The organism is Bradyrhizobium sp. U531 (genome assembly GCF_051710265.1).
Classification (GTDB): domain Bacteria; phylum Pseudomonadota; class Alphaproteobacteria; order Rhizobiales; family Xanthobacteraceae; genus Bradyrhizobium.
Window position 1 is genome coordinate 942,037 of sequence record NZ_JASVEN010000001.1, and the last position, 56,763, is coordinate 998,799.

General features: G+C 65.0%; 53 protein-coding genes and 2 tRNA genes (2 of these 55 cut by a window edge). 40 read left to right on the top strand and 15 right to left on the bottom strand.

The features are described 5' to 3' along the window. From tig to QRQ56_RS04800, 10 genes are all read left to right on the top strand, one after another. Positions 1 to 958 carry the 3' portion of a trigger factor gene (gene tig / locus QRQ56_RS04755; RefSeq protein ID WP_438737932.1) on the top strand. 404 nt of this gene lie to the left of the window's left edge, so the window shows 958 of its 1,362 coding nt (coding positions 405–1,362); its start codon lies off the left edge, out of view; it ends in the stop codon at positions 956 to 958. Positions 959 to 1,249: 291 nt separating this feature from the next. Continuing rightward, positions 1,250 to 1,885, top strand: coding sequence for an ATP-dependent Clp protease proteolytic subunit (locus QRQ56_RS04760; RefSeq protein WP_438737934.1), 636 nt, complete (start codon positions 1,250 to 1,252; stop codon positions 1,883 to 1,885). A gap of 460 nt (positions 1,886 to 2,345) precedes the next feature. Beyond that, positions 2,346 to 3,617: an ATP-dependent Clp protease ATP-binding subunit ClpX gene (clpX, locus tag QRQ56_RS04765; protein ID WP_212325333.1), complete on the top strand. Its 1,272-nt coding sequence runs from the start codon at positions 2,346 to 2,348 to the stop codon at positions 3,615 to 3,617. 325 nt (positions 3,618 to 3,942) lie between these two features. Further along, positions 3,943 to 6,366: an endopeptidase La gene (lon, locus tag QRQ56_RS04770; protein ID WP_438737936.1), complete on the top strand. Its 2,424-nt coding sequence runs from the start codon at positions 3,943 to 3,945 to the stop codon at positions 6,364 to 6,366. 60 nt (positions 6,367 to 6,426) lie between these two features. Continuing rightward, the gene (locus tag QRQ56_RS04775) at positions 6,427 to 6,831 is read left to right on the top strand and encodes a GFA family protein (RefSeq protein WP_438737937.1); all 405 of its coding nucleotides are present in this window, start codon (positions 6,427 to 6,429) and stop codon (positions 6,829 to 6,831) included. 47 nt (positions 6,832 to 6,878) lie between these two features. Next, a tRNA-Val gene (locus tag QRQ56_RS04780) sits at positions 6,879 to 6,955 on the top strand. Positions 6,956 to 7,101: 146 nt separating this feature from the next. Next, a complete protein-coding gene (locus tag QRQ56_RS04785) occupies positions 7,102 to 7,365 on the top strand; it encodes a hypothetical protein (protein ID WP_438737939.1) in 264 nt (87 codons plus the stop codon). Positions 7,366 to 7,385: 20 nt separating this feature from the next. Continuing rightward, a complete protein-coding gene (locus QRQ56_RS04790) occupies positions 7,386 to 8,246 on the top strand; it encodes a methyltransferase domain-containing protein (RefSeq protein WP_438737941.1) in 861 nt (286 codons plus the stop codon). 140 nt (positions 8,247 to 8,386) lie between these two features. Beyond that, positions 8,387 to 8,917, top strand: a complete 531-nt coding sequence (locus QRQ56_RS04795; protein WP_438737942.1) for a hypothetical protein — start codon at positions 8,387 to 8,389, stop codon at positions 8,915 to 8,917. A gap of 21 nt (positions 8,918 to 8,938) precedes the next feature. After that, entirely contained in the window at positions 8,939 to 9,919 is a 981-nt protein-coding gene (locus QRQ56_RS04800; RefSeq protein WP_438737944.1) for a hypothetical protein, read from the top strand. Between the two features lie 6 nt (positions 9,920 to 9,925). On the opposite strand, the gene QRQ56_RS04805 is transcribed toward QRQ56_RS04800, so the two are convergent. Genes QRQ56_RS04805 through QRQ56_RS04825 form a run of 5 tightly spaced genes read right to left on the bottom strand, consistent with a single transcriptional unit; the run spans position 9,926 to position 16,786 of the window. Beyond that, entirely contained in the window at positions 9,926 to 10,906 is a 981-nt protein-coding gene (locus QRQ56_RS04805; RefSeq protein ID WP_438737945.1) for a cation diffusion facilitator family transporter, read from the bottom strand. A 2-nt stretch (positions 10,907 to 10,908) separates the two neighbouring features. Continuing rightward, positions 10,909 to 14,127, bottom strand: coding sequence for an efflux RND transporter permease subunit (locus tag QRQ56_RS04810; RefSeq protein WP_438737948.1), 3,219 nt, complete (start codon positions 14,125 to 14,127; stop codon positions 10,909 to 10,911). Then, positions 14,120 to 15,097 (bottom strand): divalent metal ion exporter adaptor subunit IhpB, encoded by a 978-nt coding sequence (gene ihpB / locus QRQ56_RS04815; protein ID WP_438737950.1) that lies wholly within the window; start codon positions 15,095 to 15,097, stop codon positions 14,120 to 14,122. Before ihpB ends, QRQ56_RS04810 begins: the two co-directional genes overlap by 8 nt. Further along, positions 15,094 to 16,368 carry a divalent metal ion exporter subunit IhpA gene (gene ihpA, locus QRQ56_RS04820; RefSeq protein WP_438737951.1) on the bottom strand — a complete coding sequence of 425 codons (1,275 nt, stop codon included), beginning with the start codon at positions 16,366 to 16,368 and terminating at the stop codon, positions 15,094 to 15,096. Before ihpA ends, ihpB begins: the two co-directional genes overlap by 4 nt. A gap of 55 nt (positions 16,369 to 16,423) precedes the next feature. Further along, positions 16,424 to 16,786, bottom strand: a complete 363-nt coding sequence (locus tag QRQ56_RS04825) for a hypothetical protein (RefSeq protein ID WP_438737952.1) — start codon at positions 16,784 to 16,786, stop codon at positions 16,424 to 16,426. A gap of 491 nt (positions 16,787 to 17,277) precedes the next feature. Between QRQ56_RS04825 and QRQ56_RS04830 the strand changes: the two genes are divergently transcribed. Next, positions 17,278 to 18,168 (top strand): hypothetical protein, encoded by an 891-nt coding sequence (locus tag QRQ56_RS04830; protein WP_438737954.1) that lies wholly within the window; start codon positions 17,278 to 17,280, stop codon positions 18,166 to 18,168. A gap of 47 nt (positions 18,169 to 18,215) precedes the next feature. Here QRQ56_RS04830 and pepT read toward each other — a convergent pair whose 3' ends face one another. The 8 genes from pepT to QRQ56_RS04870 form a co-directional block, all read right to left on the bottom strand. After that, a complete protein-coding gene (gene pepT / locus QRQ56_RS04835) occupies positions 18,216 to 19,466 on the bottom strand; it encodes a peptidase T (protein ID WP_438737956.1) in 1,251 nt (416 codons plus the stop codon). A 102-nt stretch (positions 19,467 to 19,568) separates the two neighbouring features. Then, positions 19,569 to 19,898 carry an HU family DNA-binding protein gene (locus QRQ56_RS04840; RefSeq protein ID WP_438737957.1) on the bottom strand — a complete coding sequence of 110 codons (330 nt, stop codon included), beginning with the start codon at positions 19,896 to 19,898 and terminating at the stop codon, positions 19,569 to 19,571. Positions 19,899 to 20,094: 196 nt separating this feature from the next. Further along, positions 20,095 to 20,171, bottom strand: a tRNA-Asp gene (locus QRQ56_RS04845). A 138-nt stretch (positions 20,172 to 20,309) separates the two neighbouring features. Beyond that, positions 20,310 to 20,906 carry a hypothetical protein gene (locus QRQ56_RS04850; protein ID WP_438737959.1) on the bottom strand — a complete coding sequence of 199 codons (597 nt, stop codon included), beginning with the start codon at positions 20,904 to 20,906 and terminating at the stop codon, positions 20,310 to 20,312. Beyond that, positions 20,900 to 21,985, bottom strand: coding sequence for a YadA-like family protein (locus QRQ56_RS04855; protein WP_438737961.1), 1,086 nt, complete (start codon positions 21,983 to 21,985; stop codon positions 20,900 to 20,902). The genes QRQ56_RS04850 and QRQ56_RS04855 overlap by 7 nt, the downstream gene beginning before the upstream one ends. Positions 21,986 to 22,223: 238 nt before the next feature. Further along, positions 22,224 to 22,427, bottom strand: a complete 204-nt coding sequence (locus QRQ56_RS04860) for a hypothetical protein (RefSeq protein WP_438737963.1) — start codon at positions 22,425 to 22,427, stop codon at positions 22,224 to 22,226. 141 nt (positions 22,428 to 22,568) lie between these two features. After that, positions 22,569 to 23,861, bottom strand: a complete 1,293-nt coding sequence (locus QRQ56_RS04865) for a spinster family MFS transporter (protein ID WP_438737965.1) — start codon at positions 23,859 to 23,861, stop codon at positions 22,569 to 22,571. Positions 23,862 to 23,917: 56 nt separating this feature from the next. Further along, positions 23,918 to 25,108, bottom strand: a complete 1,191-nt coding sequence (locus tag QRQ56_RS04870) for a Rieske 2Fe-2S domain-containing protein (RefSeq protein WP_438737966.1) — start codon at positions 25,106 to 25,108, stop codon at positions 23,918 to 23,920. A 229-nt stretch (positions 25,109 to 25,337) separates the two neighbouring features. Here QRQ56_RS04870 and QRQ56_RS04875 point away from each other — a divergent pair, with 229 nt between their 5' ends. The 24 genes from QRQ56_RS04875 to mtnK all read left to right on the top strand — a co-directional run bounded on the left by QRQ56_RS04875 (position 25,338) and on the right by mtnK (position 49,593). After that, complete coding sequence (locus tag QRQ56_RS04875) at positions 25,338 to 25,853, top strand: MarR family winged helix-turn-helix transcriptional regulator (protein WP_438740073.1); 516 nt, start codon at positions 25,338 to 25,340, stop codon at positions 25,851 to 25,853. 178 nt (positions 25,854 to 26,031) lie between these two features. Further along, positions 26,032 to 28,281 carry a TonB-dependent siderophore receptor gene (locus QRQ56_RS04880; RefSeq protein ID WP_438737968.1) on the top strand — a complete coding sequence of 750 codons (2,250 nt, stop codon included), beginning with the start codon at positions 26,032 to 26,034 and terminating at the stop codon, positions 28,279 to 28,281. Positions 28,282 to 28,968: 687 nt separating this feature from the next. After that, positions 28,969 to 29,334 (top strand): NADH-quinone oxidoreductase subunit A, encoded by a 366-nt coding sequence (locus tag QRQ56_RS04885; protein WP_097662523.1) that lies wholly within the window; start codon positions 28,969 to 28,971, stop codon positions 29,332 to 29,334. Further along, positions 29,331 to 29,912 (top strand): NuoB/complex I 20 kDa subunit family protein, encoded by a 582-nt coding sequence (locus QRQ56_RS04890; RefSeq protein WP_438737970.1) that lies wholly within the window; start codon positions 29,331 to 29,333, stop codon positions 29,910 to 29,912. The genes QRQ56_RS04885 and QRQ56_RS04890 overlap by 4 nt, the downstream gene beginning before the upstream one ends. A gap of 11 nt (positions 29,913 to 29,923) precedes the next feature. Next, complete coding sequence (locus QRQ56_RS04895; protein ID WP_438737972.1) at positions 29,924 to 30,538, top strand: NADH-quinone oxidoreductase subunit C; 615 nt, start codon at positions 29,924 to 29,926, stop codon at positions 30,536 to 30,538. Between the two features lie 2 nt (positions 30,539 to 30,540). Next, positions 30,541 to 31,737 (top strand): NADH-quinone oxidoreductase subunit D, encoded by a 1,197-nt coding sequence (locus tag QRQ56_RS04900; protein ID WP_438737973.1) that lies wholly within the window; start codon positions 30,541 to 30,543, stop codon positions 31,735 to 31,737. Continuing rightward, the gene (locus tag QRQ56_RS04905) at positions 31,737 to 32,702 is read left to right on the top strand and encodes an FkbM family methyltransferase (RefSeq protein ID WP_438737975.1); all 966 of its coding nucleotides are present in this window, start codon (positions 31,737 to 31,739) and stop codon (positions 32,700 to 32,702) included. The genes QRQ56_RS04900 and QRQ56_RS04905 overlap by 1 nt, the downstream gene beginning before the upstream one ends. A gap of 10 nt (positions 32,703 to 32,712) precedes the next feature. Then, entirely contained in the window at positions 32,713 to 33,324 is a 612-nt protein-coding gene (gene nuoE, locus QRQ56_RS04910; protein WP_438737976.1) for an NADH-quinone oxidoreductase subunit NuoE, read from the top strand. Then, a complete protein-coding gene (locus QRQ56_RS04915; protein WP_438737978.1) occupies positions 33,324 to 33,530 on the top strand; it encodes a hypothetical protein in 207 nt (68 codons plus the stop codon). The genes nuoE and QRQ56_RS04915 overlap by 1 nt, the downstream gene beginning before the upstream one ends. Before the next feature lie 15 nt (positions 33,531 to 33,545). Further along, complete coding sequence (gene nuoF / locus QRQ56_RS04920; protein ID WP_438737979.1) at positions 33,546 to 34,871, top strand: NADH-quinone oxidoreductase subunit NuoF; 1,326 nt, start codon at positions 33,546 to 33,548, stop codon at positions 34,869 to 34,871. A gap of 5 nt (positions 34,872 to 34,876) precedes the next feature. Further along, positions 34,877 to 36,952: an NADH-quinone oxidoreductase subunit NuoG gene (nuoG, locus tag QRQ56_RS04925; RefSeq protein ID WP_438737981.1), complete on the top strand. Its 2,076-nt coding sequence runs from the start codon at positions 34,877 to 34,879 to the stop codon at positions 36,950 to 36,952. Between the two features lie 4 nt (positions 36,953 to 36,956). Further along, complete coding sequence (gene nuoH / locus QRQ56_RS04930; RefSeq protein ID WP_438737983.1) at positions 36,957 to 38,024, top strand: NADH-quinone oxidoreductase subunit NuoH; 1,068 nt, start codon at positions 36,957 to 36,959, stop codon at positions 38,022 to 38,024. A gap of 14 nt (positions 38,025 to 38,038) precedes the next feature. Next, positions 38,039 to 38,527 (top strand): NADH-quinone oxidoreductase subunit NuoI, encoded by a 489-nt coding sequence (gene nuoI / locus QRQ56_RS04935; RefSeq protein WP_026232873.1) that lies wholly within the window; start codon positions 38,039 to 38,041, stop codon positions 38,525 to 38,527. A 9-nt stretch (positions 38,528 to 38,536) separates the two neighbouring features. Continuing rightward, positions 38,537 to 39,175 (top strand): NADH-quinone oxidoreductase subunit J, encoded by a 639-nt coding sequence (locus QRQ56_RS04940; RefSeq protein ID WP_438737985.1) that lies wholly within the window; start codon positions 38,537 to 38,539, stop codon positions 39,173 to 39,175. Next, on the top strand, positions 39,172 to 39,480 hold the full coding sequence (gene nuoK / locus QRQ56_RS04945) for an NADH-quinone oxidoreductase subunit NuoK (protein ID WP_008547737.1): 309 nt from the start codon (positions 39,172 to 39,174) through the stop codon (positions 39,478 to 39,480). The genes QRQ56_RS04940 and nuoK overlap by 4 nt, the downstream gene beginning before the upstream one ends. Positions 39,481 to 39,488: 8 nt before the next feature. Then, a complete protein-coding gene (gene nuoL, locus QRQ56_RS04950; protein ID WP_438737986.1) occupies positions 39,489 to 41,567 on the top strand; it encodes an NADH-quinone oxidoreductase subunit L in 2,079 nt (692 codons plus the stop codon). Beyond that, a complete protein-coding gene (locus QRQ56_RS04955) occupies positions 41,568 to 43,076 on the top strand; it encodes an NADH-quinone oxidoreductase subunit M (protein WP_438737988.1) in 1,509 nt (502 codons plus the stop codon). A 22-nt stretch (positions 43,077 to 43,098) separates the two neighbouring features. Next, positions 43,099 to 44,535: an NADH-quinone oxidoreductase subunit NuoN gene (nuoN, locus tag QRQ56_RS04960; protein WP_438737990.1), complete on the top strand. Its 1,437-nt coding sequence runs from the start codon at positions 43,099 to 43,101 to the stop codon at positions 44,533 to 44,535. A 1-nt stretch (position 44,536) separates the two neighbouring features. Further along, a complete protein-coding gene (locus tag QRQ56_RS04965; RefSeq protein WP_438737992.1) occupies positions 44,537 to 45,343 on the top strand; it encodes a biotin--[acetyl-CoA-carboxylase] ligase in 807 nt (268 codons plus the stop codon). Further along, positions 45,343 to 47,013: a ribonuclease J gene (locus QRQ56_RS04970; protein WP_438737994.1), complete on the top strand. Its 1,671-nt coding sequence runs from the start codon at positions 45,343 to 45,345 to the stop codon at positions 47,011 to 47,013. Before QRQ56_RS04965 ends, QRQ56_RS04970 begins: the two co-directional genes overlap by 1 nt. Before the next feature lie 46 nt (positions 47,014 to 47,059). Continuing rightward, entirely contained in the window at positions 47,060 to 47,464 is a 405-nt protein-coding gene (gene mce, locus QRQ56_RS04975; RefSeq protein ID WP_097662509.1) for a methylmalonyl-CoA epimerase, read from the top strand. Positions 47,465 to 47,472: 8 nt separating this feature from the next. Next, positions 47,473 to 47,748 carry a DUF1467 family protein gene (locus tag QRQ56_RS04980; RefSeq protein ID WP_438737995.1) on the top strand — a complete coding sequence of 92 codons (276 nt, stop codon included), beginning with the start codon at positions 47,473 to 47,475 and terminating at the stop codon, positions 47,746 to 47,748. A 175-nt stretch (positions 47,749 to 47,923) separates the two neighbouring features. Next, a complete protein-coding gene (locus tag QRQ56_RS04985; RefSeq protein ID WP_438737998.1) occupies positions 47,924 to 48,271 on the top strand; it encodes a hypothetical protein in 348 nt (115 codons plus the stop codon). A gap of 35 nt (positions 48,272 to 48,306) precedes the next feature. Then, a complete protein-coding gene (gene mtnK, locus QRQ56_RS04990; RefSeq protein WP_438738000.1) occupies positions 48,307 to 49,593 on the top strand; it encodes an S-methyl-5-thioribose kinase in 1,287 nt (428 codons plus the stop codon). 189 nt (positions 49,594 to 49,782) lie between these two features. Here mtnK and QRQ56_RS04995 read toward each other — a convergent pair whose 3' ends face one another. After that, the gene (locus tag QRQ56_RS04995) at positions 49,783 to 50,667 is read right to left on the bottom strand and encodes a hypothetical protein (RefSeq protein ID WP_438738002.1); all 885 of its coding nucleotides are present in this window, start codon (positions 50,665 to 50,667) and stop codon (positions 49,783 to 49,785) included. A gap of 282 nt (positions 50,668 to 50,949) precedes the next feature. Between QRQ56_RS04995 and QRQ56_RS05000 the strand changes: the two genes are divergently transcribed. The 5 genes from QRQ56_RS05000 to QRQ56_RS05020 are packed head-to-tail and all read left to right on the top strand — an operon-like array spanning position 50,950 to position 56,348. Beyond that, the gene (locus QRQ56_RS05000) at positions 50,950 to 52,539 is read left to right on the top strand and encodes an ABC transporter substrate-binding protein (protein ID WP_438738003.1); all 1,590 of its coding nucleotides are present in this window, start codon (positions 50,950 to 50,952) and stop codon (positions 52,537 to 52,539) included. A gap of 60 nt (positions 52,540 to 52,599) precedes the next feature. Then, positions 52,600 to 53,523: an ABC transporter permease gene (locus QRQ56_RS05005; RefSeq protein ID WP_438738005.1), complete on the top strand. Its 924-nt coding sequence runs from the start codon at positions 52,600 to 52,602 to the stop codon at positions 53,521 to 53,523. After that, positions 53,520 to 54,341, top strand: coding sequence for an ABC transporter permease (locus QRQ56_RS05010; protein ID WP_438738007.1), 822 nt, complete (start codon positions 53,520 to 53,522; stop codon positions 54,339 to 54,341). The genes QRQ56_RS05005 and QRQ56_RS05010 overlap by 4 nt, the downstream gene beginning before the upstream one ends. Then, positions 54,338 to 55,318, top strand: a complete 981-nt coding sequence (locus QRQ56_RS05015; RefSeq protein ID WP_438738008.1) for an ABC transporter ATP-binding protein — start codon at positions 54,338 to 54,340, stop codon at positions 55,316 to 55,318. The genes QRQ56_RS05010 and QRQ56_RS05015 overlap by 4 nt, the downstream gene beginning before the upstream one ends. Next, entirely contained in the window at positions 55,311 to 56,348 is a 1,038-nt protein-coding gene (locus QRQ56_RS05020) for an ABC transporter ATP-binding protein (RefSeq protein WP_438738010.1), read from the top strand. Before QRQ56_RS05015 ends, QRQ56_RS05020 begins: the two co-directional genes overlap by 8 nt. A 218-nt stretch (positions 56,349 to 56,566) precedes the next feature. Here QRQ56_RS05020 and QRQ56_RS05025 read toward each other — a convergent pair whose 3' ends face one another. Continuing rightward, positions 56,567 to 56,763, bottom strand: partial view of a serine hydrolase domain-containing protein gene (locus QRQ56_RS05025; RefSeq protein ID WP_438738011.1) — the end only. The gene runs 880 nt beyond the window's last position; 197 of the gene's 1,077 nt are visible here — the last part of the coding sequence; the start codon falls outside the window, past its right edge — the gene reads right to left on this strand; its stop codon occupies positions 56,567 to 56,569.

Below are 56,763 nucleotides of genomic sequence, written 5' to 3' on the forward strand. Positions count from 1 at the left end.
GCCCGTCGCCGACGTCACCGACGGCGATGTCGACGAAGCCATCAAGCGCATCGCGGACACCAACCGCGGCTACGCCGCGAAGCCCGACGGCGCCAAGGCCGAATCCGGCGACCGCGTCACCATCAACTTCAAGGGCAGCATCAACGGCGAAGTCTTCGAAGGCGGCACCGGTGAAGGCATCCAGGTCGTGATCGGCTCCAACACCTTCATCCCCGGCTTCGAGGAGCAGCTGATCGGCATCGGCGCCGGCGAGACCCGCACGCTGAAGGTGTCGTTCCCGCAGAACTACATGAACGACAAGCTCGCCGGCCAGCCAGCCGAGTTCGAGACCACTGCGACCTCGATCGAGGCGCCGCAGGACGTTGCGATCGACGACGAGTTCGCCAAGACGCTCGGCCTCGAATCGCTCGACAAGCTGAAGGAAGCCGCGCGCGAGCGTCTGGTTGCCGAGTTCGCCACCGCGACGCGTCAGCGCGTCAAGCGCGCGTTGCTCGATCGCCTGGACGAAGCGCACCGCTTCGATGCGCCGCCCTCGCTGGTCGATGAAGAGTTCAATCTGATGTGGAACTCGGTCAAGGCCGAGATGGCCTCTGCCGGCAAGACCTTCGCCGACGAGGACACCACCGAGGACAAGGCCCAGGAAGAGTATCGCAAGATCGCCGACCGCCGCGTTCGGCTCGGCCTCGTGCTCTCCGAGATCGGCGAGAAGAACAAGATCACCGTGACCGACGACGAGGTCGGCCGCGCCGTGATCGAGCGTGCGCGCTCGATGCCCGGCCGCGAGAAGGAGGTCTGGGATTATTACCGCAGCAACGCCCAGGCGTTGGCCCAGCTTCGTGCACCGATCTACGAGGACAAGGTCGTCGACTTCATCCTCGAGCTCGCCAACGTGACCGAGAAGAAGGTTTCGCGCGAGGATCTCTACAAGGACGACGAGGCGGAAAAGACCGCAGCCTGAAGGGTTTGAGGCAGTCATCTATTAAGGATGATCAACGAAGAGGCCCAGCTAGCCAGATGGCCGGCTGGGCCTCTTTGCGCGAATCAGCTTCAACTGCCCGATGGATTAAGCCTTAATGCGCTCCGCACTTGTCAGAAGCGAATTGGGCTATATCTGTCGGTACGCCCTGTACCCGAGTTCTCTACACCAACAAGTCCTGCATCACGGGACGTTCACCGCCTTCCGGCAAATCCAGCCCAACTGGCAGCCCCGACAGGCGATGTCCGCCTCCTAAAAAACCCTAGGTGACTCATGCGCGATCCGGTTGAAACCTACATGAACCTCGTGCCCATGGTGGTCGAGCAGACCAACCGTGGCGAGCGCGCCTACGACATCTTCTCGCGCCTGCTGAAGGAGCGCATCATCTTCCTGACCGGCCCGGTCGAGGACGGCATGTCGACGCTGGTCGTCGCGCAGCTGTTGTTCCTCGAGGCGGAAAATCCGAAGAAGGAAATCTCGATGTACATCAACTCGCCGGGCGGCGTGGTGACGTCGGGCCTTGCGATCTACGACACCATGCAGTTCATCCGCCCGCCGGTCTCGACGCTGTGCACGGGGCAGGCCGCCTCGATGGGCTCGCTGCTGCTGTGCGCCGGCGAGAAGGACATGCGCTTCTCGCTGCCGAACGCGCGCATCATGGTGCATCAGCCCTCCGGCGGCTTCCAGGGCCAGGCCACCGACATCATGCTGCACGCGCAGGAAATCCTGAACCTGAAGAAGCGGCTCAACGAGATCTACGTGAAGCACACCGGCCAGACCTACAAGGCGATCGAGGACGCGCTGGAGCGCGACAAGTTCCTGACCGCGAACGACGCCAAGGAGTTCGGCCTGGTCGACAGGGTCATCGACAAGCGCGCTGAGGAAGCCGCGGGTGCGAAGACCCCGTAACACTACTGGCGTGTGACGGTGATCCCGCTTCAGACCCTGGGGATTGCCTGTCACCGCATCGGGGAAGCGTTCACGCTATGGTCGCGTGCGCGCGTTGCAAAACGCGATTTTGCGCCCTGCGACAGGCAGAAAGTTCCGCTTTCGTGCTTGTTTTTCGTGGCAATCCAGCAACGCCGGGGTGATTTCGGTCACTTCGCCCGTGCCAAGGCCGGAAATCACGGTATTGTCACGGGTAGCCGGCGACCCCCGATTAGCGAATTCTTGATAGTCGGGTGACAGCATGGTTGGCTACGAATGATCGGCTATGATCGCGGAGAATCGAGCGGCCGTGATTCGCACGGGATGTAATGCGTAGGGTCTTTTTTGGTACGGAATTTGCTCTACTTAAGCTTCATGCTGGCCATCGTGCCGGAATGGAGCGATCGAGCGGAACGGCATCGAACCGCGGACGGAGACATGAATGAGTAAGGTCGGCACGAGCGACTCCAAGAACACGCTATATTGCTCGTTCTGCGGCAAGAGCCAGCACGAAGTCCGCAAACTGATCGCGGGTCCCACGGTCTTCATCTGCGACGAGTGCGTCGAGCTCTGCATGGACATCATCCGCGAGGAGAACAAGTCCTCGCTGGTCAAGTCGCGCGACGGCATTCCGACGCCGAAGGAAATCTGCAAGGTCCTGGACGATTACGTGATCGGCCAGAGCCATGCCAAGAAGGTCCTCTCGGTCGCGGTGCACAACCACTACAAGCGCCTCAACCACCAGACCAAGCACAACGACGTCGAGCTCGCGAAGTCGAACATCCTGCTGATCGGTCCGACCGGCTCGGGCAAGACGCTGCTCGCGCAGACGCTCGCCCGCATCCTGGACGTGCCGTTCACCATGGCGGACGCGACCACGCTGACTGAGGCCGGCTATGTCGGTGAGGACGTCGAGAACATCATCCTGAAGCTGCTCCAGGCCGCCGACTACAATGTCGAGCGCGCCCAGCGCGGCATCGTCTACATCGATGAAATCGACAAGATCAGCCGCAAGTCCGACAATCCCTCGATCACGCGCGACGTGTCGGGCGAGGGCGTGCAGCAGGCGCTGCTGAAGATCATGGAAGGCACGGTGGCCTCGGTCCCGCCGCAGGGCGGCCGCAAGCATCCGCAGCAGGAATTCCTGCAGGTGGACACCACCAACATCCTGTTCATCTGCGGCGGTGCGTTCGCCGGCCTCGAGAAGATCATCTCCGCGCGCGGTCGGTCGACCTCGATCGGTTTCGCCGCCCAGGTGATGGCGCCCGAAGACCGCCGGACCGGCGAGATCTTCCGTCACGTCGAGCCCGAGGACCTTCTGAAGTACGGCCTCATCCCGGAATTCGTCGGCCGTCTGCCAGTCGTGGCGACGCTCGAGGATCTCGACGAGGCCTCGCTCAAGAAGATTCTGACCGAGCCGAAGAACGCGCTGGTGAAGCAGTACCAGCGGCTGTTCGAGATGGAGAACATCGAGCTGACCTTCGCCGACGAGGCGCTTGGCGCGGTCGCCCGCAAGGCGATCGAGCGCAAGACCGGTGCTCGCGGCCTGCGTTCGATCCTCGAGGCGATCCTGCTCGAGACCATGTTCGACCTGCCGGGCCTGGAAGGTGTGGAAGAAGTCGTGATTTCCCGCGAAGTCGTGGAAGGCACGGCCCGTCCGCTCTACATCTACGCCGATCGGACCGATCGCGCGGTCGAGAACGCCAGCGCCTGACCTGACGGCGCTGGAACGCTCCAATCGTACCTTTGAGTCGGGCTGCGGAAATGTTGTTCCGCAGCCCGTGTTGTGTCGCTTATCGCGTTGCGTAAGCGCCTGATGGCGCGCGTTTTTCAATGACTTGACACCCCCCTGGTGGATAGCCACCTAATGTCGGCGGCGAGCAAAAATTCTCTTCAAGATTCGCCTCAGTTCCGATCCGGCAAGGCCGGTCCAACCTTCGACTGGTAGGCCGGTTTCTCGGATCACCTCGGCACCTTGTGGCGGTTGCGCATGACGACGGCGGACTGCGTGCAGGGGGGCAAAGCAAAAGGAAAAGGCCATGACTAATCCAAAACCGCGGCCAACCATCGTCCATGGCGAAACGCACGCCTATCCCGTGCTGCCGCTGCGCGACATCGTCGTCTTCCCGCACATGATCGTTCCGCTCTTCGTCGGCCGCGAGAAATCCATCCGCGCGCTCGAAGAGGTGATGAAGAACGACGCGCTGATCATGCTCGCGACGCAGAAGAACGCGTCCGACGATGATCCGGCGCCTGATTCCATTTACGAGACTGGTACGCTCGCCAGCGTGCTGCAGCTCTTGAAGCTTCCCGACGGCACCGTGAAGGTGCTGGTCGAGGGGCTCGAGCGTGCGCGCGTGCAGAAATACACCGATCGCGCCGACTATTACGAAGCGACCGCAATTGCGCTCGCCGACACCGATGCCAAGTCGGTCGAGGCGGAAGCGATGGCGCGCTCGGTCGTGTCCGACTTCGAGAGCTATGTGAAGCTCAACAAGAAGATCTCCGCCGAGGTCGTCGGCGTCGTGCAGGCGATCACCGATTTCGCCAAGCTCGCCGACACCGTCGCCTCGCATCTCGCGGTCAAGATCGCCGATCGCCAGGGCATCCTGGAGACGCTGTCCGTCACCACGCGCCTCGAGAAGGTGCTGGGCCTGATGGAGAGCGAAATCTCGGTGCTGCAGGTCGAGAAGCGGATTCGTTCTCGGGTCAAACGGCAAATGGAGAAGACCCAGCGCGAGTATTATCTCAACGAGCAGATGAAGGCGATCCAGAAGGAACTCGGCGACGACGATGGTCGCGACGAGCTCGCCGATCTCGAAGAGAAGATCTCCAAGACCAAGCTCTCCAAGGAAGCGCGCGAGAAGGCGCAGCACGAATTGAAGAAGCTGCGTCAGATGTCGCCGATGTCCGCGGAAGCGACCGTTGTGCGCAACTATCTGGATTGGCTGCTGTCGATTCCGTGGAACAAGAAGTCCAAGGTGAAGAAGGACCTGGAGCAGGCGCAAGCCATCCTGGACTCCGATCACTACGGTCTCGAGAAGGTCAAGGAACGTATCGTCGAGTATCTCGCGGTGCAGTCGCGCGCCAACAAGCTGACAGGCCCGATCCTGTGCCTCGTCGGACCTCCCGGCGTCGGCAAGACCTCGCTCGGCAAGTCGATCGCGAAGGCGACGGGGCGCGAGTTCGTGCGCGTCTCGCTCGGCGGCGTGCGCGACGAAGCCGAGATCCGCGGTCACCGCCGTACCTATATCGGTTCGATGCCCGGCAAGATCATCCAGTCGATGCGGAAGGCGAAGTCGTCCAATCCGCTGTTCCTGCTGGACGAGATCGACAAGATGGGCGCCGACTTCCGCGGCGATCCGTCCTCCGCCTTGCTCGAGGTCCTCGACCCCGAGCAGAACGGGACCTTCAACGACCACTATCTCGAGGTCGACTACGATCTGTCCAACGTGATGTTCATCACGACCGCGAATACGCTCAATATTCCGGGCCCGCTGATGGACCGCATGGAGATCATCCGGATCGCGGGCTACACCGAGAACGAGAAGGTCGAGATCGCGCGCAAGCATCTGATCCCGAACGCGGTGTCCAAGCACGGTCTGGACTCCAAGGAGTTCTCAATCGACGACGACGCGCTGTTGCTTCTGATCCGCCGCTACACCCGCGAAGCGGGCGTGCGCAACCTGGAGCGTGAGCTTTCGACACTCGCCCGCAAGGCGGTGAAGGAGCTGATGATCTCCAAGAAGAAGTCGGTCAAGGTCACCGAGAAGACTCTGGAAGAGCTGCTCGGCGTTCCGAAGTACCGCTTCGGCGAAATCGAGAGCGAGCCGCAGGTCGGCATCGTCACCGGCCTTGCCTGGACCGATGTCGGCGGCGAACTGCTGACGATCGAAGGCGTCATGATGCCCGGCAAGGGCAAGATGACGGTCACGGGCAATCTGCGTGACGTGATGAAGGAGTCGATCTCCGCGGCGGCGTCCTATGTCCGCTCGCGCGCGATCAACTACGGCATCGAGCCGCCGATGTTCGACCGCCGCGACATCCACGTGCACGTGCCGGAAGGCGCGACGCCGAAGGATGGTCCGTCGGCGGGCGTCGCCATGGCCACCGCGATCATCTCGGTCATGACCGGCATTCCGGTCCGCCATGATGTCGCGATGACCGGCGAGATCACGCTGCGCGGCCGCGTGCTGCCGATCGGCGGTCTGAAGGAGAAGCTGCTGGCTGCGGCCCGCGGCGGCATCAAGACGGTGCTGATCCCCGAGGACAACGCCAAGGATCTCACGGAGATTTCCGATGCGATCAAGGGCGGCATGGAGATCATCCCGGTCTCCCGCCTCGACGACGTCGTCGCCAAGGCGCTGGTGAAGAAGCCTGTGCCGATCGTCTGGGAAGAGGACACCAAGGTGACGGTGAAGCCGGACGGGGACGAAGCCGCCGGCGGCCTGACCGCTCACTAAGCCATCGCAAAAGATGATAGAACGGCGCCTTCGGGCGCCGTTTTTGTTTTGGGGGGAGCGATGCGGATCGACGGGGCGTGCCATTGCGGAAAGATCACCTATGAGGCCGAGGTCGATCCTCAGGCGGTCTCGGTCTGCCACTGCACCGATTGCCAGACGCTGACCGGCTCACCGTTCCGGGTGACCGCGATCTGCAGGGCTGCGGACGTCAAGCTCACCGCCGGCACGCCAAAGGTCTACGGCAAGCGCGGCGACAATGGCCGGATGCGCTTCCAACATTTCTGCGCCGACTGCGGTTCCCCGCTGTTCACCAGCGGCGAGGGCGACCAGGCCGACGATTGGGGCATCCGCTGGGGCTCGGTCCGCCAGCGCGACAAATTGCGCCCGGTCCGGCAGATCTGGTGCCAGTCGGCGGCGGTCTGGATCGACGCCGTACCGCTGCTGCCGGGGCGTCCGCAGGACTGAGGTCGGGCTTGCCGACCGAGGGCGGGTAGGGATAAAGAGGCGGCGAGGGGCGGTTAGCTCAGCTGGTTAGAGCATCTCGTTTACACCGAGAGGGTCCGCGGTTCGAATCCGTGACCGCCCACCAGCCTTCGCTCGCGGTGCGAGCTGCGGCTCGGCAAGCCGGCACATCCAAGGCGTTAGCGCGGAGCGAGGGTAGGCGGGCGTTTGGTCGGCAAGCCTCTCGCTGGCGGATCGCGGTAGAGCTGAACGCTGATGGCATGGGCTAGAGCGATGTTTGTCATCGAGGACGAGTTGCACGCCGAGCCCCAGGGCCGATTTCAGACACGCCAAGAGGCTCTCGCGGAATTGCAGCGGCGCGCCGCGATCCCGTGGGACGTAGCGCCCAATCGTCCGCCCTGCGGTGCGCGCAATTGTGGTCGCCGTTACGAGCTGATCGAGTACGATGACAGCGCCACGCCCTGGGCGGAGCTGTCTCGAACGGTTCTGCTTGAGATCTCTGCCGCGGGCGTGCAGTGGATTACGGACGCAGACTAGCAGCAATCAAGAGGCTCCCGATGCAACAGCCCAGCGGACACGCAGAGAACGCCGACCAGATCGCCTATTGGAACGGCCCCAGCGGGCAGCGCTGGGCCGATCGGCACGCGGCGCAGGAGAGCCTGCTCGGGCCCATCGCCGAGGTGCTGATCGACCGCGCCGGCGTGAAGCCGGGCGAGCGCGTTATCGATGTCGGTTGCGGCTCCGGTGCGACGACCTTCGCGTTCGCAAAGGCAGTGGCGCCGAACGGATTTGCGCTCGGCCTCGACGTCTCCGAGCCGATGCTGGCGCAGGCGCGCGCGTTCGCGCCGAAGGGGCTGCCGCTCGATTTCGTGCTGGCGGATGCCACCGTCCATCCATTCGAGCCCGCGAGCTTCGATCTGCTGGCGTCGCGCTTCGGCGTGATGTTCTTCGCCGATCCCGTTGCGTCCTTCACCAATCTCCGCCGTGCGCTGAAGCCGAGCGGGCGGCTCGCCTTCGCTTGCTGGCGTGAGCCGAAGGAAAATCCCTGGATGATGGCGCCGCTGATGGCGGTCTACAAGCACGTGCCCAAGATGCCGCCGGTCGGACCGGAGGAGCCGGGCCCGTTCGCCTTCGCCTCGGAAGAGCGCGTGATGCGCATCCTCAAAGGCGCGGGCTTCGCGGACGTCGCCATGGAGCCGCACAATCTTCCCATGGATATCGCGATCGGCGGCGGCCTCGACGCGGCGGTGGACGGCGCGCTCCAGATCGGCCCCGCCAGTCGCGCGCTGCAGGGCCACCCGCCGGAGACCCATGCCGCCGCAAGGGCCTCGATCCGCGAGATGCTCGCGCCGTTCCAGAAGGGGCAGAGCGTCGCGTTGCAGGGCGCGATCTGGATCGTGACCGCGAAGGCGACGTAGTCGCCCCGAACTCACGGTTGCGAGCATTGCAGATGAATCCAGCATTGAACCAGCGCACGGGTCTTTGGTCCGCCTTGCCAAGGTGGGCAGGCTCTATCGCGTGGTTCTGGATCTGGGTCGGCGCCATTGGGCTTGCCCTGATGGTTCACCTCGCTTTCCTGGTCAACTGGCCCGATCACTTCATTCACGAAGACAGCGCGGCCTATATCATCCAGGCCGAAGCCATCCTGAAAGGACACTATCTCGAGGATACGATGAAGCGGCCGTACGGCGTGGCCGCGTTCCTGGTGCTGCTGTCAAAACTGTTCGGCCCGCACATCCTGGTCTTCGTCATCGTGCAGCACCTGATCAGCATCGGCACCGCACTGTTCGTCGCGGGGATCGTGCGTTTCGCCGGCGCGCCGCGCGTCTTCGCGTTGCTGGCTTTCTGTCTTGCGGCGCTGCATGGCCGCATCGTCCACTACGACAATACGATCGGTGCGGAGACGATCTCCAACTTCCTGGTCAGTCTTGCGGCCTTCATCGCCGTCGGCGCCGTCTTCCGGAAATGGCCGGTGTGGCCGGCTGCGGCGGCCGTGGGCTTGACGCTCGGCGCCGTGATGACCTGCCGGTCGGCGACCCTTGGACAGGCCGCAATCATCCTGTTGTGGCTGGCGGTGGTTCTGGACTGAGGCCTCCTGCGCCGGATTGGCGTGCTTGCGCTGGCGGGCGTTCTCGCAACAGCTGTCTATCTGACGCCGGTGGCGATCAATGCCGTGATCGGCAAGCGCCCCGCCGGCAACGAGATTCTGGCCGTGATGGCCTTCGTGGTCGGCTATTCCGGCGATTTCGAGCACGGCGTTCATCTCGATCGCAAGGCGCAGGCGCGGCCGTTCGTCGAGCAGATGCGGGCTGCGGACACGCCTCAGGGGTGGCCCGACGTCGAGATCTATCAGTGGCCGTTCGGTGCGATGCACCGTCTGGCGAAGGCCGGCGACAGCGAAGGGGATCTCGAGCGGGTGACGCGCGACATCTTCGTGGAAACGTTGACGACGCCGTCGACGCTCTATCGACACCTCACCAGGCATTTTCTCCGTGAGATGTACTTCCTGCTGTTCGACGCCAACCCGGCGGCGCGGCGGACGCCCAATCCGCAGGGCTACGAGTACTTCATGGACCGCGACCGGTTTCCGTTCTTCGGCAGCCCGACGGGGCTCAAGCCCGGACAGTTGATCCGCGACGATTACAAACCCTGGTGGCCGCTGTCGCGGCTGCTGTCCGCGGATCGGCTTCAGCTCACCCTCAACCGGGTGTTTGCGCGCGGCTATGCGCCGAACTCGGAACTCGTCTCGCTGTGCTGCGGGCTGCTGGTTTCGACCGAATATGACGATATCCCGGGAATGATCCGGTGGTTGTCCTCGGCGACGCTCTGCCTTGCGCTCGTGCTTCTGATCGGCGTCCCCGCAAGCCGTGCAGGGCTTGTCCGGCGGCCCTCCGGCGGCCTCGTCACCGGCGGCGCCTTGATGATCATGCTCGCGCTGATCAGCGCCGCGTTTCCGACCTTCCTGGTCTATGGGCTCAATCGCTACGCCTATTACGCCATTCCTTTCCTCGCCGGCGCGAGCGCGATGCTGGGCGGCGTGCTGTTCGACTGGCTCCGGGCCAAGATCGGCCGGGTCGGCGGCGAGGCCTAGGCGCGGCTACACCACGTCGTCCGGCGCCAGCGCGCAGCCATTGTCCGGATGCGTCTCGATCTGCAGCGTGGAGTGGCCGATGCGGAAGGAGGCCTTGAGCATCTGCGCGGTCTCCATCAGGAACGCATCGTCGCTACCTACGGGCATCACGAGATGACAGGTCAGCGCGGTCTCGGTGGTCGAGATCGGCCAGACATGGAGATCGTGGATGCCTGAGACGCCGGGCCGCTTCAGCAGGAAGAGCTTGATCGCACCGATGTCGGTGCCTTTCGGGGCCGCCGCCATCGACATGTCGATCGAGCCGCGCAGGAGGCTGGTCGTGCTCCAGAGGATGGTGGCGCAGATCGCGAGGCTGGTGACGGGGTCGAGCCAGAGCCAGCCGGTCCAGATGATCAGGGCCGCGGAGACCACGACGCCGAGCGAGACCGCGGCGTCGGCGGCCATGTGCAGATAGGCACCCTCGATGTTGATGTCGTCCTTGCGCCCGCTCGCGAACAGCATGGCGGTAAAGCCGTTGATGAGGATGCCGATGCCGGCCACCACCATCACGGTGAGGCCCGCGACCGGCTCCGGCTCGCGCAGGCGCAGGATCGCCTCCCAGCCGATGGCACCGGTGGCGACCAGCAGGAACACCGCATTGGCCAGAGCGGCCAGGATGGTGGACGCGCGAAAACCGTAGGTGAAGCGGCCGCTCGGCGCGCGCCGCGCCGCGATCGAGGCGCCCCAGGCCACGACCAGGCCGAGCACGTCGGACAAATTATGGCCGGCGTCCGCGAGCAGGGCGGTGGAGTTGCCGAGATAGCCGTAAATTGCCTCGGCCACGACGAGCGCGGTGTTGAGCGCAATGCCGATCGCGAACGCCTTGCCGAAATTGGCGGGGGCGTGGACATGTGCATGGCCGTGGTCATGACCATGATCGTGGCCATGATCATGCGAATGGTCGGCATGATCATGGTGATGATGACCGTGATGGTCGTGGCTGCCCAATTCTAGCGCTCCCCGGAAGCCGCCAAATCAGCCGCCATTGTAGGCGTTTCGCTTCGCGCGTCACGCCGGAACAGCACGTAGAGCGCCGGCAGGACCAGCAAGGTCAGTACCGTCGAGGAGATGATGCCGCCGATCACCACGGTCGCGAGCGGCCGCTGCACCTCGGCGCCGGCGCCGGTGGCGAGTGCCATCGGCACGAAGCCGAGCGAGGCGACCAGCGCAGTCATCAGCACCGGACGCAGCCGCGTCAGGGCGCCTTCGCGCACGGCCTCCACGAGCGGTCGCCCCTCGCTGCGCAGCCGTTCGATGAAGGCGATGATGACGAGGCCGTTGAGCACGGCGACGCCCGACAGCGCGATGAAGCCGACGCCCGCGCTGATGGAGAGCGGAATGCCGCGCAGCAGCAGCGCCGCGACGCCGCCGGTCAGCGCCAGCGGCACGCCGGAGAACACCAGCGCCGCATCGGCCGCCGATCCCATGCCCATGAACAGCAGCAGGAACACCAGCAGCAGCGCCACGGGGACCACGATGGTCAGCCGCTTGGTGGCGGACACCAGTTGCTCGAACTGGCCGCCCCAGCCGATGAAGTAGCCGGGCGGCAGCTTCACCTTCTCGGCCACCGCCGCCTCGGCCTCGGTGACGAAGGAGCCGAGATCGCGCGCGCGGACATTGGCGGTGACGACGATACGCCGCTTGCCGTTCTCGCGGCTGATTTGGTTCGGGCCGGGCGTCGCATCGACGGTCGCGACCGAGGACAGCGGAACATAGCGCATCTGGGCGAGGGGGGAGGCCGGTAGGGCCGTTCGGATCGGCGCGCCGGAGGCGGTTTCCTCGCCAGGCGGCAGCGGGATCGGGATGGCCCGGATCGCCTCGAGATTGCCGCGCAGATGCTCCGGCAGACGTACGACGATGTCGAAACGGCGGTCGCCCTCGAACAGCTTGCCGGCCGACTTGCCGCCGACCGCGATCTCGACGATGCCCTGCACCTCGGCGACGCTGAGGCCGTAGCGGGCGAGGGCCTGGCGATCGAGGCGGACTGTCAGGATGGGCAGGCCAGAGACCTGCTCGATCTTGACGTCGCTCGCGCCGCGGATGCCGCGGATCGCGGCCTCGACCTGCTTCGCGGCGCCTTGCAGGATGTCGAGGTCGTCGCCGAAGATCTTGACGCCGACGTCGCTGCGCACGCCCGAAATCAGCTCGTTGACGCGGAACTGGATCGGTTGGGAGAGTTCGTAGGCGCTGCCGGGAATGTCGTCGGCGGCACGGTCGATGGCCTCGATCACCTCCGATTTCGGCTTGTCCGGGTCGGGCCATTCGATGCGCGGCTTGAGCATGATGTAGCCGTCGGTTTGCGCCGGCGACATCGGGTCGGTTGCGATCTCCGCGGTGCCGATACGGGTGAAGAACTCCTTCACTTCAGGAATCTGCATGACGCGCTTTTCCAGCGCCTTCTGCAGGTCCAGCGACTGGGTGAGGCTGGTGCCGGGAATCCGGATCGAGGCCAGCGCGACGTCGCCTTCGTCCAGGCTCGGAATGAACTCGCCGCCCATCCGCGAGGCCGCGACGCCGCTCGCGATGACGATCAACACAGCCAGGATGGCGACCGTGCCGCGGTTGTCGATGGCAAGGCGGAGCAGGGGAAGATAGGCGCGCTTCGCTCCCCGCATGAACAGGTTTTCGTGCTCGGATACCTTGCCGGAGACGAAAATGGCAACGGCGGCCGGCACGAAAGTGACGGAGAACAGGGCGGCAGCACCGAGCGCCATCAGCACCGTCAGCGCCATCGGCGTGAACATCTTGCCCTCGACCCCGGTCAGCGTCAGCACGGGCAGATAGACCACCGCGATGATCAACGTTCCGAACAGGCTCGGCTTGATGACCTCGCTCGACCCGTCCAGGATGGTGCGCAATCGTTCGGACGTGGTGAGGAGCCTGCCTTTCTCGCGCTGGGCCTCGGCCAGCATGCGCAGGCAGTTCTCGACGATGATCACCGCGCCGTCCACGATGATGCCGAAGTCGATGGCGCCCAGGCTCATCAAATTGGCGCTGACCTTGGTCTCGACCATGCCGGTGATGGTCATGGCCATCGACAGCGGAATGACGCAGGCCGTCACGAGCGCGGCGCGGATGTTGCCGAGGATCAGGAACAGCACGGCGACCACGAGCGCCGCGCCTTCCAGCAGGTTGTTCCGGACGGTGCGCACGGTGGCTTCGACCAGATAGGTGCGGTCGTAGACGGTGCGCGTCACGACGCCGTCGGGCAGGGACTTGGCGATCTCCTCGAGACGGGCAGCGACGCGGCGCGCCACGGTGCGGCTGTTCTCGCCGATCAGCAGCATAGCGGTGCCGAGCACGCTTTCCTCGCCGTTGCGGGTCGCGGCCCCGGTGCGAAGATCGCGTCCCTCGGTGACGGTCGCGACATCCCTGATCCTGACGGGATTGCTGCCGCGCGAGCCGATCACGATGTCCTGGATCTCGCCGATATTGCCGACCTGGCCCGGCGAGCGAACCAGATATTGCTCGCCGTTGCGCTCGATATAGCCGGCGCCGACATTGGCATTGTTGGCGGCGAGCGCCGTCATGACGTCGCGGAAGCCGAGCTTGTAGGCCATCAGCTTGCCGGGATCCGGCAGCACGTGGAATTGCCGCTCGAAGCCGCCAATGGTGTTGACCTCGATCACCCCCGGCACGTTGCGAAGCTGCGGCCGGATGATCCAGTCCTGCACGGTGCGCAAATCGGTCAGCGAATAGTCGTGGCCGCCTTGTGCCTTCGCGCCCGCTTTGGCCTCGACGGTATACATGAAGATCTCGCCGAGCCCGGTCGAGAGCGGTCCCATCGCGACGTCGACGCCGGCTGGAAGCTGGTCCTTCACCTGCTGGATGCGCTCCCCGACAAGCTGGCGGGCGAAAAAGATGTCGGTGCCGTCCTTGAAGACGACCGTCACCTGGCTGAGGCCGTAGCGCGACAGCGAGCGGGTGTAGTCGAGCTTGGGCAGGCCGCCCATCGCTGTTTCGACCGGGAAGGTGATGCGCTGCTCGGTTTCCAGCGGCGAATAGCCGGGCGCGCGGGCGTTGATCTGGACCTGGACGTTGGTGATGTCAGGCACGGCGTCGATCGGCAGTTGCTGGAAATTCCAGGCCCCGAACGCGATCGCACCGAGCGCGATCAGCAGCACCAGCCAGCGTTGCTGCAGCGAGACGGCGATGAGGCGCTCAATCATGCTCGGCCTCGCCCTTGCCCATCTCGGCCTTCACGACGAAGCTGTTCTCCGCGACGTAGTGCTCGCCGGCGGACAGGCCCGCCTTGATCTCGACGTGGCGCGGGTCGGAATCGCCGAGCTCCACGGGCCGCGCCTCGATCTTGTCGCCGTCCTCGCGGACGAACACGATCGTCCTGTTCTCCAGAGTCTGGATCGCGCTCCGGCGCACGGCGACCGCGACGTTGCGCGCGGCGAGGATCAGCCGCGCGGTGACGAACAGGCCGGGCCGCAGCCTCCCGTCGGGATTTTGCAGCACCACGCGGGCCAGCGCCGTTTGCGTTTCGCTCGAGCCGATCGGCGCCATATAGGAGATGGTGCCCTTGATCTCGCCGCGGCCGTCGTCGGGATCGATCAGCACCTCGTCGTTGAGGTGCACGCGCCTGAGGTCCTGCCGATAGATCGACAGATCGACCCAGATGGTGGAGAGATCGGCGACCACGAAAGCCGGCTTCTGCTCGGAGGCATATTCGCCGAGCGAGATCTGCCGCTCGATGATGGTGCCGGCGATGGGCGCCTTCAGCTCGTAGACGGTGAGGCTCTGGTTGCTCTCGATCGCGGCGAGCAAATCGTCCTTGCCGACCTTGTCGCCGATACGCTTCTGGATCGATTTGGCGAGGCCCGGAAAGCGCGGCGTCACTTGCACCACGGCTTCCTGGTTGGCGCGCAGGATGCCGTTGAAAGAGAGCGTATCGGTCAGCGTCGCGCCCGCAGCCTCCGCGAGCACGACGCCGGCGGCGGCCAGCTTGACGTCGGAGATGCGGATGCGGTCGGCGCCGTGCTCGTCCTGCTCGACATGGTCGTTCGGTTTCTTCGGCTCGGAATGCTCGGCGTGCCCGGCAGGCTCGACCTTGGCCGGAGCGAGCAGGGAGTAACCGTAAGCGCCGAGCGCGGCGGCGATGACGGCGACGAGGATGGTCGAGGACGTCTTCATCGCGCGCTCTCCCGTGCCAGCGTGAAGGGATTGCCGACGAGGCCCTCGATGGTCGCAACGCCGGCATGGAAGTTCTGCAGCGCCTCCTGCTCGCGCAGCCGGGCCTGGGTGACGCTGGCCTGGGCGTCGAGCACCTCGAGCAGGGTAAAGCGGCCCTGGCCGTAGCCTTGCGAGATCGCTTCGGACGCTTCGACCGCCTTGGGAATGGCGGTCTCGCGCAGCACCGCGAGCTCGCGCAGCGAGCCTTGCAGCGAGTCGTAGGCGCGGCCGGCAATCACGATCAGCGTGTTGCGGTTGGCCTCGCGCTCGGCCTTGGTCTTGGCGAGGCTTTCCTGCGCCGAGAGGATATTGCCCTGGTTCTGGTCGAACACGGGGATCGGCACCGACAAGGACAGGCGCACCGCATCGTCATTGGTCTCGTTGAAATGGCGCCAGCCGGCGGCGATGCGCACGTCCGGATAGGGCTTGAGCCGCGCGAGCAGCAGCTCGGCGTTGCGCTGGGCATAGACCGCGGTCCAGCGCACCAGCTGCGGATTGGCGTCGATGGCGGCAACCACCGATTGGAACGTCGGCGGCCGCCCCATGGTGTCGAGCCGGCCGGAGACCTCGCCGTATTTGGCGTTGGGATCTCCCATCAGCACCGCAAGCTCGCGCCGGGCGCTCGCCAGCGTCGCCTTGAAGCGCTCGCGGTCGGCCTTCACCAGGGCGGAGGCGACTTCGGCGCGACCGGTCTCGGCCGGCGAGGAGGCGCCGGCCTCGACGCGGCGGCGGAGCAGCGGCGTCAGGCGGTCGATGGCGGCGATCTGCTCGTCGAGGATACTGATCCGCCGCTGCGCACCGAGCACGCCGAGGAAGGCGATCGCGGTCTCGGACAGCACCTCGAGCCTGACGGCCTTGCGCTGGATCGCGGCGACCTCGATACCGGCAGCGCCGGCTGCGATCCGCGCGTCGCGCTTGCCGAACAGCTCGAAGGCCTGGCTGATCTGGAGCGTGGTCTCGGCCGATCGGGTCCCGCGATATTTGCCGGAGCCGAAGGAGTCGTCCTGCTCGTAGGACAGCTCCGGATTGAGCAGGGCGCCGGCCTGGATGCGCTGGCCCGTGGCGATACCGACGTCGCGCTCCGCCGCCGTCAGGCGCGGGCTCGCGGCCAGCGCGCGCGACAACGCGCTACGCATCGTCAAAGTCTGGGCGTGCGAGGGCGCAAGCGCCGATCCTGCAATCAGACACGCCACCGCGCACGCCAGGCGCGCGGCCATTCTCCTGCGAAACATAAAACCGACCCGTGAAGGATGAACCTAATGGGCGCGAAACGCCCGACCAATCCGTTCAGGCAATATGTTTGGGAGGGGGAGAGTCGGTGTCGGGGATGATGCCGGCGAGCTGGGGCGCATGTTGCGGGCTCGTTGCCGAGACAGGCGCGGGCGATGCGGTCGACGGCGCCGGCTGCGTCACCGCCAGCGAGAAGCAGCCATGGCAATGATGTCCGCCGATGGCCTTGTGGTCGCCATGGCCCGTCGGGCCATCGAGGACCGCGGCGATCTCCGAACCGCCACCGGGCGTGGTGACGTCGATGTCGTGCGCGCCGTGAAGCGCGCCCGCGAGCAGATAGACAACCGCGATCAGCACGGAAAGCAGCCCGCGCCAGTTGCGCGGACGGCAGGTTCCTAGGGGCTGAAGGTTCGCGAGCACGACGTTACTCTGGTTGCGGTCTGCGCCCGGCCTAGCACGGGGCCGGGAATAGTGTCGACCCGCAACATTGTTACGTCCTAGGAACAATTGCCGCAGCAGCACACGCGCTGCGAGAGCTTCTCATTGGCGGACGATGATCGGGCGTGAGGAGGCCAATGTTTCGACGGCCGCCGCGCGAGCCGGCTGGGGAACCTCCCGGCTTCCGCTGTCGCTCCGGACAGGTCCGGTGATTGCAGGACGGGCCCCAGCCGGCGCTGACCGGCTGAGGCCCTGTGCTCAAAATCTTCATTCCTCGAGACTCCCGCAGACCATCCGCGTCTCGCCCGGTTGTTCCCGCCGCTCCGTCCAGTTTGGAACGTTCCGCAGACGTCGCGATTAGCGACCATAAGAAACTGGAGGACGGACAATGGACGGACTGATTTATCTGATCGGCTTGATCGTCGTCATCATGGCGATCCTGTCGTTCTTCGGCCTGCGTTGAGAGCGCCGCGATGACGATCGAAACGATCATGCGGGAAGAAATCATCGAGGGCGGCCTCGAGGGCGAAGCTCCCCGAAGCATTCAGTGGAGCTCGGTATTCGCAGGCGCTCTCGCCGCCGGCGCGATGTCGTTCATCCTCGTCGGCTTTGGCGTCGCCGTCGGTCTCGGTGTCAGCTCGGCCTCGCCGACATGGCGCGATGCCTCGGCGGCACTGGCGCTGCTCTCCGGGTTTTACCTGATCATTCAGGCGATCATCAGCTTCGGCTTCGGCGGCTACATCGCGGGCCGCACCACGCGCCCGGCGCCGACGCTGGCGACGATCGAAGACGATGGCGAGCGGCGGGACGGCCTGCACGGGCTGACGGCCTGGGCCCTGGCCGTGCTGGCCGGCGCGGCACTGCTGGCACTGCTTGGCGCCGCCGCGATCGAGCGTTCGCCACTGCGCAGCTCGGCCGGCAGCAGTTCCGCAGCCGAGCCGATGCTCAGCTATGAGCTGGACAAGCTGTTCCGCGCCCCGCGCCGGGCGCCCAACATCGACCTGAGAGAAGCGCGGGCTGAAGCCGGACGCATTTTGATGACGTCGTCCAGCCACAGCGGTGTCAGCAGCGATGACCGGGCCTATCTCGTGCAGCAGGTCGCCGGCCTCACGGGGCTGCAGGCCCCCGACGCCGAACGGCGCGTCGATGCATTGATTGCGGACGCAAAGACGGCCATCAGCCGCGCGCGGCGCAACTCGATCATCGTGGCGTTCTCGATCGCGGCCGCGACCCTGATCGGGGCCGCGGTGGCCTGGGCTGCGGCGGTGGCCGGCGGACGCCATCGTGACGGCGAACCCTTGCCGAACTGGATGGCGAGCTCAAACCGCTTCCATCGCAGTCCGCGCGCGATGCCCGTGCCGTAGTCATCGCATGATCGGCCGGGCGCAAGCCCGGCCGCCTGATGTTCGCTTCAGGCCTTCTCTTCCCAGATCATCGCCAGATGCACGATGGTCTGGACGGCCTTTTCCATGTCCTGCCGGCTCACCCATTCGAGCCGCGAGTGGAAGGCGTGCTCGCCGGCGAAGATGTTGGGGCAGGGCAGGCCCATGAAGGACAGGCGCGAGCCGTCGGTGCCGCCGCGGATCGCGGTACGCATCGGGCGCAGGCCGGCGCGGCGGATCGCCTCGATGGCGTATTCCAGCACGTGCGGGTGACGGTCGATCACCTGCTTCATGTTGCGGTACTGCTCGCGCACTTCGAATTTGTAGGTCGAGCGCGGATAGTCCTTCATGACGTCCTTGACGATGCCCTCGAGCAGGACCTCCTTCTCCTTCAGCCCTTCCTCGGTGAAGTCGCGCACGATGAAGGAGAGCGTCGCCTGCTCCAGCGCGCCCTCGATGCCGATCGGATGCAAAAAGCCCTGCTTGCCCGAGGTCGTCTCCGGCGAGCAGCCTTCCTTCGGAAGCCTCTCGACGATGGCCGCCGCGATCTTGATCGCGTGCTCCATCTTGCCCTTGGCGTAGCCTGGATGGGCGCTGACGCCTGTGATGGTGATGGTGGCGCCGTCGGCGGAGAAGGTCTCGTCCTCGACGCAGCCGGCGCTCTCGCCGTCCATCGTGTAGCCGAAATCGGCGCCCAGCTTCTTGATGTCGACATTGTCGACGCCGCGGCCGATCTCCTCGTCCGGCGTGAACAGGATCTTGATGGTGCCGTGCTTCACATCGGGATTGCTGATGAAGAAATGCGCGGCATCCATGATCTCGGCGACGCCGGCCTTGTTGTCGGCCCCGAGCAGCGTCGTGCCGTCGGTGGTGATGATGTCGTTGCCGATCTGGTTCTTCAGCGCCGGATGCTCATTGAAGCGGATCACCTGGCTGGTGTCGCCGGGCAGCGTGATGTCGCCGCCGCGATAGTTCTGCCAGGTCTGCGGCTTGACGTCCTTGCCGGTCACGTCGGGCGAGGTGTCCATGTGCGAGCAGAAGCAGATCACCGGCACCTTCTTGTCGGTGTTGCCCGGGATGGTGCCGTAGACATAGCCGTATTCGTCGAGATGCGCGTCCGCGACGCCCATGGCCTTCAGCTCGGCGGCGAGCACGCGGCCGAGATCCTTCTGCTTCTCGGTCGAGGGCGAGCGAGGCGAATCCGGATCGGACTGGGTGTCGATGGTGACGTAGCGCAGGAAGCGCTCGGTTACGGTGTGCGAAAAGGTGAGGGAGGACATTTCTGGTCAAACCGCCGGGTCAGGGGAAGACAGGCGGTATACCAGAAAGCGGGCCGCGTTGCGGCCGGATCGAGGGGGGATCAGCCTTAACGAAACCTTGGCTCAGATCGCCTCTTTCAGTTCCTTCACGGGGCGGAAGGTGACCTTCTTGCTGGCCTTGATGTGGATCGGCTCGCCGGTGGCGGGGTTGCGGCCGGTACGGGCGGCGCGCTTGCGTACCTGGAGGATGCCGAGGCCCACGATGCGGACGCGATCGCCCTTCTTCAGGTGCTTGGCGATCAGGTCGACCATGTCCGTCAGGACGGCTTCTGCGTGCTTTTTCGAGAGGTCCTGGCTCTCGGCGATATCGGCGGCGAGGTGCTTGAGCGTGACGGTGGCGGGAGCGGCTGCCTTCTTCGCCGGGTCCTTCTTGGCCGAATCCTTTTTAGCCATGACTGGCCTCCTCAATTTTCCAATGACGGGGAATCCCTGGAAAAGCCGAGAATGCGTGGGGACCCCGCTAAGTCCTTTCAGGCGTAGACGATTCGGGCGCGGGCGGACACCGCCGCGAGTCCAGCCGGCCGATCGCGACCGAAGCTGCGACAGGTATCCAGGAGTTCAGGCTAAGACTATGAAGGGATTGCCAAAATGGCGCGAGAGACGGGGCTCGAACCCGCGACCTCCGGCGTGACAGGCCGGCGCTCTAACCAACTGAGCTACTCCCGCGTGGTTCGCTCAAAGCGCGCGGAACGAGGGGGGACTTAAAGGCGGGGCTGAGTGAAGTCAAGGACGTTGCGCTCGCCATGATTAAACAAGCGCTCCCATGGGGATATCCTTGATTTTCGTGCCCTCAATCTGGCGCCTCTACTTTGCCGCGGGAGGCGGCGATGCGGCTGGCTTCGGCTCTGGCGGCTTTTTCGGCGCAGGCTGATTCTTCGTGGCGCTGGGCGGAGGAGCAGGCGCGACCGGCGCGGCGTTCGCGACGTTCACCGAAATCCCGTACAGCCGCCATTGGCCGTCCACCGGTGCGAACAGGAGCTCGAAATTCACCTGCGAAGGCACGGACGGAAAGAAGCCGGCCATCCGCATCATGCCGTTCGGCGCGATCTCGGGAAGCACGCTGAGCTGGGGATCGATCACGGCGACGCCCGACAGGTCGAGCTTGTCATTTCGCTGCGTGGCGAAGATCTCTCCCAGCCGCGCCGCCGTGTTCACGGCCGAAAAGCCGGGCGCGGCGAGGTCGCGCAGCACGGTGTAGTTGCCGGTCTTGTTGGCCTGGTCGAGCGCGAGTAGCGACGAGCGGATCAGCATCAGCACGCCGTTGCGGTCGATATTGGCGGGCTTTGCGTTCGGAGTTGGCTGCGGCTGTCCCTGTGCCAAAGCGAGACCGCAGCTCACGAACAGCACGAAGAGCGCGGCGCCGATGCGCCGCGCGATACCTGCGAGAACCACACTTACCATTGCAGCGAAACGGCTCCGCGGCCACCGGCGACGCTGCGCTCGAGGCCTACGCCGCCGCCGACATTGCCGACGATCGCGTAGTTCTTGCTGTCGTAGAGCAGCGCGGTCGCGCCGATCGCAAACGCGTTGGCACCCTGGAAATTGCCGTAGCCGGCGGACAGAGCGAATTTGCGGCCGGGCAGCAGGGCGGGCATGGAGCCGGCGGCGAGCGCGACGGCGGTGCCGGTGCGGGCCTCGATGCGGTTGTCCAGGATCTGCGACGACAGCGAGTTGATCTGGTTCTGGAAATTGGCGGGGCTGAAGCTCGTCGCGGCGAGATTGCCGGCGGCATCGGTGGTCACGAACGAGGTCGTGCCGGTCTGCGCGGCGGTGCTCGCCGCCGAGGTCAGGCCGGCCATCTTGTAGGTGTTCGTGGCCGTTCCAACCGCAACCTGGTTGACGGCCGTGGCCGTTGCTCCGTTGCCGATCGCCGCCGAGTTTGCGAACGCCGCTTGCGCGCCGGCGCCGACCGCCGTGCTGTTGGCGCCGCTTGCATTGCTGCTGCCGCCGATCGCCACGCTCAGGGCTCCGGACGACTTCGCCGCGATTGCGCCGACGCCGTCGCCGCCGCCGATCGCGACGCTGTAGGCGCCGGTCGACTGGACATTGTTGCCGGTGTTGGGATCGGCGCCGGCGCCGATGGCGGTGCTGTAAACGCCGGCGGGAGCGCCGATCGCGTTGGCATTGGCGCCGATGCTGGTCACGCCCGCGGCCGGACTGGCTGCGCCGGAGAAGCTGCCCACTGAGGTGGTGTTCGCACCGAGAGCGAAAGCGCCAAAGCCGTAGGCCGATGCACCGCCCGACGTACCGACCGCCGCACCCTGGGCCACGGAGGAGATGCCGCAGGCCACGTCATGCTGGTTGGCCGAAGAGGAGCCCGAGCCGGAGACCGGGATCGAGCCGGTCGCGCTGCCGGCGCAGACGAACTGCGCCATGGCCGGGCCGGGCGGGAGTGACGTCCAGAGTCCCCCCATCAGGGCCGCGACCCCGGCGATCTTCCCCAAATGAACCCGCTTCAGAAAAAATTGTGCGCCGCTCATGGTTCTCCCCAGAGTTGGCCTGAAATCAATTGATCGTCATCATCCACAGTTCGACATATTTGGAAATGGTTGGGAATTCCGGGGAAGTAATCAGTTATTAATAGTGACCCGGGCGCTACACCACTTTTTCCCGATGGCGCACGAAACGCGGTTTGGCGCGCCAGACGTGAAACCCGGCATGAAAAAAGCCGCCCGTAGGCGGCCATTTCGTCGGAGTTTGGTGCCAAGGTTTCCCGGTCTAGCGAATCTCCGAGGTGCCCGCGCTGGTCACGACCACCGGCTTGCCGGCCTTTATGACGTGATTCGACTGGGCGGTCTGGCTGTAATCGGCATTGGTGCGGGCTGCGATCCCGAAACCGGCCACCATGATGCCGGCCACCAGCGCCACCACCACGATCTTCAAATGGGTCGCACGATCAGCAGAATGAATGGAGTGGTTCATATGAGCCTCCCGACGGGCTTTGCCGCCGTCTATGGGCTCATTTTTTAAGGACCATCTGTTTCCGGATGGTTTCGCGGGTTCCTCAAAATGGTTTCATGAATACGCTTCGTGGGTTTCGCCGGGCTGGCGGCCCGGGTGGCGTCAGGCCGCCCGGTCGATATCGGCCCGGATCGAGCGCGCCGCCCAGATGAAGAGCAGGGCGCCGAGGGTGGTCGTGACCGCCGCCGAGAGCAGGGAATAGCGCACGGCCTCGGCGCCGTAAGTGCCCTTCAGCGCGTCATTGACCATGCCGACCGCGAGCGGGCCGACGCCCTGGCCGAAGCAGGTGGCGGTGAGCGCGATCAGCGCGGAGGCGAGCGCCCGCATGCTGGGCTTGGCCACCGTCTGCGCGATCGCGAAGATCGGGCCGAGATGGAAGCCGACCAGGAACGAGGTCAGCGCCAGCATGGCAACCATCATCCTGAAGTCCTGCGTCAGCATGCACAATGCGAACACCGGGCCGGCGAGGCCTGAGGTGATCGCGGGCGCCCACAGCTTCCAGCGGTCGTCGCGGCGGCTCACCTGCGCCACCACGAAGCCGCCGAGCAGGGTGCCGGCCATGCCGGCGAGGCCCTTGAAGGTGCCGGCATAGGTGCCGATCTCGACGCTGGAGAGATGATGCACGCGGGCGAGGAACGGCGGGATCCAGGCCGCGGTCGCGTAGTTCGTGTAGGTAGTGAGGCAGAAGCCGATCAGGACGATGAGGAAGCTCTTCTGCGAGCCGAGGAAGCGCAGCGTCGGCCCGAGCGGCTCGGGCACGAAACTCTCCTGCATCGCGCCGCGCTTCGGCTCGGAGATCGTCAGCCACAGCACGAGTGCGAGCAGGATGCCGGGCAGGCCGGCGACATAGAAGGCCATGCGCCAGCCATAGTGCTGGTTGATATAGCCGCCGACGAAATAGCCGAGGAAGACGCCGAGATAGGTGCCGATGGCATAGATGCCGAGCGCGCGCGGACGCTCGTTCTTGGCGAAGAGATCGGCGACGATCGACTGCGAGGCCGGGGAGCCCGCGGATTCGCCGATGCCGACGCCGATTCTGGCAAGTGCCAAAGAGGTCAGGCTGGTGGCGGCGCCGCACAGCGCCGTCATCGCGCTCCAGAACGCGAAGGCCAATGCGACGATGTTGCGCCGGTTGAGGCGGTCGGCGACGCGCGCGATGGGAATGCCGAGGAGGGAGTAGAACAGCGCGAAGCCGAAGCCTGCGAGCAGGCCCATCATGGTGTCGCTGAGCGCGAACTCCTTCTTGATCGGCTCGATCAGGACGTTGAAGATCGTGCGGTCGAGGAAGTTTAGCGCGTAGATGATGGTGAGCAGGCCCAGCACGTAATAGCGCCGCGGCGACGGCTTGGCCGCGGCAGCCGTCTGCACCGACATCTGTGACGTCATATCGACCATCGCTTCCCCCAATTTGTCTTTGTTATCGTTGTCGGTCCAGCCTGATCGGCTGCAACTCAGCCTTCGCGGATGTAATTCCCCGCTTCGAATTCGACCGGCGGCGCGCTCGCGTCGAACGAGACGCCGATCGGATCGCGGCCCGCGGCGAGTGCGTCGAGCTGGTCGCTGAGCATGCGCCGGATCAGGAGGATGCCGCGGTCGCTCTGGCCGAAATGCTCCTCGGAATGAACGGTCACTTCGCCCTGGCCGACCTGGGCCTCGTAATCGCCGGGGAATTGCTGGTGCTCTGCCTCCGTCATGTCCCACCAGAACTTGCCGTTGAATTTCGAGCGCATGCGGCTGATGTCGCCGGAGTTCTTGACGCGGCCGGCGACAAAGATGCGGAACGAGCCGTCGTCGATCGGAAGCACCCAGCCGATCGACTCGACACGGGCGAACTGCGCGACGCGCGGGTTCGGCACCACGCGCAATGTCGGCAGCGCGGCCTCGCTGACGCGATAGAACACCTTGCCGTCGTCCTGCTTGCGCTCCGAGCGGACGAGCACGCCGCGCGGCGATTTCTCGAACTTCACCTCGGGGATCGAGGCCATCATGTCGGTGAATTGCGGCCCCGAGAACGAGCCGTGCAGCACCGGCACGTGATAGGGATCGACCACGTTCTCGAAATGCTGCAGCCAGTTGCAGGGGATGATGGCGGGGCCGCCGCCGCCGATCGAGGAATCGTCGGCCTCGACGAACTCGCCGTCGTCCATGTTGTCCAGGCACTCGTAAGCCGGCAACACCGGGCGTTTCTCGGCCGGGCCCATATAGGCGAAGATCAGGCCGTAGCGCTCCTCGACCGGATACCAGGGCTGGCGCACCTTGTCCTTGAACGGAGCGCCGTCGGGCTCGCAGGGCTGCTCCAGGCAATGGCCTTCGGTGTCGAATTTCCAGCCGTGATAGCAGCAGCGGATGCCGTCCTCCTCGACCTTGCCGTAGTAGAGCGTCGTGCCGCGGTGGCAGCAGCGGGCGTGCAACAGGCCGGTGCGGCCGTTTCGGTCGCGGAACAGCACCAGATCCTCGCCCAGGGCGCGCACCTTTTTCGGCGTGTCGGTGGCGTCGCCGACGAGCCCGACCGGATGCCAGTAGCGGCGCAGCAGCTCGCCCATCGGCGTGCCGCGCACGACGGAGGTCAGCTCGGTGCGCGTGTGCGCCGGCTTCATCGCATAGGCCGTGCCGAGATCGCGATCCCGCTGGGTGATGATCATGCTGGTCCTCCCGCTGTCGGCCCCTTCGCCGGGCCTCGTTCTTGCGTCTTGGTTGTAGTGAAAAATAATTCGATGACATTGTCAACGATCTTCCAAATGCCTCTAAGACGCATTTGATGGGACGGCCGGCGCGGGTGGGTTCTGCAGGCTCGGCAGGCTTGGACTTGGCAGGCCTGGAGTTGGCGGGCTTGGACTTGGCAGGCCCGGGCTTTCTTGGCAGAGGTGGATGATGAGCCAGATCGAGAGCAGGGGCGGGGCGAAATCCCCCGCCGCAGACGAGAGCGACCCGTCGGCCCCGATCACCGTGATGCTGTCGTCGCGACTGATGGTGCTCGCCAATCTGCTCAAGCGCGGTGCGATCCTGCGCTACAAGCGCCTCACCGGATTGTCTTCGGTCGAGTTCGGTCTCGTCGCCTCGCTCGGTCGCCGGCCGCCGATGAGCGTGGCGCGGCTCGCCGAGGCGGTCGGTCAGGACAAGGGGCAGATCAGCCGCGCGCTGGCCAATCTCTTGACGCGCAAGCTGATCGCGAAATCGGCTAACCCGAAAGACAGTCGCGAGGTGCTGATCTCGCTGACCACGGCGGGCCTCGCCGCGCATGATGCGATCGTCGACGGTGCGCAGGAGCGCAACCGGCGTCTGCTGGAAGATCTGAGCGAAGCCGAATTTCACACGCTGCTGGGACAAGTCGATCGTCTCACGGCGATCGCAGCCGAGATGCTCGAGAGCGAGAAGAACGCGCGCTGACTTCGCAGATAATCTCTCGACATGTTGGATCGTTTCTAAGACTCCTTCTAAGACCTTTTCAATTAGGGATTCTTCGCACCCTCCCATAAGCGTCGCCCGTGAGCGCAGGCCGCCCGGGGACAGGCGGCATGACGCTTTGGACATGCAGCTTTGGGGTGGCGCGTTGAACAGTCTTGGAATGCTGCGGTCGGCCGTATTGGCCACCGCGTCCGCTTTGGTCCTGGTCCCGCAGGCATCGTTTGCACAATCCTCTGCGCAGGGGGGCGCAACCAACCTGCCGTCGGTCACCGTCACCGCGCCGGAAGCGCGTCGTCGCGCCGCGACGACCCCTCAACGCCGCGCGCCGCGGGCGTCGGATCAGACGGTTGCCAGCCGCAAGCCGCAGCCACGGCGCGATGTCGGCTTCGTGGAGACGCCGCGCGGGCCCGTGCATGGCTACGTCGCGGGGCGCAGCTCGTCCGGCACCAAGACCAACACGCCGATCATGGAGACGCCGCAATCGGTGTCCGTCGTCGGCGCCGAGCAGATCCGCGACCAGAAGCCGAACAAGCTCGACGAGGTGCTGCGCTATACGGCGGGCGTGCGGGCAGGGACCTTCGGCGCCGACACGCGCAACGATTGGTGGCTGATCCGCGGCTTCAAGTCCGACGATATCGGACTGTTCCTCGACGGCACGCAGCTGTTCTACACCTCCTATGCCAGCTGGCGGCTGCCGCCGTCCAACATGGAGCGCGTCGAGGTGCTGCGCGGCCCGTCTGCCGTGCTCTATGGCGGATCGAGCCCGAGCGGCATCGTCAACGTCATCAGCAAGATGCCGCCCACCGAGCCGATCCGCTACATCGAAACCGGGGTCAACAATTTCGGCAATGCCTATGTCGGCTTCGACGTCGGCGGGCCGGTCGCGACGCAGCCCCAGGACGGGAAGCTGTTCTATCGTGTCGTCGGTGAGATCAGGAACGGCGGCACGCAGGTCGACTTCACGCCTGACAACAACTACTTCATCGCGCCGTCGTTCACGTGGAAGCCGGACGCCGACACGTCCTTCACGGTTCTCGCATCGGCCTCGAAGACCGACACGAGAGGCATCAACTTCCTGCCTTACCAGGGCACGGTAACCAACGCGCCGTTCGGCAAGATCCCGACCAGCTTCTTCGTCGGCGATCCCAATGCCGACAAGTTCACGCGCGAGCAGGAAATGCTCGGCTACCAGTTCGAGCGCAATCTCACCGATGACCTCACGTTCCGGCAAAATGCGCGGTTCGCGCATATCGACCTGACCTATCGCGGTTACATCGGCAACGGCTGGGACAACATCAACACCGCCACGATGGGGCGATATAACTGGTACGCCAAGAACACCGCCAACCAGGCCAATCTGGACAACCAGCTGGAGTATCGCTTCAACACCGGGCCGGTGCGGCACACGATGCTGTTCGGCGTTGATCTGAAGGGCTACCAGATCGACGACTACCAGAACTTCAATTTCGGTACCGTTCCTTCGATCAACGTGTTCAGTCCCGTCTACGGTCTCAACATTCCGCTGACGGGCGTGCCGTTCCGCAACTTCCAGATCACGCAGAAGCAGGCCGGCACCTATCTCCAGGACCAGATGAAGCTCGGCAACTTCACGCTGGTGCTGAGCGGCCGCAACGATTGGGTGGAAACGACGCAGGACGCGCGCGACACCGGGGCCACCGTCGCCAGCCGTGACGACAGCAAGTTCAGCGGGCGGGCCGGGCTGATCTACAATTTCGACAACGGCATCGCGCCCTATGTCTCCTACGCGACGAGCTACAATCCCGTCATCGGCCTCAACGCCAGTAACCAGCTCTTCCTCCCCGAGACCGGGCAGCAGACCGAGATCGGCGTGAAGGTGGCGCCGAAGGGGTTCGACGGTTATTTCACGGCCTCGGTGTTCGACCTGAAGCGCCAGAACGTCGCGACGACCGCGGGCACGCCGATCCTGCTGAACCAGACCGGCGAGGTGACCTCGCGCGGCATCGAGCTCGAAGCGGTGGCCAATGCCACCAGGGAACTCAAGCTGATCGGCGCCTTCACCGCCTATCATCTCTTCAACAGCCGCGATCTCGATCCGTCGCTGGTCGGCAAGACGCCGACCAACACGCCTCAGCTCCTGGTCTCGGGCTGGGCCGACTACACCTTCAAGGACGGGCCGCTCGAAGGCTTCGGTTTCGGCGGCGGCGTGCGCTATGTCGGCTCATCCTGGGCCGATCCCGCCAACACACTCGAGGTTCCCGCGGTGGTGCTCGGCGATCTCGCGCTCCATTACGAATGGCAGAACTGGCGGACGGCGCTCAACGTCGTCAACCTGACCGACAAGATCTATGTCGCGAGCTGCTCGTTCCCGACGTCCTGCTTCTACGGCGACCGCCGGCGCGTGACCGCCAGCGTCTCCTACAAATGGTGAGAAGGGGCGAGGGCGGCGGGATCCTGTGCCGCTGATCGTCCCCACGAGATCGATGAGCTCCCGGCCATGCCCCCCCGGCCTGAAGCTCGTCCGAGCGCGGCGGGCGGGACGGCTTTGGACGTTGCCGCCGCCGCGCTCGCGATTGGTTGGACTGCAATATATCGCAGGATGACGCCGCCCTCGCAGGCGGCGGGCCGGTCCCGCCGCGATGCATGGCTCGTCTGATCGCTTGCACCTGTGGATAGGTGTCTTTGCAGCAACTCTTCCCGCCTCGCCATCGCGGCCATCATCGGCCGTCCGGCGCGCCGAAGGGGGTGACCTTCGGCAATATGGCGCCGGGATGACAGCCCGGCGTTCCCGACGGGCGCCACGGCTCCGTTTGGGTGCGCCGCCGCACCCGAAAATCATGCGTTTTTCTCGGGCGAAGCACGGCCTGATGCGGCCCGGCCTGTGCGCCGCAATCGCCGAACGGCTGTCCTGCAAAACCGGTGGCCGCCCTTGCTGGGTCCAGCGATCTGCTCCATACCAGCGCGGGGTGATTCCGGGATTTTCACCGCTCTCGGAGCGGTAAAAGGGCGTAAAACGAGCGTGTCTTGCGCCCATTGGTGCACTGCGCTAAGGCTCAGAACAATTCCAAATCGGACGAATCCGTGGCTGTCCCGAGGCTGCGGGAAAAAGGGCTCGCCAATGAGCGGCATTCTGCAGAACTATCTTCCACTCGTCGTCTTCATAGCGGTCGCGGGCCTGATCGGCCTGGTGCTGCTGATCGCGCCCTTCATCGTGGCGTTCCAGCAGCCGGATCCGGAAAAGCTGTCGGCGTATGAATGCGGTTTCAACGCCTTCGACGATGCCCGCATGAAGTTCGACGTCCGCTTCTACCTGGTCGCCATCCTCTTCATCATCTTCGACCTTGAGGTGGCGTTCCTGTTTCCCTGGGCGGTGGCGTTCGGCAAGCTTGGCGCGACCGGCTTCTGGTCCATGGTGGTGTTCCTCGGCGTGCTCACGGTCGGGTTCGCCTATGAATGGAAGAAAGGGGCACTGGAATGGGATTGAACCCTTCACCGTCCGCAGGTCCGGTTGTAGCGCCGGCCGCCAAGGGCATCCTGGATCCCTCCACCGGCAGGCCGGTCGGGGCCAATGACCCGTTCTTCCTCGAGGTCAATTCGGAGCTGTCCGACAAGGGCTTCTTCGTGGCCGCGACCGACGACCTCATCACCTGGGCCCGTACCGGCTCGTTGATGTGGATGACCTTCGGTCTCGCCTGCTGCGCGGTCGAGATGATGCAGGTTTCGATGCCGCGCTACGACGTCGAGCGCTTCGGCTTCGCGCCGCGTGCCTCGCCGCGCCAGTCCGACGTGATGATCGTCGCGGGAACGCTGACCAACAAGATGGCGCCCGCGCTGCGCAAGGTCTACGACCAGATGCCCGAGCCGCGCTACGTCATCTCGATGGGCTCCTGCGCCAATGGCGGCGGCTATTACCATTATTCCTACTCGGTCGTGCGCGGCTGCGACCGCATCGTGCCCATCGACATCTACGTGCCGGGCTGCCCGCCCACGGCGGAAGCACTGCTGTACGGCGTGCTGCTGCTGCAGAAGAAGATCCGGCGCACCGGCACCATCGAACGCTAAGGTTTTACGTCATGGACGACGCCAAGCTCGACGCCCTGGGGCAGACGATCGTTAGCGCGCTTCCGGGCGCCGCCACCGGTCATTCGGTGGCCTTCAACCAGCTGACGGTTGATGTCGAGGCCAGCAAGATCGTCGAGGTGGTCAAGTACCTCCGCGACGATCCGAACTGCCGCTTCATCAACTTCACCGACATCACGGCCGCGGACTATCCGTCGCGCGAGAAGCGCTTCGACGTGATCTATCACTTCCTGTCACCGACCCTGAACGTGCGCATCCGCCTCAAGGCCCAGGCCGACGAGACCACGCAGGTGCCGTCGCTGATCGAGGTGTTCCCCGGCGCCGACTGGTTCGAGCGCGAGGCCTACGACCTGTACGGCGTGTTCTTCGTTGGCCATCCCGACATGCGCCGCATCCTCACCGACTACGGTTTCGAGGGCCATCCGCTGCGCAAGGATTTTCCGACCACCGGTTTCGTCGAGGTCCGCTACGACGACCAGGAGAAGCGGGTGGTGTACGAGCCGGTCCGGCTCAACCAGGAATTCCGCAAGTTCGACTTTTTGTCGCCGTGGGAAGGGGCGGACTATCCGGTCCTTCCTGGCGATGAAAAAGCAGGGCCGAAGGTCTGATCATGAACGAGCAACCCGAACAGCTTCGCAACTTCACCATCAATTTCGGCCCGCAGCATCCGGCCGCGCACGGCGTTCTGCGTCTCGTGCTCGAATTGGATGGTGAAGTCGTTGCCCGCGTCGATCCTCATATCGGCCTGCTTCATCGCGGCACCGAGAAGCTGATCGAGCAGAAGACGTATTTGCAGGCGATTCCTTACTTCGACCGGCTCGACTACGTCGCGCCGATGAACCAGGAGCACGCCTTCTGCTTAGCTGCCGAAAAGCTGCTCGGCATCGAGGTGCCGCGCCGCGGCCAGCTGATCCGCGTGCTCTATTGCGAGATCGGCCGCATCCTGTCGCATCTTCTCAACGTCACCACGCAGGCGATGGACGTCGGCGCGCTGACCCCGCCGCTGTGGGGCTTCGAAGAGCGCGAAAAGCTGATGGTGTTCTACGAGCGCGCCTCCGGCAGCCGCATGCACGCAGCCTTCTTCCGCGTCGGCGGCGTGCATCAGGACCTGCCGCAGAAGCTGGTCGACGACATCGAAGCCTGGTGCGATCCGTTCCTGAAAGTCGTGGACGACCTCGACCGCCTCCTCACCGCCAACCGCATCTTCAAGCAGCGCAACGTCGATATCGGCGTGGTGCCGCTGAAGGAAGCCTGGGAGTGGGGCTTTTCCGGCGTGATGGTGCGCGGCTCGGGTGCGGCCTGGGACCTGCGCAAGTCGCAGCCCTATGAGTGCTACGCCGAGATGGATTTCGACATTCCGATCGGCAAGAACGGCGATTGCTACGACCGCTACCTGATCCGCATGGAAGAGATGCGCCAGTCCGTGCGCATCATGAAGCAGTGCATCCAGAAGATGAATGCGCCCGAGGGGAAGGGCGCCGTCGTCGTCGAAGATAACAAGGTCGCGCCGCCGCGTCGTGGCGAGATGAAGCGCTCGATGGAAGCGCTCATCCACCACTTCAAGCTCTACACCGAAGGCGTTCACGTTCCGGCCGGCGAAGTCTACGCCGCGGTCGAGGCGCCCAAGGGCGAGTTCGGCGTCTATCTGATCTCCGACGGCACCAACAAGCCCTACAAGTGCAAGATCCGCGCGCCGGGCTTTGCGCATCTGCAGGCCATGGACCACATCTGCCGCGGCCATCTGCTCGCCGACGTCTCGGCGATCCTGGGCTCGCTCGACATCGTGTTCGGAGAGGTCGATCGCTGATGGGGCAGCAGGCGCCAATCCAGTTCGACCGCGCCTCGGGGGCCCTGGAAGGGGCCAACCTGTGGGAGCGGACGGCTGCCTTGGCGCTGGTGACGGGATCGAAGATCTCCTCGCACTTCTCGCACATGGGCTACATCGCCTGCGCCAATCTGCTGCGCAAGACGCTGCCCGAGCGCAACATCGCGATCCGGCTCAATCCCGACGCCGTGTTCGAATTCCCCTATGGCGACGGCTATTGGAGCAAGCTGCTCAACCGCTCGTACAATTACGAGGACGAGCTCGAGGTTCTGTTCGCCGATTCCATCGACGTCGACTACACGCTGCTCGATTGCGGCGCCAATTACGGCTACTGGTCGGTGCTGGTGTCGAGCAAGCCGTTCGGCTCGCACAAGGCGATCGCGATCGAGCCGTCGGGGCAGAACTACCCGAAGCTCGCCAACAATGCGCGCGTCAACGGTGGTCGCTTCGACACGATGAAGTGCGCGATCGGCGCCACCCGCGGCACCGCGCGGCTCTCCGGGACCAAGCACGAAGCCTTCAGCATCGCCGGCAATCCCGCAGCGGGCGGTGAGGAGGTGCCGGTCATCTCGCTCGACAATCTCATCGACGACGGCAAGGTTTCGGCCAGCGGCAAGTACCTGATCAAGCTCGACGTCGAGGGCGTCGAGATCGAGGCGATCAAGGGCGGTGCCCGGCTGCTCCAGGCCGACAGCGTCATCATGTGCGAGGAGCACGGCAGCGACCGCAACCACTCCGTGTCGCGCTACATCCTCGAGCAGACCCCGCTGAAGCTGATCGTGTTCGATCCGCGCAGCAACCGGATGGAGACCGTGACCGAGCTGTCGATCCTCGACCGCATCAAGGTCTCGACCCATGTCGGCTACAACGTTTTCGGCACCGCAAGCGCATTCTGGCAGGACAGGATCGAAGCCCTGAATGCGAAAACCGCGCGCCGCATGCAGTGAGAGATAACAGATGTCCGTTCGCCGATTAGCACCGAAGGAAGTCCAGCCCGCGAGCTTTGCGTTCACGGACGAGAACCTCGCGTTCGCCAAGCAGCAGATCGCGAAATATCCGGCGGGACGTCAAGCCTCGGCGGTCATCGCCATTCTCTGGCGCGCGCAGGAGCAGCACGACGGCTGGGTCTCGGAAGCCGCGATCCGCGTCATCGCCGACATGCTCGAGATGCCCTATATCCGCGTGCTGGAAGTCGCGACCTTCTACACGATGTTCCAGCTCGCCCCCGTCGGCAAGAAGGCCCACGTCCAGGTCTGCGGCACCACGCCGTGCCGGCTACGCGGCGCCGAGGATCTGATCCACGTCTGCGAGCACCGCATCCATCACGAGCCCTTCCATCTCTCCAAGGACGGCAATTTCAGCTGGGAAGAGGTCGAGTGCCTCGGTGCCTGCGTGAACGCGCCGATGGTGCTGATCGGCAAGGACACCTATGAGGATTTGACCAAGGAAAGCTTCGGCAAGGTGCTCGACGGCTTCGCCTCGGGCAATCCGCCCAAGCCCGGCCCGCAGAACGGCCGCCAGTTCTCGGCGCCGAATGGTGGGCCGACCACGCTGAAGGAGATCACCTGATGCGTGATCTCTCGCAGCCTTCCGTGCAGGGGAGCGGTGCCATGAAGAAGTGGGGCGTCATTGCGTTGCATGCCGCCGTGGCGGCGACCTTCATTTTCCTGCTGCAGCGCTTCAGCCTGAACGCTTCGCTGGAATCCAGCCTGCTCTGGGCGCTGACCTTCGCCGTCTGCGCCGCCGGACTTGCCTACAAGCAGACCATTCGTTGATCGGAAAGCACTGATATGCTCGAGGACAAGGACCGCATCTTCAAGAACCTCTACGGCCTCCACGATTGGGGGCTCGAGGGTGCGCGGCGTCGCGGCGCCTGGGATGGCACCAAGAACATCATCGACAAGGGTCGCGACTGGATCATCAACGAGATGAAGGCGTCGGGCCTGCGCGGTCGCGGCGGCGCCGGCTTCCCGACCGGGCTGAAGTGGTCCTTCATGCCGAAGGAATCCACCGACGGGCGGCCGAGCTATCTCGTCGTCAACGCCGACGAATCCGAGCCCGGCACCTGCAAGGATCGCGAGATCATGCGGCACGATCCGCATCTCTTGATCGAGGGCTGCCTGATCGCGAGTTGCGCGATGAACGCGCATGCCTGCTACATCTATGTCCGCGGCGAGTTCATCCGGGAGCGCGAGCATCTGCAGGCCGCGATCGACCAGGCCTATGAGGCCAAGCTGGTCGGCAAGGACAACGTCAACGGCTGGCCGTTCGACATCTACGTCGCGCACGGCGCCGGCGCCTACATCTGCGGTGAGGAAACCGCGCTGCTCGAAAGCCTCGAGGGCAAGAAGGGCCAGCCGCGCCTGAAGCCGCCGTTCCCGGCCAACGTTGGCCTTTATGGCTGCCCGACCACCGTCAACAACGTCGAGTCGATCGCGGTTGCCCCCGACATCCTGCGCCGCGGCGCCGCCTGGTTCGCCGGCATCGGCCGTCCGAACAATGTCGGCACCAAGCTGTTCTGCATCTCCGGTCACGTCGAGCGCCCCTGCAACGTCGAAGAGGCCATGGGCATTCCGTTCCGTGAGCTGATCGACAAGCATTGCGGCGGCATCCGCGGCGGCTGGGACAACCTCAAGGCCGTGATCCCCGGCGGCTCGTCGGTGCGCATGGTGCCGGCCGAGCAGATCATCGACACGCCCATGGATTTCGATTCCTTGAGCAAGCTTCGCTCGGGCCTCGGCACCGCGGCCGTGATCGTGATGGACAAGTCGACCGACCTGATCCGCGCCATCGCCCGCATCTCCTATTTCTACAAGCATGAGAGCTGCGGCCAGTGCACGCCGTGCCGCGAGGGCACCGGCTGGATGTGGCGCGTGCTCACCCGCATGGCCGACGGTCGCGCCCACAAGCGCGAGATCGACATGCTGCTCGAGGTGACCAAGCAGGTCGAAGGCCACACCATCTGCGCGCTCGGCGACGCGGCGGCCTGGCCGATCCAGGGCCTGATCGCGCATTTCCGTCACGAGATCGAAGCGCGTATCGACGAGTATTCGCACAAGGCCGACATCGACGATGCCGGCGTCCGCGATCCCGTGAACATGGTCGCGGCGGAGTAAGAGACATGACCAAGCTCATCATCGACGGCAAAGAGATCGATGTCCCCGCCGAATACACGCTGCTTCAGGCGTGCGAGGCGGCCGGCGCCGAGATTCCGCGCTTCTGTTATCACGAGCGCCTGTCGATCGCCGGCAATTGCCGGATGTGCCTCGTCGAGGTGAAGGGCGGCCCGAAGCCGGTCGCGAGCTGCGCCTGGGGCGTGCGCGACTGCCGTCCGGGCCCGAAGGGCGAGCCGCCGGAAATCTCCACGCGGTCGCCGATGGTGAAGAAGGCACGCGAAGGCGTGATGGAATTCCTTCTGATCAACCATCCGTTGGACTGCCCGATCTGCGACCAGGGCGGCGAGTGCGACCTGCAGGACCAGGCGATGGGCTATGGTGTCGACACCAGCCGCTTTGCCGAAAACAAGCGCGCGGTCGAGGACAAGTACCTCGGCGCGCTGGTCAAGACCTCGATGAACCGCTGCATCCAGTGCACGCGCTGCGTCCGCTTCTCGGCGGAAGTCGCCGGCGCGCCCGAGATGGGCGCAACGGGCCGCGGCGAGGACATGGAGATCACGACCTATCTCCAGCACGCCCTGACCTCGGAATTGCAGGGCAATCTCGTCGACATCTGCCCGGTCGGCGCGCTGACCTCGAAGCCCTATGCTTTCGCGGCGCGTCCGTGGGAACTCGGCAAGACCCAGTCGATCGACGTCATGGACGGCATCGGCTCGGCGATCCGCGTCGACACCCGCGGCCGCGAGGTGATGCGCGTGCTGCCGCGTATCAACGAGGCCGTGAACGAGGAGTGGATCTCCGACAAGACCCGTCACGTCGTCGACGGCCTGCGCACCCAGCGCCTCGACCGGCCCTATATCCGCGAGGCCGGCAAGCTGCGTGCGGCGAGCTGGCAGGAAGCTTTCGCCGCGATCGCTGCGAAAGCGGCGCGCACCGACGGCAAGCGCATCGGCGCGATCGCCGGCGATCTCGCCGGTGTCGAGGAGATGTTCGCGCTGAAGGATCTGCTCGCCAAGTTCGGCTCGGGCAATCTGGCGGTGCAGGGCGGCGATGCCTTCGATCCCGCGCTCGGCCGCGGCTCCTACATCTTCAATCCGACGCTCGCCGGCGTCGAGCAGGCCGACGCGCTGCTGATCATCGGCGCCAATCCGCGCAAGGAGGCGGCCGTGTTCAACGCCCGCATCCGCAAGCGCTGGCGCGCCGGCGGTTTCAAGGTCGGCGTGATCGGCGCCAAGGCCGATCTGACCTATGATTACGACCATCTCGGCGCGGGCACCGAGACGCTCGGTGAGCTGGCGGCCGGCAAGCACTCCTTCATGGACGTGCTGAAGAACGCCAAGAACCCGATCATCCTGGTCGGCGCGGGCGCGGCCTCCCGTCACGACGGTGCCGCCATCCTCGCGGCCGCCGCCAAGCTCGCGCTCGACGTCGGCGCGCTCAAGGACGGCTGGGCCGGCTTTGGCGTGCTGCACGAGAGCGCCTCGCGCGTCGGTGCGCTCGACATCGGCTTCTCCGCGACCGGCGGCGGCCTGAATGCCGCGCAGATGACGACGTTCGGTACGCTGGACCTGTTGTTCCTGCTCGGTGCCGACGAGATCAACGCGCCGGACGGCACCTTCGTCGTCTATATCGGCACCCATGGCGATCGCGGCGCGCACCGCGCCGACGTGATCCTGCCGGCGGCGGCCTACACCGAGAAGTCCGCGATCTACGTCAACACCGAAGGCCGCGTGCAGATGACGGGCCGCGCTGCGTTCCCGCCGGGCGAAGCCCGCGAGGATTGGGCGATCGTCCGCGCATTGTCCGAAGCGCTCGGCAAGAAGCTCGGCTACGACTCGCTGGCGTCGCTGCGCCAGGCGATCTTCAAGGCCGTGCCGCATCTGATCCGTCTCGACCAGATCGAGGCCGGCTCCGCCGACCAGATCAAGAAGCTGGCGGGGAAGGGCGGCTCGCCCGAGAAGGCGCCGTTCAAGCCGCTGGTCGAGGACTTCTATTTGACCAACCCAATCGCGCGTGCGTCCGCCGTGATGGCGGAGTGTTCGCGGCTTGCCTCCGGGCAGATGCTGACCGCAGCGGAGTGAGCTGATGGAATTTTTCGAAAGCGCATTCTGGACCGGTTTCCTCTGGCCGCTGATCATCATGATCGCGGAGAGCGTGCTGGTGCTCGTCGTCCTGCTGGTGGCGATCGCCTACATCCTGCTCGCCGACCGCAAGATCTGGGCGGCGGTGCAGATCCGTCGCGGTCCGAACGTGGTCGGGCCGTGGGGCCTGTTCCAGTCCTTCGCGGACCTGCTCAAGTTCGTGCTGAAGGAGCCGATCATCCCGGCCGGCGCCAACAAGGGCGTGTTCCTGCTGGCCCCGCTGGTGTCGTGCGTGCTCGCACTCGCGGCCTGGGCGGTGATCCCGACCAATCTCGGCTGGGTGATCGCCGACATCAATGTCGGCATCCTCTTCATCTTCGCGATCTCGTCGCTGTCGATCTACGGCATCATCATGGCCGGCTGGTCGTCGAACTCCAAATATCCGTTCCTGGCGGCGCTGCGCTCCGCGGCGCAGATGGTGTCCTATGAAGTCTCGATCGGCTTCGTCATCATCACGGTGCTGCTCTGCGCCGGCACGCTGAACCTCTCCGGCGTGGTCGAGGCCCAGCACGTGCGCGGTCTCGCCAGCCTGATCGGGCTGCCGCAGCTCACCATCCTGAACTGGTACGTCTGGCCGCTGTTCCCGATGTTCGTGGTGTTCTACGTCTCGGCGCTGGCTGAAACCAACCGTCCGCCCTTCGACCTCGTCGAAGCGGAATCCGAGCTCGTGGCCGGCTTCATGGTCGAGTACGGCTCGACCCCGTATCTGCTGTTCATGCTCGGCGAGTACGTCGCGATCGTCACGATGTGCGCGATGGCGACCATCCTCTTCCTCGGGGGCTGGCTGCCGCCGGTGGACCTGCCGCCCTTCAACTGGGTGCCGGGGATCATCTGGTTTTCGCTGAAGCTGTTCTTCATGTTCTTCCTGTTCGCGATGGCAAAGGCGATCGTGCCGCGCTACCGCTACGACCAACTGATGCGCCTCGGCTGGAAGGTGTTCCTGCCGCTGTCGCTGGCGATGGTGATCGTGGTGGCCGGCGTGCTGCAGTTCGCCGGCATCGCGCCGAAGTGAGGGCCGTCATGGGTATCAACATCAACGCCACTGCACGCTCGCTCCTGCTGTCGGAATTCGTCTCGGCGTTCTTCCTCGCCATGCGCTATTTCTTCCAGCCGAAGCCGACGCTGAACTATCCGTTCGAGAAGGGCCCGATCTCGCCGCGCTTCCGCGGCGAGCACGCGCTGCGCCGCTATCCGAACGGCGAAGAGCGCTGCATCGCCTGCAAGCTCTGCGAGGCGGTCTGCCCGGCCCAGGCCATCACCATCGAGGCCGGCCCGCGCCGCAACGACGGCACCCGCCGCACCGTGCGCTACGACATCGACATGGTGAAGTGCATCTATTGCGGCCTCTGCCAGGAAGCATGCCCGGTCGACGCCATCGTCGAAGGTCCGAACTTCGAGTTCGCGACCGAGACCCGCGAGGAACTGTTCTATGACAAGGCCAAGCTGCTCGCCAACGGCGACCGCTGGGAACGCGAGATCGCCAAGGCGATCGAGCTCGACGCGCCATACCGGTGAGATGAGAGCATGATCCTTCCCGCGCTGTTCTTCTATCTCTTCGCCGGCGTCTGCGTCGCCTCGGCGGTGATGGTGATTGTCTCGCGCAATCCCGTGCACTCCGTGCTGTACCTGATCCTGGCCTTCGTCAACGCCTCCGGCCTGTTCGTGCTGATGGGCGCCGAATTCCTCGGTATGATGCTGATCGTCGTCTATGTCGGCGCGGTCGCGGTGCTGTTCCTGTTCGTGATCATGATGCTCGACGTCGACTTCGTCGAGCTGCGCGAGGGCTTCATCCAGTACCTGCCGGTCGGCGTCGTGATCGGCGGCATCTTCCTGTTCGAGCTGCTCCTGACCGTCGGCGCCTGGGTCATCAATCCCACCGTGAGCAAGAACATCACGGCGGCGATCCCGGCCAACGTCTCCAACACCGAGGCGCTCGGGCTCGTGCTCTATACGAAGTATGTCCACTACTTCCAGCTCTCGGGCATGGTGCTGCTGGTCGCCATGATCGGCGCCATCGTGCTGACGCTGCGCCACAAGGCGAGCGTGAAGCGGCAGGACATCAACGTTCAGAACGCTCGCACGCCCGACATGGCGATGGCGATGCGCAAGGTGGCGCCGGGGCAGGGGCTCTCGGACGCGGATGCGGCGGAGTGGGTGAAATGACGATCGGGCTCGGACATTACCTGGCGGTCGGCGCGATCCTGTTCACGCTCGGGATCCTCGGCATCTTCCTGAACCGCAAGAACATCATCGTCATCCTGATGTCGATCGAGCTGATCCTGCTCTCGGTCAACATCAACCTCGTCGCGTTCTCGACCTTCCTCGGCGACATCGTCGGCCAGGTCTTCGCGCTCTTGGTGCTGACGGTCGCGGCTGCGGAAGCCGCGATCGGTCTCGCCATCCTGGTGGTCTATTTCCGCAACCGCGGCTCGATCGCGGTTGAGGACGTCAATCTGATGAAGGGCTGAGCTCTCAAATGGTTCAGGCAATCGTTTTCCTGCCTCTGCTGGGCGCCATTCTGGCGGGGCTCATCGCCCTCGCCGGCGCGCATGCCCGCAACCCCTCGGGCGACGAGCTCGATCATCACGGCGACCACGGCCATGGCGACGCGCACGCGTCGGCAGCCCACGACGCGCATGGTCACGACGACCACGGCCACGACGATCACGGTCATGGCCCGGCCGAGCCGCCCGCGGCCGGTTCGCGCGCGGCTGAGCTGATCACGACGGCGCTGCTGTTCGTCTCGGCGGGCCTGTCCTGGATGACGCTGGTCGATGTCGGCTTCATGCATCACGACATCCGCATCCAGCTATTGCCCTGGATTTTCTCCGGCGACCTGCAGGTCTGGTGGACGCTGCGCGTCGACACGCTCACCGCCGTCATGCTGGTGGTGGTGACGACCGTGTCCTCGCTCGTGCACCTCTATTCCATCGGCTACATGGACGAGGACCCGAACCGACCGCGGTTCTTCGGTTATCTGTCGCTGTTCACCTTCGCCATGCTGATGCTGGTGACCGCGGACAACCTCGTGCAGCTGTTCTTCGGCTGGGAAGGCGTGGGTCTCGCCAGCTACCTCTTGATCGGCTTCTGGTACCAGAAGCCGTCGGCGAACGCCGCCGCCATCAAGGCCTTCGTGGTCAACCGTGTCGGCGACTTCGGCTTCGCGCTCGGCATCTTCGCGATCTTCCTGCTGACCAGCTCGACCGATTTCGAGACGATCTTCCATGCCGCGCCGAGCCTGACCGGCAAGACCATCGACTTCCTCGGCTGGCATGCCGATGCGCTGACCCTGACCTGCCTGCTGCTGTTTATGGGCGCGATGGGCAAGTCGGCGCAGTTCCTGCTGCACACCTGGTTGCCGGACGCGATGGAAGGCCCGACCCCGGTGTCGGCGCTGATCCACGCCGCGACCATGGTCACCGCGGGCGTCTTCATGGTGGCGCGCCTGTCGCCGCTGTTCGAGTTGGCGCCGAACGCGCAGGCCGTCGTGATGTTCTTCGGCGCGACCACCGCGTTCTTCGCGGCCACGATCGGCCTCGTCCAGAACGACATCAAGCGCATCGTCGCCTACTCGACCTGTTCGCAGCTCGGCTACATGTTCGTGGCGATGGGAGCGGGGGCCTATTCGGTCGGCATGTTCCATCTGTTCACGCACGCCTTCTTCAAGGCGCTGCTGTTCTTGGGCTCCGGCTCGGTGATCTACGCGATGCACCACGAGCAGGACATCCGCAACATGGGCGGCCTCTGGAAGAAGATCCCCTACACCTACGCGGTGATGGTGGTCGGCACGCTGGCCCTGACCGGATTCCCGCTCACCGCAGGTTACTTCTCCAAGGACGCGATCATCGAAGCGGCCTACGCCTCGCACAATCCGTTCGCGGTGTACGGCTTCCTGATGACGATCGTCGCCGCGGGCCTGACCTCGTTCTACTCCTGGCGCCTGATCTTCAAGACCTTCCACGGCGAGCCGCATGACGAGCATCATTACGAGGCCGCGCACGAGGCTCCGCTCTGGATCCTGATCCCGATCGGCGTGCTTGCGGTCGGCTCGTTCGTCGCGGGTCTGCCGTTCAAGGAGCTGTTCGCCGGTCACGGCGTCGAGGAGTTCTTCCGCGAGTCCGTGAAGATGAACCCGCACATCATCGAGGAGATGCACCACATCCCCGAGCACATCGCCTTCCTGCCGACGGTGATGATGGTGCTGGGCTTCCTCGTCTCGTACCTGTTCTACATCCGCCGGCCCTATCTGCCGGTCGAGCTCGCGAACACGCAGCCGATGCTGTACCAGTTCCTGCTCAACAAATGGTACTTCGACGAGCTCTACGACGTCATCTTCGTCCGTCCGGCGAAGTGGATCGGCTATCAGCTCTGGAAGAAGGGCGACGGCTTCATCATCGACGGCTTCGGCCCTGACGGCGTCTCCGCCCGCGTTCTGGACGTCACCCGCAATGTCGTGAAGATCCAGACCGGCTATCTCTACCACTATGCATTCGCCATGCTGATCGGAGCCGCCGGCCTGATCACCTGGTTCATGTTCGGCTTTGGAGGCCAGTAAATGACTACCTGGCCCATTCTTTCGGTCACGACGTTCCTGCCGCTGGTCGGCGCGCTGATCGTCTATCTCAGCCGCGGCGACGACGAGGCGGCCAAGCGCAACTCGCGCTGGATCGCGCTCTGGACCACGCTGATCACCTTCGCGGTGTCGGTGCTCCTGGTCATGCGGTTCGATCCGACCAATCCCGACTTCCAGTTCGTCGAGAAGGCGAACTGGCTCGCCACCGGCATCACCTACCACATGGGCGTCGACGGCATCTCGCTGCCGCTGGTGATCCTGACCACCGCCGTGATGCCGTTCTGCATCATCGCGAGCTGGAAGGCGATCACCAACCGCGTCCGTGAATACATGATGGCGTTCCTGATCCTGGAAACGCTGATGATCGGCACCTTCTCAGCGCTCGATCTGGTGCTGTTCTATCTGTTCTTCGAGGGCGGCCTGATCCCGATGTTCCTGATCATCGGCGTCTGGGGCGGTCCGCGCCGGGTCTACGCGTCGTTCAAGTTCTTCCTCTACACGCTGCTCGGCTCGGTGCTGATGCTGCTCGCCATCATGGCGCTGTACTGGAACGCCGGCACCACCGACATCCCGACCCTGATGCACACCGCCGTGCCGCGGTCCTTGCAGACCTGGGCGTGGCTGGCCTTCTTCGCCTCGTTCGCGGTGAAGATGCCGATGTGGCCGGTGCACACCTGGCTGCCCGATGCGCACGTCGAGGCGCCGACGGCGGGCTCCGTGGTTCTCGCGGCGATCCTCCTGAAGATGGGCGGCTACGGCTTCCTGCGCTTCTCGCTGCCGATGTTCCCGCTGGCCTCGCACGACTTCGCGCCGTTCGTGTTCACGCTCTCGGCCATCGCCATCATCTACACCTCGCTGGTGGCGTTGATGCAGGAGGACATGAAGAAGCTGATCGCGTACTCCTCGGTCGCGCATATGGGCTTCGTCACCATGGGCATCTTCGCCGGCACCATGCAGGGCGTCGCCGGCGGCGTGTTCCAGATGATCTCGCACGGCATCGTCTCCGGCGCGCTGTTCCTCTGCGTCGGCATCGTCTACGACCGCCTGCACACCCGCGAGATCGCGGCCTATGGCGGCCTCGTCAACCGGATGCCGCTCTACGCCTTGACCTTCATGGTCTTCACCATGGCCAATGTCGGTCTGCCCGGCACGAGCGGCTTCGTCGGCGAGTTCATGACGCTGCTCGGCACCTTCAAGGTCTCGATCCCGACCGCGTTCTTCGCCACCTTCGGCGTGATCCTGTCGGCGTGCTATGCGCTCTGGCTCTACCGCAAGGTCGTGTTCGGGGCGCTGGTCAAGCCGTCGCTGGCGAGCATGAAGGATCTCACCTTCCGGGAGTGCCTGACTCTGTTCCCGATGATCGCGCTGACGATCCTGTTCGGCGTCTGGCCCAAGCCGGTGCTCGACATGTCGGCCGCCTCGGTCCAGCAACTCGTCAACAATTACAACACCGCTGTGACGGCCGTGAAGGCCGCCGCACTGCTCCAGTGACCGGGCAGGTCAGGATATCGCCATGAGCTTTGAGACTGCAGGTTATCAACTGGCGCCGGTGCTGCCCGAGATCGTGCTCGCGATCGGCGCCATGGCTCTGCTGATGCTGGGCGCCTATCGCGGGCAGGGGACGACCGGTGCGGTCACCTCGCTGGCGGTGGTGCTGCTGGTCGTGGTCGGCGTGCTCGAATACATGCTGCCCGCGGGCAAGCATGTGACCTTCGGCGGCAGCTTCATCGTCGACGATTTCGCGCGCTTCATGAAGATCCTGGCCCTGATCGGATCGGCGGTGACGCTGATCCTGTCCACCGAGTTCCTGTCCGATCCGTCGCGCCGCATCTTCGAATACGCGATCCTGGTGCTGCTCTCGACGCTCGGCATGATGGTGCTGATCTCGGCCGGCGATCTGATCTCCCTCTATCTCGGCCTCGAACTGATGTCGCTGGCGCTCTACGTCGTGGCGGCCTCGAACCGCGACAACGCCAAGTCGACCGAAGCCGGCCTGAAGTACTTCGTGCTCGGCGCGCTGTCCTCGGGCATGCTGCTGTATGGGTCTTCGCTGGTCTATGGCTTCACCGGCACCGTCAGCTTCACCGGCATCGCCGCGGCCGCGACCATCTCGAATGTCGGCCTCGTCTTTGGCCTCGTCTTCCTGCTCGTCGGCCTCTGCTTCAAGGTTTCGGCCGTGCCGTTCCACATGTGGACGCCTGACGTCTACGAGGGCGCGCCGACGCCGGTCACCGCCTTCTTCGCCTCAGCGCCGAAGGTGGCCGCGCTCGCCGTCTTCACCCGCGTCACGCTGACCGCCTTCCCGGGCATCGTCTCGCAGTGGCAGCAGATCCTGGTGTTCGTGTCGATCGCCTCGATGGCGCTGGGTTCGTTCGCCGCGATCGGCCAGACCAACATCAAGCGCCTGATGGCCTATTCCTCGATCGGCCACATGGGCTTTGCGCTGGTCGGCCTTGCCTCCGGCACGGTCGAGGGCGCTCAGGGCGTCCTGATGTATGTCGTGATCTATGTCGCGATGACGCTCGGCTCGTTCTCGGTCATCCTCGCCATGAAGCGCAACGGCCAGGCCGTGGAGAAGATCAGCGATTTCGCCGGTCTGTCGCGCACCAACCCGCTGCTCGCCTTCATGTTCGCGATGCTGCTGTTCTCGCTCGCCGGCATTCCGCCGCTCGCCGGCTTCTTCGCCAAATGGTACGTGTTCGTCGCGGCCATCAAGGCGAATATGTTCACGCTCGCCGTCGTCGGCGTGCTCTCCAGCGTGGTGGGAGCCTACTATTATCTCGCCATCGTCAAGACGATGTATTTCGACGAGCCGGCCGGTCAGGTCGATCCGATGCGCATCGAGGTGAAGACGGTGCTGGCGGTTTCGGGCCTGTTCACCATCCTGTTCGCGCTGTTCGCAGGTCCCGTGGTGAGCGTCGCCTCCGCCGCGGCAAAGTCGCTGTTCTAGGATGGCTTTCGCGCTCGGTCCTCGCGCATCGTCCGCGGGCTACAAGCTCGCAGCATTCGAGCGGACCGGCTCGACCAATACCGAGGCGATCGAGCGGGCCAGGGCCGGAGAGCGCGGCCCGATGTGGTTCGTCACCTCCGAGCAGACCGCCGGCCGCGGCCGCCGTCAGCGCGCCTGGATCGCGCCGAAGGGCAACCTCGCGGCCAGCGTCCTCGAAGTCCTCGACGTCGCGCCCGCGATTGCCGCCACCATCGGGTTCGCCGCGGGCCTCGCCGAAGAGGCTGCGCTTGAAAAGGTCAGCCTCGAAGCCGCCCTGCGCCTCGGCGAGGGCCGCCCCCGCTACGCCCTGAAATGGCCCAACGACGTCCTCGCCAACGGCAAGAAGCTCGTCGGCATCGGCCTCGAGGCGGAGGCCGTCGGCGACCGTCTCGCCATCGTCGTCGGCATCGGCACCAATGTCGTCGGTGCCCCCGAGGGAACACCGACGCCCGCCGTCTCGCTGGCCGCACTCGGCGTCCAGATTAGTGCCGAGGAGCTGTTCTCGGCGCTCTCGGACGCCTGGGTCGAGTTCCGCGGCCTTTGGGACAATGGCCGTGGCTTTGCCGATATCCGAAAACTCTGGCTGGAGCGGGCCGCCGGCCTCGGCGAGCCGGTCGCGATCCACACGGGAGCCACGACGCTGGAAGGCATTTTTGACACCATCGACGACACCGGCTGCCTGATCGTCCGCACCGCGGACGGCCGCCGCGTGCCGGTCGCTGCGGGCGAGGTGTTCTTCGGCCCCGTCCGATCCGTGGGAGCTGCGTGATGGCCAAGCCCGAAGAACTGGTGTTTGCGCCGCTCGGCGGCGTCGGCGAGATCGGCATGAATTTGTCGATCTACGGTCTCGGCAGCCGCCAGCAGCGCGCCTGGATGGCGGTCGATCTCGGCGTCTCCTTCGGCGACGAGGAGCATCTGCCGGGCATCGATTTGATCATGCCCGACATCAGCTTCCTGGAAAAGGAACGCAAGAACCTGATGGGCCTGGTGCTGACGCACGCCCATGAGGACCATTTCGGCGCCATCATCGATCTCTGGCCGAAGCTGAAATGCCCGATCTACGCGACGCAGTTCAGCGCGGCGCTGTTCGAGGCCAAATGCGCCGCCGAGCGCAACGCGCCGAAGATCCCGGTGACGGTGGTGCCGTCGGGCGGCCGCATCGATGTCGGCCCGTTCAATGTCGAGTTCATCCCCGTCGCCCATTCCATTCCCGAGGCGCACGCGTTGGCGATCCACACCTCCGCCGGCACGGTGCTGCACACCGGCGACTGGAAGATCGACCCGACCCCGACCTTGGGGCGGCCGACCGACGAGAAGCGGCTGCGTGAGCTCGGCGAGGAGGGCCTGCTCGCCCTGATCGGCGATTCCACCAACGCGGTGCGCGACGGCCGCTCGCCCTCGGAAGCCGAGGTCGCCCGGACCATCATCGACCTCGTGAAATCGGCCAAGGGCCGCGTCGCCGTCACGACCTTTGCCTCCAACGTCGCGCGCATCAAAGCCGTCGCCGAGGCGGCCAAGGCCGCCGACCGCGAGGTCGTGGTGGTCGGCCGTGCCATGGAGCGCGTGGTGCAGGTCGCGCGCGAATGCGGCTTTCTCGACGGCGTGCAGAATTTCCGCTCGCCGGAGGTCTACGGCCATCTGCCGCAGGACAAGGTGCTGGCGCTGTGCACCGGCAGCCAGGGCGAGCCGCGCGCCGCGCTGGCGCGCATCGCCAATGATGACCACCCTGAAATCACGCTCAACCGCGGCGACAGCGTGATCTTCTCCTCGCGCACCATTCCCGGCAACGAGAAGGCGGTCGGCTCGATCATCAACAATCTGGTGCTGCAGGGCGTCGAGATCATCACCGACCGCGACGCTCTCGTTCACGTCTCCGGCCATCCTCGCCGCGACGAATTGCGCGACTTGATCGCCTGGACGAAGCCGCAGCTCCTGATCCCCGTCCATGGCGAGGCACTGCATCTGCACGAGCATGCCAAGCTGGCGCGCGCCGCCGGCGTGCCGCGCGTGCTGGTCTGCCGCAACGGCGACCTCGTCAAGCTCGGCCCCGGCGATCCCGGCATCGTCGGCGAGGTGCCCTCGGGCCGTCTCTACAAGGACGGCATGATCCTGGAGGATTCCAAGTCCCGTGCCGTGGTCGAGCGCCGCCGCATGGCGTTCTCCGGCTGTGCCTTCGTCGCCATTGCCATGACCGAGCAGGGCGAGCTTGCCGACGATCCCGAGGTCGATCTGGTCGGCATCCCCGAGAAGAACCGGGCGGGCGAGCCGTTCGACGACATCGTGTTCGACGCCGTGGTCTCCACCGTCGAGGGCCTGCCGAAGGTACGCCGCCGCGACGCCGACGCCTTGGGCGAGTCGGTGCGACGTGCTGTCCGGGCCGTCATCAACGAACATTGGGGCAAGAAGCCCCCCTGTCTGGTACATGTCCTGACGGTGTAACTGCGTCGGCATGATCTTTCAGGTCATGCGCTGAGGGAGAAGAAACATGCTGGGTCGCCTCAACCATGTCGCGATCGCGACCAAGGATGCCGTCAAGGCCGCGAAGATCTACGGCACGGCGTTCGGCGCCCAGATCTCGGAAGCCGTTCCGCTGCCCGAGCACGGCGTCATCACCGTGTTCGCAACCCTGCCCAACACCAAGATCGAGTTCATCGAGCCGCTCGGCGAGGCGTCTCCGATCGCCAAATTCGTCGAGCGCAATCCTGATGGAGGCATCCACCACGTCTGCTACGAGGTCGTCGACATCATCGCCTCGCGCGATACGCTGGTGAAGGAGGGCGCACGGGTTCTCGGCGACGGCGTGCCGAAGATCGGGGCCCATGGCAAGCCGGTGCTGTTCCTGCACCCGAAGGATTTTTCCGGCGCCCTCGTCGAGATCGAGCAGGCATAGGCCGCCCCATGGCCATCCAGATATCAACCGCGATCGCGATTTACTTCGTCATCTGGTGGATCGCGCTGTTCCTGACACTGCCGTTCGGCGTGCGCAGCCAGCATGAGGACGGCGTCGGTGCGCCCGGCACCGATCCCGGCGCGCCAATCCTGACGCGGATGAGGACCAAGCTGATCTGGACCACGATCATCTCGGCAATCATCTACGGCCTCGGCATGGTCGCCTTCAACGCCGGCTATCTCTCGATCGAGCGCCTGTCGAAATTGATGGGCATGCCGTTCTGAGGGCGCCTTCCGGTCGCGCCGAAAGGCGATAGACTGGCGCGCGCTCGGCCAAGATCGTCATTGCGAGCGCAGCGAAGCAACCCAGTATCCCTCCGCGGAAAGACTCTGGATTGCTTCGCTGCGCTCGCAATGACGCCGGATATAGTTTGCTCATTGAACAAAATTGGGGGAACGAATGACTTTTCAGAGGATCGTCATCGCGCTTCTGGTGCTGATCGTCGCGGGGATCGGCGCCATCGGCTATGTCGAATGGAAGATGGCGGCGCAGGTGCGAACGCTGAAGGCGTTCGTCGAGGGCTATGTCTTCAACGAGGCCGTCGTGGCCTGCGAGCAGGCCAAGAGCTCGACCCCGTTCAAATGGAACGGCGGCAAGAGCACCTCGGTGATCGGCCTGAACTCCGTCAAGCTGGACAAATACAACGTCAGCGCCAGCTACACGCTGGTGGCGGATCTCGTTTATTGTGATTACGATCCGATCAAAAGAAAGGCCGAGATCGGCTCGAGCTTCCTGGAGCGGGAGTAACGATCCGGCCCTAATCGAAACGGGATGGGATCGGTATGGCGCAGGGGCAGGGTGATTACCGGATTCTGCAAGAGGCGGCGTTGCGGGACTATCTCGCGGGCCTGCCGGAGCTGACGGCGCTCCTCGGCGGCGATCCGTCCGCCTGGGTGATCACCGAGGTCGGTGACGGCAATCTGAACCTCGTGTTCATCGTCAAGGGCACGCGCGGCGGCGTCGCCGTCAAGCAGGCGCTGCCTTATGTCCGCCTCGTCGGCGAAAGCTGGCCGCTGCCGCTGTCGCGGGCTCATTACGAATTCCTGGCCCTGTCCCGGCAGGCCGAGCTCGCGCCCGGCCTCGTGCCAGCCTTGCTGCATCACAACGAGACGCTGGCACTGACGGTGATGGAGCTGCTCGAGCCCCACATCATCATGCGCAAGGGGCTGGTCGCGGGAACGCGCTATCCGGGCTTCGTGGGGGATATCACCACCTTCATGGCGCGGACGCTGTTCTTCACCTCGGACCTTGCGCTGTCGGCCGCGGAGAAGAAGGAGGGCATTGCTGCTTTCGCCGGCAACCACGCTCTCTGCAAGATTACCGAGGATTTGATCTTCACGGATCCCTATCGCATCGCCGAGCAGAACCGCTGGACCGCGCCCCATCTCGATGCGCTGGCCGCCGGCCTGCGTGACGACATGGAGCTGCACGTCGCGATCTCCCGCCTGAAGCTGAAATTCATGGCGAGCCCCGAGGCGCTGCTGCATGGCGACCTCCACACCGGATCGATCATGGTGACGGGCAGCCAGACGCGGGTGATCGATCCCGAATTCGCGTTCTATGGTCCGATGGGCTTCGACGTCGGCGCCGTGCTTGCCAATCTCCTGATGGCCTATTTTGCATCGAGCGGCCATGAGCGCGCTCCGGGCGAGCGGGCTGCGTTCGAGGGCTGGGTGCTGGAGACGGTCGAGCAGGTCTGGAGCGAGTTCGCCCGGAAATTCCTCGACCTCTGGCGGGCCGGAGGCACCGGCGATGCCTATCCGGTCTCACTCTTCGCCGGCCCGCAGGGTGCCGCGCGGCTGGAGGCCGAACGCCAGGCGTATATGCAGCGCCTGTTCGCCGACACCGTCGGCTTCGCCGGCGCAAAGACCATCCGCCGCATCTTCGGTCTCGCCCACAACATCGACTTCGAGTTGATCGAGGATGCGAAGACGCGCGCGATCAGCGAGGCGCGCGCGGTGCGGCTGGCGCGGGCGATGATGATGGAGACGGGGACGTTCCGCACGATCGGCGATGTCACGGCCGCCGCGCGAAAATTGCGGGACTGGATGCCGGAATTGTCGGGCTGAGGGCTTGCGGAAGGCCGTGCCACACACTCCGTCATTGCGAGCGTAGCGACTTGTCCGCCGAAGCCTTGGCGAAGGCGGAAGCAATCCAGACTGCCTCCGCGGACACAGCTCTGGATTGCTTCGCTGCGCTCGCAATGACGTGGGGAGAGCTTCGCTCACAACGACGAGAGAAAGAGAGAAGCGCGCCCCTCAATACATCCGCACCGGCAGCGGGGCGCCTTCGGGGCCGACCAGCAGGCCCCAGGTCTCGTTGGCTGCGACCTCGAACTCGCGCTGCCGGGCCGCGCTGCCCTTGAGCTTGAGGGTGACCTTGTACTTGCCCGGCGGCAGGTCAATTTTCTGACTGTCAGGCAATTTGTCCGTGGCGGAGTCGAAATCGATCAGCTCTTCTCCGGCGTGCGCCGCCAGTCGGACGGTTCGCTCGTTGACGGCGATATCGGCCGCTTCATCCGTCTTGTTGCCGAGGAATAGCTTCGCTTGTCCCGGCGCCGGCTGGATGCGGGCCGTGGCGGCCAGCGTCTTGCGCAGCGCGAGGTCGGCGATCGTGGTGTTGTCCTGACGGACCAGCCGGAGCAGCGCCGGCCCGTCCGAGGTCGTGAAGGCGACGACGGCCCTGTCGGGCTCGACGAGCGCACCGTCGTTCTCGGTCCAGCCGCGCTTGTCGAGTGCATCGCGATAGAAGCCGAGCACGGCCTCGAGACCGAGCGGCGTCTCGACGTGAGCCGACCTGATGAAGGGTGAATTCTTCGCGGTCATCAGCCCCCAGTGGTCAACGAGCGGCAGGCCCACGTCGTCGGCCATTTTGGCCTCGAACGTCCGGCTCGCGGCTCCTGCAAGACGCCCCATGGTGTCGCAGAGCAGACGCTCGCCAAGGTACTCCGGGGCGCAACTGGTCCTGAGAGCCCACCATGTATCGTCGACGAACCCGTTGGACCGTTTGGTGTGGGACCAGTTGATCTGAACGTTCTTCGTCGTGCCGTCGTAGGCGGGGCCCGGGGTGACGGGGATCGCCATCGCCGCCGTTGCAGCAACCAGACTGCCGGCGAAGAGCACACCTAGCGTTCGGCGGGCCATTTTTGCGCGATCCCAGTGTTTCGCGATCCCTGGGGTTCAGAGAACGATCCGGAGCTTGGTCGCGTCGATCGCGAAAAATGTTCACTGTCGTTGGGCTGTCCGATGACGCACCGCGTCAATGCCGCTTGCAGCGCCGGGCGCATGCAACCCGTCCCCGGAATCGTCGTCGCGGCGCTGCCTCCCGGAACTGGCATTGGTCTCCACTGAAATCGAAGCTTGCATTCGACGGGCTGCGAATGATCAAATCTCTGATCGGTATGCACCGGCGTTGTTGGGGGACACATGATGTTCAGGATGATTGCGATCGTCGCGGGGGTCGGGCTGGCGCTCGCCGGCGCGGCGGAGGCCCAGACCCCGCGCAAGGGCGGAACCATCCGCATGACCGCGCCCTACGGCTCGAGCTTCACGAGCCTCGACATCCACACCACGCAGCGTGCCCAGGACGAGATCTACGCCAAGGCGCTGCATCGCTCGCTCTACATCTGGAATTCCGCGGAAGGCAAACCGGTCCTGGAGCTGGCAAAGGAGGATGTGGTCTCGGGCGGCGGCCTCGTCCACACCTTCAAGCTGCGCGACGACGCCTATTTCCACAATGGCCGCAAGATGACCGCCGATGACGTCATCTGGTCCTACAACCGCATCATGGACGGCACCAAGGCCTTTCCCGGAGCGCGCTTTGTCCGCGTCATCGAGGGTGCGGCCGCGGTCGAGAAGGGCCAGGCCAAGGAGATCTCCGGCCTGAAAAAGATCGACGATTTCACCATCGAGATGAAGCTGACCGAGAAGGTCGATCCGGGCTTCTACTTCTTCACGGCGCTGACCTCGATCTATCCGGCCGACGAGGGCGCCAAGGAGAGCTTCATCCAGAAGCCGATCGGCCTCGGGCCCTTCAAATTCGTCGAGCACGTGCCGGGATCGCGCATCGTGCTGGAGCGGTGGGACCGGTTCTACAAGCCCGGCAAGCCCTATGCCGACAAGATCGTCGTGGCGGTCATGGGCGAGGCCGCGGCGCGCGACGTCGCCTTCCGCAACAAGGAGATCGACACCTCTGTGCTGGGGCCTGCGCAATATGTCGCCTATCAGTCCGACGCCGCGCTCAAGGGCACCATCGTCGAGGTGGCCGAGGTCTTCACGCGCTACATGGGCATGAATCCCTCGTTCAAGCCCTTCGCCGACAAGCGCGTGAGGCAGGCGATCAATTACGCGATCGACACCGATCTGATCATCAACAAGCTGGTCAAGGGCAAGGCCTACCGCGCCACGAGCTGGCTGCCGCTGACCTCGCCCGCCTACGACAAGGCGATGAAGCCTTATCCTTACGACCCCGCCAAGGCCAAGCAGCTGCTCGCCGAGGCCGGTTACCCCTCCGGCTTCGAGTTCGAATGGACCACCAGCCAGAACGAGAGCTGGGGCTTGCCGATCGTCTCGGCCGTGATCCCGATGCTGGACAAGGTCGGCATCAAGGCCAAGGTCAAGCAAGTCGAGACGGCGGTGCTGGCGGAGGTGGTGCGCAGCGGCGACTACCAGGCGTTCATCTATTCGCAGGCCAGCGGCCCGGATCCGCTGGCGGCCCTCAAATGCTTCCACTCGGCGACACCGCAACCGGCCTGCAACTACATGCTCTACAAGAACGCCGATTTCGACAAGATCGTCGACGCGGCAGGGCAGGCCGACGACCCCGCCAAGCGCACCGAATTGCTGCAGAAGGCCAATGCGCTGCTCTATGAGGAGGCACCGGTCTGGTTCTTCAACTACAACAAGGCGGTCATGGCGGTGCAGCCGTGGCTCAAGGGGATCCAGCTCAATGCGACGGAGCTGACCCACCAGAACGTCGAGGACCTCTGGGTCGACGAGACCTCGCCCGCGAAGTGACATGCGCTCGCGCGCTCCCTCCATCGCATCAAACGGTGGAGGGAGAGAGGGAAAGTGCCGATGCTCTCGTTTCTGTTCCGTCGCCTGCTGCAAACCATCCCGACCGTGCTCGCGGTCGTTCTGCTGGTCTTCGTGTTGTTCAGCGTCGTTCCCGGCAGCATCGTCTCCTCCATGAGCGACGACAGCGACCCCCAGGTCGAGGAGCGCATGAAGAAGCAGCTCGGCCTCGACGACCCGGTCTATGTGCGCTTCGGCAAGTACATCGCAAAGCTCGCAACCGGTGATTTCGGGACGTCGTTCCGCACGCGCGAGCCCGTGACGAGCATGATCGCCAAGCGGGCCTGGCCGACGCTGCAACTCGTCTTCGCCGCCATGGCCTTTGCCGTCGTCATCGGTGTTCCGCTCGGGTTCATCGCGGCGCTGAAACCCGGCGGCATCGTCGATACGCTGGCCATGGTGGTGGCGGTGTCGGGCCTGTCCATCGCCAAATTCTGGCTCGGGCTCGTCCTGATGTATCTGTTCGCGTTGAAGCTCGGCTGGCTGCCGAGTTTCGGCTATGGCGACGGCGGCCTGAAATATCTGCTGCTGCCGGCCATGACCCTCGGAGTGTCGCCGATGGCGCTGTTTGCCCGTACCACCCGCGCCGCGGTCCTCGAGATCATGACGGCCGATTTCGTCCGCACCGCGCGCTCCAAGGGCATGAGCGAGACGAGGGTGGTGAAGTGGCATGTCATGCGCAATGCGCTCGTCATCATCCTCACGACCGTCGGCCTGCAATTCGGCGCGTTGATGGGGCAGGCGGTCGTGGTCGAGAAGCTGTTCTCCTGGCCGGGCATCGGCTCGCTGCTGGTGGACAGCGTCCTGCAGCGCGACATCCCGGCCGTCCAGGGCTCCATTCTCGTGGTGGTGCTCGCCTTCCTCGCGATCAATCTCTTGATCGACGTGCTCTACGGCGTGATCGATCCCAGGATCAGGTACGCATGAAGCTCCGCGCCAATCTCGTCATCGGTGGCTCGCTGTTCGCGCTGGCGATCCTGGTCGGCGTGCTCGCGCCCTGGATCGCGCACACCGATCCCGTCATGGATGCCAATCTCATGAACGCGGAGGAGCCGCCGAGCTGGACCTGGTGGTTCGGCACGGACGACCAGGGCCGCGACATCTATTCCCGCGTCGTGTACGGCGCGCAGGTCTCGCTGACGGTCGGCATTATCTCGCAGCTCATCAACAGCGTGATCGGCGTGGCCCTCGGCCTCAGCGCCGGCTATTTCGGCGGCTGGTGGGACGATGTCGTCAACGCCCTGACCAACCTCATGCTCGCGATCCCTTCGCTGATCTTCGCGCTCGCGATCATGGCAGTGCTCGGTCCCGGCCTGACCAGCCTGTTGATCGCGCTCGGGCTGACCAACTGGTCCTTCACCTGCCGGATCGCGCGGGCCTCGGCGCTGTCGCTGCGCAGCCAGGGCTATGTGCAGGCGGCGACCGTGCTCGGCTACGGCGATCTGCGCATCATGGTCACGCAGCTGCTGCCGAACATGCTGGGGCCGCTCATCGTCATCGGTACGCTCGGCATGGGCAGCGCGGTGTTGTCGGAAGCCGCCTTGTCGTTCCTCGGCCTCGGCGTCCGCCCGCCCTTTCCAAGCTGGGGCAGCATGCTGTCGGAAGCGCGCGAGCAGATCACGACGGCGCCGTGGCTGTCCGTCTTCCCGGGCCTTGCCATCTTCCTGACGGTGCTCGGCCTCAATCTGCTCGGCGACGGCCTGCGCGACATTCTCGATCCCCAATCACGGAGCCGGCGGACATGACCGGCACGCCGCTGCTCGAGGTCGAGGATCTCAGGATCGATCTCAACGCCGGGGCGGGCACGATGCCGGCCGCGGAGGGCGTGTCGTTCCGGATCGATCGCGGCGAAACCTTCGGCCTTGTCGGCGAATCCGGCTGCGGCAAGAGCATCACGGCGCTCGCCTTGATCGGCCTGCTGCGCCACCCCCTGTCGATCGGCAGCGGAGTCATCCGTTTCGACGGGAAGGAGATCCAGCATCTGTCCGCCGCCGGGCAGCGGGAGCTGCGCGGCAACCGGATCGCCATGATCTTCCAGGAGCCGATGACGGCGCTGAATCCGGTCTCGCCGGTCGGCCGGCAGATCGCCGAGATGTTCGTGCTGCACAAGGGCAAGAGCTGGCGGGAGGCCAACCGGCTCGCGGTCGAGGCGCTGGCGAATGTGCGCGTGCCTGCGCCCGAGCGGCGCGTGAAGGACTATCCGCATCAGCTCTCGGGCGGCATGCGCCAGCGCGTGATGATCGCCATCGCGCTCGCCTGCGGTCCGGATCTCTTGATCGCGGACGAGCCGACCACCGCGCTAGACGTCACCGTGCAGGCCGAGATCATCGAGCTGATGCGGAATTTGTGCGCCGAGCGGGGCACGGCGATCCTGATGATCAGCCACGATCTCGGTCTCGTCGCCAATGTCTGCCGCCGCGTCGCCGTGATGTATGCCGGCAGGATCGTCGAGGAGCGCGGCTCGGCCGACATCTTCCGCGCGCCCTCGCATCCCTATACGCAAGGCCTGGTCGCTTCGCTGCCGCGGCTCGGCAGCCGCGCCGCGCTGGGGCGAACGAGGCTCCAGGAGATCGCCGGCGTCGTTCCGGCGATCTCGAATTTCCCTGAAGGCTGCCGATTCAATCCGCGCTGCGCGCGCGCGACCGAGATTTGCCGGACAGTCGTGCCCGGGACAGATCTGCTGGGCGCGGGTGGGTTGGTGAGGTGCCATCACCATGCATGAGCCGCACAGCATGCCGGGCGGGGGAGGGCCGGACGACGATCTCATCCTGAGCGTCGAGGATCTCGCGGTTCACTTTCCGCTTGGCGGCGGCTTGCTGGGCGGCGGCAAGCGGGTGCTCCGGGCCGTGGACGGCGTCGATCTCAAGCTGAGGCGCGGCGAATGCCTCGGTCTCGTCGGCGAGTCCGGTTCGGGCAAGTCGACGGTCGCCCTGTCGATCCTCGGCCTGCTGGCGCCGACGCGCGGCCGCATCATGGTGGACGGGCAGGTCGTGACGAGCCGCCGGTCCGGCGATCGCAAGGCACTGGCCCGCACCGTGCAGATCGTGTTCCAGGATCCCTATGCCTCGCTCAATCCCCGCCAGACCGTTCGCCGCACGCTGGAGGATCCGCTGCGCGTGCATGGCATCACCGCGAAAAGCGAGATCGCGGATCGCGTCGCGACGATGCTGCGGCATGTAGGCCTGCGGCCCGAGCAGGCCGACCGTTACCCGCACGAATTCTCCGGCGGCCAGCGCCAGCGCATCGGCATCGCCCGCGCGCTGATCCTCAATCCCAGGATCGTCATCTGCGACGAGCCGGTGTCGGCGCTTGACGTCTCGATCCGTGCCCAGATCATCAACCTGCTGCTGGAGCTGAAGGACACGCTCGGCCTGTCCTACATCATGATCAGCCACGATCTCGGCGTCGTCGAGCACATGAGCGATCGCGTCGCCGTGATGTATCTCGGCCGCATCGTCGAGAACGGCCACTGGCGCGAGATCTTCGAGCGGCCCGCGCATCCCTATACGCGCGCCCTGATTGCCGCGATCCCCGATCCGCTGCACCACGCCCCGCTGGCGACCACAGGCGGCGACCTTCCCAACCCGCTCAATCCCCCAAGCGGCTGTGCCTTCAGCCCGCGCTGCCGCTACGCCGAAGCGGTGTGCCGGCACGAGCCGGGACCGCTGCTGGAGACGCGGCCCGACGGGCACGCGGTGCGGTGCTGGCGGAGTGAGGAGATCGCGGGGCGACCTATGGCGGTGGCGACTTGAGGCAAGCGTTCCAAATGTGAGGGCGCCGTCTTGGCGTGCTCCCTCCACATCGTCATTGCGAGGAGCTCTTGCGACGAAGCAATCCAGAAGTCCCTCCGCGGAGACACTCTGGATTGCTTCGCTGCGCTCGCAATGACGTGTGAAGGCGCCGTGCGCCACCCCATCCACGTCACCCTGAGGCGGCCGCTTCTTCAGCGGCCCTCGAAGGGCGATGGCCCTCACTTCAACCCGGCCAACACCACGTCCCTGATCACCCGCACCGGCGGAATCCATTGCTTCTCGTCGGCGTAGTTTCCGCAGGTGATGGCGACCACGATTCCGAGGTCGGGCATCACGAACAGCCGCTGGCCGCCATAGCCGAAGCAGCCGACCCAATGTGTGATCGGACGGTTCGGCGGCTGGCCATACTGCAGAT

Coding starts and splice junctions, on each gene's coding strand:
- QRQ56_RS04760 (WP_438737934.1), top strand. CDS start 1,250: ATGCGCGATCCGGTTGAAACCTACATGAACCTCGTGCCCATGGTGGTC.
- clpX (WP_212325333.1), top strand. CDS start 2,346: ATGAGTAAGGTCGGCACGAGCGACTCCAAGAACACGCTATATTGCTCG.
- lon (WP_438737936.1), top strand. CDS start 3,943: ATGACTAATCCAAAACCGCGGCCAACCATCGTCCATGGCGAAACGCAC.
- QRQ56_RS04775 (WP_438737937.1), top strand. CDS start 6,427: ATGCGGATCGACGGGGCGTGCCATTGCGGAAAGATCACCTATGAGGCC.
- QRQ56_RS04785 (WP_438737939.1), top strand. CDS start 7,102: ATGTTTGTCATCGAGGACGAGTTGCACGCCGAGCCCCAGGGCCGATTT.
- QRQ56_RS04790 (WP_438737941.1), top strand. CDS start 7,386: ATGCAACAGCCCAGCGGACACGCAGAGAACGCCGACCAGATCGCCTAT.
- QRQ56_RS04795 (WP_438737942.1), top strand. CDS start 8,387: ATGGTTCACCTCGCTTTCCTGGTCAACTGGCCCGATCACTTCATTCAC.
- QRQ56_RS04810 (WP_438737948.1), bottom strand. CDS start 14,127: ATGATTGAGCGCCTCATCGCCGTCTCGCTGCAGCAACGCTGGCTGGTG.
- ihpB (WP_438737950.1), bottom strand. CDS start 15,097: ATGAAGACGTCCTCGACCATCCTCGTCGCCGTCATCGCCGCCGCGCTC.
- ihpA (WP_438737951.1), bottom strand. CDS start 16,368: ATGTTTCGCAGGAGAATGGCCGCGCGCCTGGCGTGCGCGGTGGCGTGT.
- QRQ56_RS04830 (WP_438737954.1), top strand. CDS start 17,278: ATGACGATCGAAACGATCATGCGGGAAGAAATCATCGAGGGCGGCCTC.
- pepT (WP_438737956.1), bottom strand. CDS start 19,466: ATGTCCTCCCTCACCTTTTCGCACACCGTAACCGAGCGCTTCCTGCGC.
- QRQ56_RS04840 (WP_438737957.1), bottom strand. CDS start 19,898: ATGGCTAAAAAGGATTCGGCCAAGAAGGACCCGGCGAAGAAGGCAGCC.
- QRQ56_RS04850 (WP_438737959.1), bottom strand. CDS start 20,906: ATGGTAAGTGTGGTTCTCGCAGGTATCGCGCGGCGCATCGGCGCCGCG.
- QRQ56_RS04855 (WP_438737961.1), bottom strand. CDS start 21,985: ATGAGCGGCGCACAATTTTTTCTGAAGCGGGTTCATTTGGGGAAGATC.
- QRQ56_RS04860 (WP_438737963.1), bottom strand. CDS start 22,427: ATGAACCACTCCATTCATTCTGCTGATCGTGCGACCCATTTGAAGATC.
- QRQ56_RS04865 (WP_438737965.1), bottom strand. CDS start 23,861: ATGGTCGATATGACGTCACAGATGTCGGTGCAGACGGCTGCCGCGGCC.
- QRQ56_RS04870 (WP_438737966.1), bottom strand. CDS start 25,108: ATGATCATCACCCAGCGGGATCGCGATCTCGGCACGGCCTATGCGATG.
- QRQ56_RS04875 (WP_438740073.1), top strand. CDS start 25,338: ATGAGCCAGATCGAGAGCAGGGGCGGGGCGAAATCCCCCGCCGCAGAC.
- QRQ56_RS04880 (WP_438737968.1), top strand. CDS start 26,032: ATGCTGCGGTCGGCCGTATTGGCCACCGCGTCCGCTTTGGTCCTGGTC.
- QRQ56_RS04885 (WP_097662523.1), top strand. CDS start 28,969: ATGAGCGGCATTCTGCAGAACTATCTTCCACTCGTCGTCTTCATAGCG.
- QRQ56_RS04895 (WP_438737972.1), top strand. CDS start 29,924: ATGGACGACGCCAAGCTCGACGCCCTGGGGCAGACGATCGTTAGCGCG.
- QRQ56_RS04900 (WP_438737973.1), top strand. CDS start 30,541: ATGAACGAGCAACCCGAACAGCTTCGCAACTTCACCATCAATTTCGGC.
- QRQ56_RS04905 (WP_438737975.1), top strand. CDS start 31,737: ATGGGGCAGCAGGCGCCAATCCAGTTCGACCGCGCCTCGGGGGCCCTG.
- nuoE (WP_438737976.1), top strand. CDS start 32,713: ATGTCCGTTCGCCGATTAGCACCGAAGGAAGTCCAGCCCGCGAGCTTT.
- QRQ56_RS04915 (WP_438737978.1), top strand. CDS start 33,324: ATGCGTGATCTCTCGCAGCCTTCCGTGCAGGGGAGCGGTGCCATGAAG.
- nuoF (WP_438737979.1), top strand. CDS start 33,546: ATGCTCGAGGACAAGGACCGCATCTTCAAGAACCTCTACGGCCTCCAC.
- nuoG (WP_438737981.1), top strand. CDS start 34,877: ATGACCAAGCTCATCATCGACGGCAAAGAGATCGATGTCCCCGCCGAA.
- nuoH (WP_438737983.1), top strand. CDS start 36,957: ATGGAATTTTTCGAAAGCGCATTCTGGACCGGTTTCCTCTGGCCGCTG.
- QRQ56_RS04940 (WP_438737985.1), top strand. CDS start 38,537: ATGATCCTTCCCGCGCTGTTCTTCTATCTCTTCGCCGGCGTCTGCGTC.
- nuoK (WP_008547737.1), top strand. CDS start 39,172: ATGACGATCGGGCTCGGACATTACCTGGCGGTCGGCGCGATCCTGTTC.
- nuoL (WP_438737986.1), top strand. CDS start 39,489: ATGGTTCAGGCAATCGTTTTCCTGCCTCTGCTGGGCGCCATTCTGGCG.
- QRQ56_RS04955 (WP_438737988.1), top strand. CDS start 41,568: ATGACTACCTGGCCCATTCTTTCGGTCACGACGTTCCTGCCGCTGGTC.
- nuoN (WP_438737990.1), top strand. CDS start 43,099: ATGAGCTTTGAGACTGCAGGTTATCAACTGGCGCCGGTGCTGCCCGAG.
- QRQ56_RS04965 (WP_438737992.1), top strand. CDS start 44,537: ATGGCTTTCGCGCTCGGTCCTCGCGCATCGTCCGCGGGCTACAAGCTC.
- QRQ56_RS04970 (WP_438737994.1), top strand. CDS start 45,343: ATGGCCAAGCCCGAAGAACTGGTGTTTGCGCCGCTCGGCGGCGTCGGC.
- mce (WP_097662509.1), top strand. CDS start 47,060: ATGCTGGGTCGCCTCAACCATGTCGCGATCGCGACCAAGGATGCCGTC.
- QRQ56_RS04980 (WP_438737995.1), top strand. CDS start 47,473: ATGGCCATCCAGATATCAACCGCGATCGCGATTTACTTCGTCATCTGG.
- QRQ56_RS04985 (WP_438737998.1), top strand. CDS start 47,924: ATGACTTTTCAGAGGATCGTCATCGCGCTTCTGGTGCTGATCGTCGCG.
- mtnK (WP_438738000.1), top strand. CDS start 48,307: ATGGCGCAGGGGCAGGGTGATTACCGGATTCTGCAAGAGGCGGCGTTG.
- QRQ56_RS04995 (WP_438738002.1), bottom strand. CDS start 50,667: ATGGCCCGCCGAACGCTAGGTGTGCTCTTCGCCGGCAGTCTGGTTGCT.
- QRQ56_RS05000 (WP_438738003.1), top strand. CDS start 50,950: ATGATGTTCAGGATGATTGCGATCGTCGCGGGGGTCGGGCTGGCGCTC.
- QRQ56_RS05005 (WP_438738005.1), top strand. CDS start 52,600: ATGCTCTCGTTTCTGTTCCGTCGCCTGCTGCAAACCATCCCGACCGTG.
- QRQ56_RS05010 (WP_438738007.1), top strand. CDS start 53,520: ATGAAGCTCCGCGCCAATCTCGTCATCGGTGGCTCGCTGTTCGCGCTG.
- QRQ56_RS05015 (WP_438738008.1), top strand. CDS start 54,338: ATGACCGGCACGCCGCTGCTCGAGGTCGAGGATCTCAGGATCGATCTC.
- QRQ56_RS05020 (WP_438738010.1), top strand. CDS start 55,311: ATGCATGAGCCGCACAGCATGCCGGGCGGGGGAGGGCCGGACGACGAT.